At 53.0% G+C, this 57,671-nt stretch carries 53 protein-coding genes and 1 pseudogene (2 of these 54 cut by a window edge); 39 read left to right on the top strand and 15 right to left on the bottom strand.

Annotated features, from left to right (window positions below):
* The 4 genes and pseudogenes from NA624_RS12355 to foxA all read left to right on the top strand — a co-directional run.
* A protein-coding gene (locus NA624_RS12355) for a DUF2474 domain-containing protein (RefSeq protein WP_305954967.1) crosses the window boundary here: on the top strand, nt 1–131 show its 3' portion. The gene continues 55 nt to the left of window position 1, outside the view; only the last 131 of its 186 coding nucleotides appear in the window; the start codon falls outside the window, past its left edge; the stop codon is at nt 129–131.
* Nucleotides 50–242 (top strand): annotated as a pseudogene (locus NA624_RS12360) (hypothetical protein). Before NA624_RS12355 ends, NA624_RS12360 begins: the two are co-directional and overlap by 82 nt.
* A gap of 95 nt (nt 243–337) precedes the next feature.
* Complete coding sequence (foxR, locus tag NA624_RS12365; RefSeq protein WP_000074606.1) at nt 338–1,342, top strand: ferrioxamine uptake transcriptional regulator FoxR; 1,005 nt, start codon at nt 338–340, stop codon at nt 1,340–1,342.
* Between the two features lie 145 nt (nt 1,343–1,487).
* Nucleotides 1,488–3,596 (top strand): ferrioxamine B receptor FoxA, encoded by a 2,109-nt coding sequence (gene foxA, locus NA624_RS12370; RefSeq protein WP_001127745.1) that lies wholly within the window; start codon nt 1,488–1,490, stop codon nt 3,594–3,596.
* Nucleotides 3,597–3,634: 38 nt separating this feature from the next.
* On the opposite strand, the gene NA624_RS12375 is transcribed toward foxA, so the two are convergent.
* Nucleotides 3,635–4,267: a LysE family transporter gene (locus tag NA624_RS12375; RefSeq protein WP_000433131.1), complete on the bottom strand. Its 633-nt coding sequence runs from the start codon at nt 4,265–4,267 to the stop codon at nt 3,635–3,637.
* A gap of 231 nt (nt 4,268–4,498) precedes the next feature.
* Between NA624_RS12375 and yahO the strand changes: the two genes are divergently transcribed.
* Entirely contained in the window at nt 4,499–4,774 is a 276-nt protein-coding gene (gene yahO / locus NA624_RS12380; RefSeq protein ID WP_000848026.1) for a DUF1471 family periplasmic protein YahO, read from the top strand.
* A 135-nt stretch (nt 4,775–4,909) separates the two neighbouring features.
* Here yahO and prpR read toward each other — a convergent pair whose 3' ends face one another.
* Nucleotides 4,910–6,535, bottom strand: coding sequence for a propionate catabolism operon regulatory protein PrpR (gene prpR / locus NA624_RS12385; protein WP_000205284.1), 1,626 nt, complete (start codon nt 6,533–6,535; stop codon nt 4,910–4,912).
* Between the two features lie 265 nt (nt 6,536–6,800).
* Between prpR and prpB the strand changes: the two genes are divergently transcribed.
* The 4 genes from prpB (at nt 6,801) to prpE (ending at nt 12,386) form a co-directional block, all read left to right on the top strand.
* Complete coding sequence (gene prpB, locus NA624_RS12390) at nt 6,801–7,688, top strand: methylisocitrate lyase (RefSeq protein WP_000052223.1); 888 nt, start codon at nt 6,801–6,803, stop codon at nt 7,686–7,688.
* A gap of 110 nt (nt 7,689–7,798) precedes the next feature.
* Nucleotides 7,799–8,968 carry a bifunctional 2-methylcitrate synthase/citrate synthase gene (gene prpC / locus NA624_RS12395; protein ID WP_001285878.1) on the top strand — a complete coding sequence of 390 codons (1,170 nt, stop codon included), beginning with the start codon at nt 7,799–7,801 and terminating at the stop codon, nt 8,966–8,968.
* A gap of 39 nt (nt 8,969–9,007) precedes the next feature.
* Nucleotides 9,008–10,459, top strand: a complete 1,452-nt coding sequence (locus tag NA624_RS12400) for a bifunctional 2-methylcitrate dehydratase/aconitate hydratase (RefSeq protein ID WP_000107081.1) — start codon at nt 9,008–9,010, stop codon at nt 10,457–10,459.
* Nucleotides 10,460–10,499: 40 nt separating this feature from the next.
* Complete coding sequence (prpE, locus tag NA624_RS12405) at nt 10,500–12,386, top strand: propionate--CoA ligase (RefSeq protein WP_000010208.1); 1,887 nt, start codon at nt 10,500–10,502, stop codon at nt 12,384–12,386.
* Nucleotides 12,387–12,489: 103 nt separating this feature from the next.
* On the opposite strand, the gene hemB is transcribed toward prpE, so the two are convergent.
* Nucleotides 12,490–13,464 (bottom strand): porphobilinogen synthase, encoded by a 975-nt coding sequence (gene hemB / locus NA624_RS12410; protein ID WP_000130724.1) that lies wholly within the window; start codon nt 13,462–13,464, stop codon nt 12,490–12,492.
* Between the two features lie 512 nt (nt 13,465–13,976).
* Here hemB and NA624_RS12415 point away from each other — a divergent pair.
* Together NA624_RS12415 and iprA are read left to right on the top strand one after the other, a co-directional pair.
* Nucleotides 13,977–16,913, top strand: a complete 2,937-nt coding sequence (locus NA624_RS12415; protein ID WP_000556516.1) for an autotransporter outer membrane beta-barrel domain-containing protein — start codon at nt 13,977–13,979, stop codon at nt 16,911–16,913.
* Between the two features lie 85 nt (nt 16,914–16,998).
* Nucleotides 16,999–17,622, top strand: a complete 624-nt coding sequence (iprA, locus tag NA624_RS12420) for a hydrogen peroxide resistance inhibitor IprA (protein WP_000950235.1) — start codon at nt 16,999–17,001, stop codon at nt 17,620–17,622.
* Between the two features lie 44 nt (nt 17,623–17,666).
* On the opposite strand, the gene ampH is transcribed toward iprA, so the two are convergent.
* Nucleotides 17,667–18,824: a D-alanyl-D-alanine-carboxypeptidase/endopeptidase AmpH gene (gene ampH, locus NA624_RS12425; protein WP_000830780.1), complete on the bottom strand. Its 1,158-nt coding sequence runs from the start codon at nt 18,822–18,824 to the stop codon at nt 17,667–17,669.
* A 346-nt stretch (nt 18,825–19,170) separates the two neighbouring features.
* On the opposite strand from ampH, the gene sbmA reads away from it, so the two are divergent.
* Both sbmA and yaiW read left to right on the top strand, forming a co-directional pair.
* Nucleotides 19,171–20,391: a peptide antibiotic transporter SbmA gene (sbmA, locus tag NA624_RS12430; protein ID WP_000477023.1), complete on the top strand. Its 1,221-nt coding sequence runs from the start codon at nt 19,171–19,173 to the stop codon at nt 20,389–20,391.
* Between the two features lie 14 nt (nt 20,392–20,405).
* Complete coding sequence (gene yaiW / locus NA624_RS12435; RefSeq protein ID WP_001271422.1) at nt 20,406–21,500, top strand: surface-exposed outer membrane lipoprotein YaiW; 1,095 nt, start codon at nt 20,406–20,408, stop codon at nt 21,498–21,500.
* Between the two features lie 37 nt (nt 21,501–21,537).
* Here the strand turns inward: yaiW and NA624_RS12440 are convergent, their stop codons facing one another.
* On the bottom strand, nt 21,538–21,846 hold the full coding sequence (locus NA624_RS12440) for a YaiY family protein (RefSeq protein WP_000763139.1): 309 nt from the start codon (nt 21,844–21,846) through the stop codon (nt 21,538–21,540).
* A 267-nt stretch (nt 21,847–22,113) separates the two neighbouring features.
* Here NA624_RS12440 and NA624_RS12445 point away from each other — a divergent pair, with 267 nt between their 5' ends.
* A complete protein-coding gene (locus NA624_RS12445; RefSeq protein ID WP_001239240.1) occupies nt 22,114–22,329 on the top strand; it encodes a DUF2754 family protein in 216 nt (71 codons plus the stop codon).
* A gap of 25 nt (nt 22,330–22,354) precedes the next feature.
* On the opposite strand, the gene ddlA is transcribed toward NA624_RS12445, so the two are convergent.
* Complete coding sequence (ddlA, locus tag NA624_RS12450) at nt 22,355–23,449, bottom strand: D-alanine--D-alanine ligase (RefSeq protein ID WP_001096598.1); 1,095 nt, start codon at nt 23,447–23,449, stop codon at nt 22,355–22,357.
* 77 nt (nt 23,450–23,526) lie between these two features.
* Here ddlA and NA624_RS12455 point away from each other — a divergent pair, with 77 nt between their 5' ends.
* The 5 genes from NA624_RS12455 to adrA all read left to right on the top strand — a co-directional run bounded on the left by NA624_RS12455 (nt 23,527) and on the right by adrA (nt 28,054).
* Nucleotides 23,527–24,240, top strand: a complete 714-nt coding sequence (locus NA624_RS12455; protein WP_000480786.1) for an extensin-like domain-containing protein — start codon at nt 23,527–23,529, stop codon at nt 24,238–24,240.
* 168 nt (nt 24,241–24,408) lie between these two features.
* On the top strand, nt 24,409–25,620 hold the full coding sequence (locus NA624_RS12460) for a multidrug efflux MFS transporter (protein WP_000446772.1): 1,212 nt from the start codon (nt 24,409–24,411) through the stop codon (nt 25,618–25,620).
* A gap of 296 nt (nt 25,621–25,916) precedes the next feature.
* The gene (gene iraP / locus NA624_RS12465) at nt 25,917–26,177 is read left to right on the top strand and encodes an anti-adapter protein IraP (protein ID WP_001518423.1); all 261 of its coding nucleotides are present in this window, start codon (nt 25,917–25,919) and stop codon (nt 26,175–26,177) included.
* 352 nt (nt 26,178–26,529) lie between these two features.
* The gene (gene psiF, locus NA624_RS12470) at nt 26,530–26,850 is read left to right on the top strand and encodes a phosphate starvation-inducible protein PsiF (protein WP_000705162.1); all 321 of its coding nucleotides are present in this window, start codon (nt 26,530–26,532) and stop codon (nt 26,848–26,850) included.
* A gap of 91 nt (nt 26,851–26,941) precedes the next feature.
* Nucleotides 26,942–28,054, top strand: a complete 1,113-nt coding sequence (adrA, locus tag NA624_RS12475) for a diguanylate cyclase AdrA (protein WP_000484092.1) — start codon at nt 26,942–26,944, stop codon at nt 28,052–28,054.
* Nucleotides 28,055–28,068: 14 nt separating this feature from the next.
* On the opposite strand, the gene proC is transcribed toward adrA, so the two are convergent.
* A complete protein-coding gene (gene proC, locus NA624_RS12480) occupies nt 28,069–28,878 on the bottom strand; it encodes a pyrroline-5-carboxylate reductase (protein ID WP_000412193.1) in 810 nt (269 codons plus the stop codon).
* Nucleotides 28,879–29,017: 139 nt separating this feature from the next.
* Between proC and NA624_RS12485 the strand changes: the two genes are divergently transcribed.
* From NA624_RS12485 to ppnP, 5 genes are all read left to right on the top strand, one after another.
* Nucleotides 29,018–29,473, top strand: a complete 456-nt coding sequence (locus NA624_RS12485) for a YaiI/YqxD family protein (protein ID WP_000158137.1) — start codon at nt 29,018–29,020, stop codon at nt 29,471–29,473.
* Nucleotides 29,474–29,657: 184 nt separating this feature from the next.
* Nucleotides 29,658–30,203: a shikimate kinase AroL gene (gene aroL / locus NA624_RS12490; protein ID WP_000983571.1), complete on the top strand. Its 546-nt coding sequence runs from the start codon at nt 29,658–29,660 to the stop codon at nt 30,201–30,203.
* Between the two features lie 26 nt (nt 30,204–30,229).
* Nucleotides 30,230–30,421: a protein YaiA gene (yaiA, locus tag NA624_RS12495; protein ID WP_001143161.1), complete on the top strand. Its 192-nt coding sequence runs from the start codon at nt 30,230–30,232 to the stop codon at nt 30,419–30,421.
* Nucleotides 30,422–30,671: 250 nt separating this feature from the next.
* On the top strand, nt 30,672–31,349 hold the full coding sequence (locus NA624_RS12500) for an AroM family protein (protein ID WP_001276437.1): 678 nt from the start codon (nt 30,672–30,674) through the stop codon (nt 31,347–31,349).
* Nucleotides 31,350–31,419: 70 nt separating this feature from the next.
* Nucleotides 31,420–31,704, top strand: a complete 285-nt coding sequence (gene ppnP / locus NA624_RS12505) for a pyrimidine/purine nucleoside phosphorylase (RefSeq protein WP_000941953.1) — start codon at nt 31,420–31,422, stop codon at nt 31,702–31,704.
* A 37-nt stretch (nt 31,705–31,741) separates the two neighbouring features.
* Here the strand turns inward: ppnP and rdgC are convergent, their stop codons facing one another.
* Nucleotides 31,742–32,653 (bottom strand): recombination-associated protein RdgC, encoded by a 912-nt coding sequence (rdgC, locus tag NA624_RS12510; RefSeq protein ID WP_000964305.1) that lies wholly within the window; start codon nt 32,651–32,653, stop codon nt 31,742–31,744.
* Between the two features lie 125 nt (nt 32,654–32,778).
* Between rdgC and mak the strand changes: the two genes are divergently transcribed.
* Nucleotides 32,779–33,687 carry a fructokinase gene (gene mak / locus NA624_RS12515; protein ID WP_001219270.1) on the top strand — a complete coding sequence of 303 codons (909 nt, stop codon included), beginning with the start codon at nt 32,779–32,781 and terminating at the stop codon, nt 33,685–33,687.
* Between the two features lie 19 nt (nt 33,688–33,706).
* On the opposite strand, the gene araJ is transcribed toward mak, so the two are convergent.
* The 3 genes from araJ to sbcD all read right to left on the bottom strand — a co-directional run bounded on the left by araJ (nt 33,707) and on the right by sbcD (nt 39,391).
* Nucleotides 33,707–34,879, bottom strand: coding sequence for an MFS transporter AraJ (araJ, locus tag NA624_RS12520; protein WP_000755629.1), 1,173 nt, complete (start codon nt 34,877–34,879; stop codon nt 33,707–33,709).
* 172 nt (nt 34,880–35,051) lie between these two features.
* Nucleotides 35,052–38,192: an exonuclease subunit SbcC gene (sbcC, locus tag NA624_RS12525; RefSeq protein WP_001543188.1), complete on the bottom strand. Its 3,141-nt coding sequence runs from the start codon at nt 38,190–38,192 to the stop codon at nt 35,052–35,054.
* Nucleotides 38,189–39,391 (bottom strand): exonuclease subunit SbcD, encoded by a 1,203-nt coding sequence (gene sbcD / locus NA624_RS12530; RefSeq protein WP_001221242.1) that lies wholly within the window; start codon nt 39,389–39,391, stop codon nt 38,189–38,191. Before sbcD ends, sbcC begins: the two co-directional genes overlap by 4 nt.
* 214 nt (nt 39,392–39,605) lie before the next feature.
* Between sbcD and phoB the strand changes: the two genes are divergently transcribed.
* The 5 genes from phoB (at nt 39,606) to malZ (ending at nt 46,812) form a co-directional block, all read left to right on the top strand.
* A complete protein-coding gene (phoB, locus tag NA624_RS12535) occupies nt 39,606–40,295 on the top strand; it encodes a phosphate response regulator transcription factor PhoB (protein ID WP_000113921.1) in 690 nt (229 codons plus the stop codon).
* Nucleotides 40,296–40,364: 69 nt separating this feature from the next.
* Nucleotides 40,365–41,660 (top strand): phosphate regulon sensor histidine kinase PhoR, encoded by a 1,296-nt coding sequence (phoR, locus tag NA624_RS12540; RefSeq protein ID WP_000893642.1) that lies wholly within the window; start codon nt 40,365–40,367, stop codon nt 41,658–41,660.
* A 408-nt stretch (nt 41,661–42,068) separates the two neighbouring features.
* Nucleotides 42,069–43,388 (top strand): branched-chain amino acid transporter carrier protein BrnQ, encoded by a 1,320-nt coding sequence (gene brnQ / locus NA624_RS12545; RefSeq protein ID WP_000149625.1) that lies wholly within the window; start codon nt 42,069–42,071, stop codon nt 43,386–43,388.
* Nucleotides 43,389–43,462: 74 nt separating this feature from the next.
* Complete coding sequence (proY, locus tag NA624_RS12550) at nt 43,463–44,833, top strand: proline-specific permease ProY (RefSeq protein WP_000445557.1); 1,371 nt, start codon at nt 43,463–43,465, stop codon at nt 44,831–44,833.
* A 161-nt stretch (nt 44,834–44,994) separates the two neighbouring features.
* Nucleotides 44,995–46,812 carry a maltodextrin glucosidase gene (gene malZ / locus NA624_RS12555; protein WP_000930713.1) on the top strand — a complete coding sequence of 606 codons (1,818 nt, stop codon included), beginning with the start codon at nt 44,995–44,997 and terminating at the stop codon, nt 46,810–46,812.
* Nucleotides 46,813–46,883: 71 nt separating this feature from the next.
* On the opposite strand, the gene NA624_RS12560 is transcribed toward malZ, so the two are convergent.
* Nucleotides 46,884–47,486: a peroxiredoxin gene (locus NA624_RS12560; protein ID WP_000244731.1), complete on the bottom strand. Its 603-nt coding sequence runs from the start codon at nt 47,484–47,486 to the stop codon at nt 46,884–46,886.
* A 209-nt stretch (nt 47,487–47,695) separates the two neighbouring features.
* Nucleotides 47,696–48,277 carry an ACP phosphodiesterase gene (gene acpH / locus NA624_RS12565; protein WP_001009858.1) on the bottom strand — a complete coding sequence of 194 codons (582 nt, stop codon included), beginning with the start codon at nt 48,275–48,277 and terminating at the stop codon, nt 47,696–47,698.
* A gap of 93 nt (nt 48,278–48,370) precedes the next feature.
* Here acpH and queA point away from each other — a divergent pair, with 93 nt between their 5' ends.
* The 7 genes from queA to NA624_RS12600 all read left to right on the top strand — a co-directional run bounded on the left by queA (nt 48,371) and on the right by NA624_RS12600 (nt 54,945).
* Nucleotides 48,371–49,435, top strand: coding sequence for a tRNA preQ1(34) S-adenosylmethionine ribosyltransferase-isomerase QueA (gene queA, locus NA624_RS12570; RefSeq protein ID WP_439040268.1), 1,065 nt, complete (start codon nt 48,371–48,373; stop codon nt 49,433–49,435).
* A gap of 184 nt (nt 49,436–49,619) precedes the next feature.
* The gene (gene tgt, locus NA624_RS12575; RefSeq protein WP_000667305.1) at nt 49,620–50,747 is read left to right on the top strand and encodes a tRNA guanosine(34) transglycosylase Tgt; all 1,128 of its coding nucleotides are present in this window, start codon (nt 49,620–49,622) and stop codon (nt 50,745–50,747) included.
* Nucleotides 50,748–50,769: 22 nt separating this feature from the next.
* Nucleotides 50,770–51,102, top strand: coding sequence for a preprotein translocase subunit YajC (gene yajC, locus NA624_RS12580; RefSeq protein ID WP_000007628.1), 333 nt, complete (start codon nt 50,770–50,772; stop codon nt 51,100–51,102).
* Nucleotides 51,103–51,129: 27 nt separating this feature from the next.
* The gene (gene secD / locus NA624_RS12585) at nt 51,130–52,977 is read left to right on the top strand and encodes a protein translocase subunit SecD (RefSeq protein WP_000934811.1); all 1,848 of its coding nucleotides are present in this window, start codon (nt 51,130–51,132) and stop codon (nt 52,975–52,977) included.
* 10 nt (nt 52,978–52,987) lie between these two features.
* Nucleotides 52,988–53,959: a protein translocase subunit SecF gene (secF, locus tag NA624_RS12590; protein ID WP_000046629.1), complete on the top strand. Its 972-nt coding sequence runs from the start codon at nt 52,988–52,990 to the stop codon at nt 53,957–53,959.
* A 93-nt stretch (nt 53,960–54,052) separates the two neighbouring features.
* On the top strand, nt 54,053–54,400 hold the full coding sequence (gene yajD, locus NA624_RS12595; protein ID WP_000974818.1) for an HNH nuclease YajD: 348 nt from the start codon (nt 54,053–54,055) through the stop codon (nt 54,398–54,400).
* A 437-nt stretch (nt 54,401–54,837) separates the two neighbouring features.
* Nucleotides 54,838–54,945, top strand: coding sequence for a type I toxin-antitoxin system toxin Ldr family protein (locus NA624_RS12600; protein WP_000176312.1), 108 nt, complete (start codon nt 54,838–54,840; stop codon nt 54,943–54,945).
* A gap of 83 nt (nt 54,946–55,028) precedes the next feature.
* Here NA624_RS12600 and NA624_RS12605 read toward each other — a convergent pair whose 3' ends face one another.
* Nucleotides 55,029–55,892, bottom strand: coding sequence for a nucleoside-specific channel-forming protein Tsx (locus NA624_RS12605; protein ID WP_000752021.1), 864 nt, complete (start codon nt 55,890–55,892; stop codon nt 55,029–55,031).
* A 299-nt stretch (nt 55,893–56,191) separates the two neighbouring features.
* Entirely contained in the window at nt 56,192–56,731 is a 540-nt protein-coding gene (locus NA624_RS12610; RefSeq protein ID WP_439040269.1) for a DUF3251 domain-containing protein, read from the bottom strand.
* A 151-nt stretch (nt 56,732–56,882) separates the two neighbouring features.
* Here NA624_RS12610 and nrdR point away from each other — a divergent pair, with 151 nt between their 5' ends.
* Together nrdR and ribD are read left to right on the top strand one after the other, a co-directional pair.
* Complete coding sequence (gene nrdR, locus NA624_RS12615; RefSeq protein WP_000543533.1) at nt 56,883–57,332, top strand: transcriptional regulator NrdR; 450 nt, start codon at nt 56,883–56,885, stop codon at nt 57,330–57,332.
* Nucleotides 57,333–57,335: 3 nt separating this feature from the next.
* Nucleotides 57,336–57,671: the 5' portion of a bifunctional diaminohydroxyphosphoribosylaminopyrimidine deaminase/5-amino-6-(5-phosphoribosylamino)uracil reductase RibD gene (gene ribD, locus NA624_RS12620; protein ID WP_001150230.1), read on the top strand. 768 nt of this gene lie beyond the right edge of the window; 336 of the gene's 1,104 nt are visible here — the first part of the coding sequence; it begins with the start codon at nt 57,336–57,338; its stop codon lies off the right edge, out of view.

Consider the following 57,671-nt stretch of genomic DNA (forward strand, 5'->3'; position numbering starts at 1 on the left):
TGGTTAAAGTGAAAAAATGGTCGCGGCGAGTCGTATGGATGGTCGCGATATGGTGCGCCAGCGTGCTTCTGCTGGCGGGCGTCGGAATGTTGTTCAGACTGCTCATGACCTCCGCAGGATTTCGCTCCTGACTGATACCCCCCGGACGCGCTTTCGTCGCTGGCGAAAGCGCGTTTTTATCGACAGATCGGCGTTTATCGATCACCTTTGCTCGTCTTATCTCTCCCCTCAATAGCGGTTGATAATTATTCTCATCTTTATTGTCGTTCCCGGGCCGCAGTGATATGGTTACACAGTGGCTAACGCTCTGGTATAACGCAGATAAACGGTATTGATAATGTCTCCGATCTCCTGTCACTCTTCCGCCGCCCCGGCGATGAAAAAGATCTTTTCCGTCAGCGACTTCATCGCGTTTGGCGAGCGTTATGGCATTGATTACCGCTTCCCTGCGTTACCGCAGTATACGCAGAGTAGTCCCGTACTTCATGGCGATATCGAAGAGATAGCGCTTCCTGGCGGGATTTGCATTACACGCTCGGATGTTCACGTGTTACAACCTTATGAAACCACCTCTCGCCATAGCAGTCCGCTGTATATGCTGGTGGTGCTGGAAGGTAACGTTGCGCTGGCTGTCAATGAGCAGACCTTTTTGTTGAGCGCGGGGATGGCGTTTTGCTCGCAACTGAGTGAGCAGCAGACGATACGCGCCCATCACGGCGCAGACAGTAAATTGCGCACCTTGTCGCTGGGAATGTACCCGGACGGCGGATGGCGGGAGCGTTTGCCTGTCTCGCTGGCAGACGAGTGGGAAAATAGCGCAACCTCGGCGAGGGTCTGGCAGGTGCCGGAGTTTCTGCTTTCGGGGTTACGTTATGCGCAGCAGCCCGGACCTCATGCGGCGTCACGCCAGTTAATGCTGGAAGGCATCATGCTGCAATTGCTGGGCTATGCGCTAAATCTATGTCAGCCCGCAACGCAAAAACGCGGGCTTCCCGTCACCGGTAAATATCAGCGGCTGGAGCTCATTCGGCGTTTACTGGAGCAGACGCCGGAAAAAGCCTACACGCTGAACGAACTGGCGCGTCGGGCGGCAATGAGTCCAAGTAGTCTGCGGTGCAAGTTTCGCCATGCCTATGGGGGTACCGTGTTTGATTATCTGCGCGATTGCCGCCTGGCGCGCGCGCGTCGTTATCTGATGGAGGGATACAGCGTGCAGCAGGCCGCCTGGATGTCAGGCTATCAACATGCCACAAACTTTGCGACGGCATTTCGTCGGCGTTATGGCTGCTCGCCCGGCGAGCTGCGTGACGCGTCTCTGACGGCGTCACGACACTGTGCGTAACGCGCTCCGCCAGAGCGGTAATATCCGCCGCTAACCCGGTTTTCTGCCGCTTTGGGTGATTTTTTATCATTGCGCATAGGCAATCTGGCGTTACGCATAGTGGTCCGTTATCTCTAAAAGGTAATAATTCTTATTTACAATAAAGATGCCTTTGGAGATGTTCATGTTTGCGACAACGCGTATGGCGCTATTGATAGGCGGATCTATCGGCGGCGCGACTTTTCCTCTTTTTGCCCAGGAAACCACAAAAAATGATACCGTCATTGTCACCTCGCCCGTTCAGAGTGGCGCGACCAAGCTGGCGACGCCAGATATTGAAACGCCGCAGTCGGTATCCATTATTACCCGCCAGCAGTTTGAAGAGCAGGGCGCAACCAGCGTGCGTCAGGCGGTCAGCTACACCCCAGGCGTATACAGTAATCAGATAGGCGCCTCTAACCGCTTTGATTACATCGTATTGCGTGGTTTTTCGGACGGTAGTCTGGATAACGTCTATCTCGACGGGTTAAAAATGATGGGCGACACCAATTCACACAGTTCGTTGGTGGTTGACCCCTGGTTTCTGGAAGATATCGAGGTGGTACGCGGCCCGGCGTCCGTTCTGTATGGACGTTCATCGCCAGGCGGCATTGTCGCGCTGACGTCGCGAAAACCGGCGTTTGATGCCGGGGGAGAGGTGAAGCTGTTTGCCGGCAATCACAACCAGCGCGGGGCGGCTTTTGATGTGACCGGCCCACTGGATGACAATGAACGTGTGGCGGCGCGTCTTAGCGGCATGACACGTTACGCCGATTCGCAGTTTACCCCCTTGAAAGAGGAACGCTATGCGCTGATGCCGAGCCTGACCTGGCGAATTACCGATCGGACGCGTCTTGATCTTATGGCCTATCTGCACCGTGATCCGGAAGGCGGTAGCCACTCCGGACTGCCTTATCAAGGCACGGTTGTACCTTATAACGGCGGAAAAATTTCTAACACTTTCTTTGAAGGTGAAGATGACTACGACAAATACGATCGCCGTGAAAATATGGTGGGTTATAACATTGAGCATCTGTTCGATAACGGCTGGTCGGTACGGCAAAAATTGCGCTATTTGCATACCAAAGTGACGTTGAATCAGGTCTATGCCGCAGGTTGGTTGAATGAAACGGCGCTGAATCGCGGCTATTCCGGCTCCGGGGAGAAAATGTCGGCTATCGCGCTGGATAATCAGCTCGACGGCAGCGTGGATACCGGGGCGATTAATCATCGTCTGCTGGTGGGGATCGATTATCAGGATCGCAGTAATCATACTACTGGCTATTATGGCGCGTTTCCGCCGATTGACGCTTTCAACCCTGTTTATGGCGCTCAGCCGGATTACATTACGTTGTATAGCCGTGAAAAACATAAGCTGCGGCAGACCGGATACTATTTACAGGATCAGATGTCATGGGATCGCTGGCGCTTTACGTTGGGCGGTCGTTACGATCGGGTCAGCGTGTCTAACATCGACAAACTTCATGATTCACGCAGCGATCTCGATAAAAACAACGTCAGCACCCGTGCCGCGTTGCTTTATCTGTTCGACAATGGCGTCGCCCCCTATCTCAGTTATTCTACCGCGTTTACGCCGACCAGCTTCGCCGACGAAAACGGCAATGTTCTGGAACCGATGAAAGGCAAGCAGTGGGAGGCGGGGGTAAAATACGAACCGCTGGGGGGGAACAGCCAGTTTAGCGCCGCCGTGTATCGTATTAACCAGACCAATATCGCGACCAAAGAAGAACCTACCGATCCGTACCGCTCGATTGGTGAAATTGAGTCTAAAGGGGTTGAACTGGAGGCCATTAGCCATTTGTCGGATAACGTCCGTTTGCAGGCGGCGTATACCTATACTGATATCCGTTATAAGAAAAGTAGCCCGCAAGAGCAGGGTAAGCGCGCGGTTTATGCTCCACGGAACCAGGCCAGCGCCTGGCTAAGCTACGATGTGAAAAGCGGTCTGTTAGAGGGGCTGACTTTGGGCTCCGGCATTCGGTACGTCAACGGCGTGACCAGCGATCGCCTGAATACCCACACCTTGCCGTCCTATACACTGGTCGATATGGTGGTTGGGTATGATTTATCCAGCATTGGGTTAAATGGCTTGAGCGCCCAGCTCAACGTAAATAACCTGACGGACAAACGCTATGTCGCTGCCTGTAATTCGCTCTCTTATTGTTATTTTGGTGCCGAGCGTAGCATTGTAGGCAGCGTGTCATGGGCGTTTTGATAACGCTTATCGTCCGGTAGCAAAGGCTACCGGGCAAACTAGCGGTGCGTCACGCCTTCATAGAGAAGTCTGAGCGCAAACATCCCGATAATGGCGCCGATAACACGGCTGGCAATGCGCTGTATTCGCCCATAAGCGCGGCGGACTGCGGGGAGCGAAAAGGCCTGGCTGAGAAAAATACGCCAGATAACGGATGACAGCACAATTCCGGCCCAGGCCATTAACCTTGCCCATGTGGGCGTTTCTGCGCTAAGCGTTACGGAAAAAATACTAATAAAAAACAGTACGGTTTGCGGATTGGATAAATCGGTCATTAATCCCCGGCGAAAGAAAATCGTCCACGGGGCGGCAATCGGCGTCTGGAGCGTGCTCATTTGCGGCGTCGCCTGGTGGCGAATACTGTTCCAGGCGAACCATAATAAATAGGCGCCGCCGACAATTTTGATAAGAGAAAATACCGCTTCGCATTGCGTAATGAGCGTCGCCAGACCGAAAAGCCCCAGCCCGGAATAAAAGGCGTCTCCTGTAGCGACGCCCAGGCCGGTGATGACTCCCGCCCGGCGTCCTGATGCGAGGCTGGTTTGCACCACCACAAACAGATTCGCGCCGGGATTAAAAAAGGTTAACACAAACAGACTGACGGTAAGCACAACGGCATGAAACGGCTCCATAGACAACTCTTCCCATAGCCTCAAGAAATAACGTTCATCTTATTAATAGTCAAACCAGATGATTGCGAGTGAGATCACAAAGCAGGGGCGTTTTAATCCGCGTTGTTACGCCGACAGAGCGGGGGCTGACTGGATTTTTCCAGCAATCTACACTACTTATTTAATCAGTCCGAACGGCCTTTTTGTTCTGATAAAGCGATGATGGCGTAATAATAAAACGAGGGTTTTGCTATGAAAACTGGCTACAAGGTTATGCTTGGCGCATTAGCGTTTGTCGTGACAAACGTTTATGCCGCAGAAATCATGAAAAAAACAGACTTTGATAAAGTCGCCTCCGAATACACGAAAATTGGCACGATTTCCACCACCGGGGAAATGTCGCCGCTGGATGCCAGAGAAGATTTAATCAAAAAGGCGGATGAAAAAGGGGCGGATGTGGTGGTGCTAACGTCCGGGCAGACAGAAAATAAAATTCATGGTACGGCTGATATTTATAAAAAGAAATAAAAGCGTTGCATCATAAAAATACCCGCCTGGGTTTCCGGCGGGTATTTTTATTCCTGGCAACCGGCATCCGTTTTGCCGGATGACGGCCTGCAGTAAACGTAGCGCCATCAGGCATTCAGGACGCTGTCATTTGTCTTAATTACCCGACTGGTCTTTGGCACCTGCTTTTAAACGACGCCACAGAGTGGTGCGGCTAATCCCCAGATAACGCGCCGCCGCGGTCTTATCGCCCTTAAAGCGCGCCAGTACATCTTGTAACGTGTGCGCATCCACGGTTGAAGGCGTCAGCTCTGCTGTGTTCACCATAAGCTCAGGTAATAACTGCCGCATAAATTGCCTGTCCAGCGTTGGCGCGGGATCGACGCTTAAAAAAAGTGCCAGGCGCTCCATCATATTACGCAGTTCGCGAATATTACCGGGCCAGCGCCAGGCCAGCAAAAGCGGCTGACACTGTGTCAATCCATGACGTATCGATTCGGTAAACGGAATTTCCATCGCCGCCAGCGACTGTTTTAAAAAGCTTTCCGCCAGCGGCAAAATATCAGCCTGCCGCTCGCGCAAAGGAGGAAGCGTCAGGCGCAGAATACTCAGGCGGTAAAAGAGATCGGGGCGAAAACGTCCTTGCATTATCTCCCGATCCAGATCGCAATGCGTAGCGCTGATCACCCGGACATCCACCGGGACCGGCTGGTGTCCGCCGACGCGAGTGACGGCTTTTTCCTCCAGTACGCGCAAAAGTCGGGTTTGTAACGGCAAGGGCATTTCGCCGATTTCATCCAGAAACAGCGTGCCGCCGTGTGCGATTTCAAACAGCCCCGCCCGGCCTCCTCGTCGTGAACCGGTAAACGCGCCCTCTTCATAACCAAACAGTTCCGCTTCCAGCAACGACTCGGTAATCGCGCCGCAATTGACGGCGACAAAAGGAGGGGATGGCTTATTCTGACGGTGAGGCTGGCGGTGAAAAAACGTCTGGTGAATCGCCTGCGCCGCCAGCTCTTTTCCGGTCCCTGTTTCCCCCTGAATCAGCACTGCCGCACGGGAGCGGGCATAGAGTGTAATCGTCTGGCGGAGCTGCTCCATTTGCGGCGACTGGCCGCGTATATCGCCCAGTTCATACCGGGTTTGTAATCCCTTGCCGGATGGGTAATCCACGCGCTGTCTCCGTGTCAGACGGGTCATATCCAGCGCATCATGGAAAGCCTGACGAACGGTCGCCGCAGAATAAATAAAGATGGCGGTCATACCCGCTTCTTCCGCCAGATCGGTAATTAATCCCGCGCCGACGACGGCCTCAATACCGTTGGCCTTAAGTTCGTTAATTTGCCCGCGCGCGTCCTCTTCGGTGACATAGCTTCGCTGTTCAAGACGGAGGTGAAAAGTTTTCTGAAAGGCAAGTAAAGCCGGAATGGTCTCCTGATAGGTCACGATACCGATAGACGAGGTGAGCTTTCCCGCTTTCGCCAGTGCCTGTAATACATCGAATCCGCTGGGCTTGATGAGGATCACCGGTATTGACAGGCGACTTTTTAAATAGGCTCCATTCGAACCCGCCGCGATAATCGCGTCGCAGCGCTCGGTCGCCAGTTTTTTGCGAATGTAGGTCACCGCCTTTTCAAAGCCGAGTTGAATAGGCGTGATGGTCGCCAGATGATCGAATTCCAGGCTGATATCCCGAAACAGTTCGAACAGACGCGTTACGGAGACCGTCCAGATCACCGGTTTATCGCTATTATCGCGCGGAGCGCTGTGGGCAGTCGTCATCGCAGTAGGTTCATCTTTAAGGGGCGATTTTTTGTTTTAAACGTGTTTCATAAATGTTGCAATGAAACGGAACGATTCGTTTCATGAAACGTTAGCTGACACGTTTTTCTTTTCCCTTAATCGCGCTTATTCATAACAGAAATGACTGTAATCACCTGTTTTTAAATCTCATTGTATTTAATTTTCTCGCTGCCTCTTTGCCTGGCATAGCCTTTGCTTTGGTGAATACATCTTGAGTAACAATTTACTAACATGAGGACGAGATATGTCTTTACATTCGCCGGGGCAGGCATTTCGCGCCGCGCTCGCTAAAGAGAATCCATTACAAATTGTCGGCGCTATCAATGCTAACCATGCTCTGTTGGCCCAACGGGCCGGGTATCAGGCTATCTATCTTTCTGGCGGCGGCGTAGCGGCAGGCTCGCTTGGACTGCCGGATCTGGGGATTTCTACGCTGGATGATGTGTTAACCGATATCCGTCGCATCACGGATGTTTGCCCGCTGCCGCTGTTGGTGGATGCGGATATTGGCTTTGGCTCCTCCGCCTTTAATGTCGCGCGGACGGTAAAGTCCATAGCCAAAGCGGGCGCCGCCGCGCTGCATATTGAAGACCAGGTTGGCGCTAAGCGCTGTGGACACCGTCCAAACAAAGCGATCGTCTCGAAAGAGGAGATGGTAGACAGAATTCGGGCGGCAGTGGATGCGCGCACCGATCCGAACTTTGTGATCATGGCGCGTACCGATGCGCTGGCGGTGGAAGGGCTGGAGGCGGCTCTCGATCGCGCGCAGGCTTACGTGGACGCGGGGGCTGACATGCTGTTCCCGGAGGCGATCACCGAACTGTCGATGTACCGCCAGTTCGCCGACGTGGCGCAGGTGCCGATCCTCGCCAACATCACTGAGTTTGGCGCGACGCCGCTGTTTACGACCGACGAGTTGCGCAGTGCAAACGTGGCGATGGCGCTCTATCCGCTGTCGGCGTTTCGCGCCATGAACCGCGCCGCAGAAAAAGTCTATACCGTGCTGCGCCAGGAAGGGACGCAAAAGAACGTGATCGACATCATGCAGACCCGCAACGAGCTATACGAAAGCATCAATTACTACCAGTTCGAAGAGAAGCTGGACGCGCTGTACAGGAATAAAAAATCGTAGCCTGTAGGCCTGATAAGGCGAAGCCGCCATCAGGCAATGCCGGATGGCACTACGTTTATCCGGCTTACACGCCTCAATACCCTACACATTAAAAAAATGACGAGGACACTATGAGCGACACCACGATCCTGCAAAATAATAACCATGTCATTAAGCCCAAAAAATCCGTCGCCTTGTCTGGCGTACCAGCCGGAAATACCGCTCTGTGTACCGTGGGAAAAAGCGGTAACGATCTGCACTATCGCGGTTACGACATTCTCGATCTGGCGGAGCATTGCGAATTTGAAGAAGTCGCGCATTTGCTGATCCACGGAAAATTACCGACCCGCGACGAGCTGAACGCTTATAAAAGCAAGTTAAAAGCGCTGCGCGGATTACCCGCCAATGTCCGTACCGTTCTGGAAGCGTTACCGGCGGCCTCGCACCCGATGGACGTGATGCGTACCGGCGTTTCCGCGCTGGGCTGCACCCTGCCGGAAAAAGAGGGACATACCGTCTCCGGCGCGCGCGATATTGCCGATAAGCTGTTGGCCTCGCTCAGCTCTATCCTTCTTTACTGGTATCACTACAGTCACAACGGCGAACGTATTCAGCCGGAAACCGACGATGATTCCATCGGCGGCCATTTCCTGCATTTGCTGCATGGTGAAAAGCCAACCCAAAGCTGGGAAAAGGCGATGCATATTTCGCTGGTGCTGTATGCCGAGCATGAGTTCAACGCCTCGACGTTTACCAGCCGGGTGATTGCCGGGACCGGCTCGGATGTCTACTCCGCGATTATCGGCGCGATTGGCGCGCTGCGGGGCCCGAAACACGGCGGGGCGAATGAGGTGTCGCTGGAAATTCAACAGCGTTATGAAACGCCGGACGAGGCAGAGGCGGATATCCGTAAACGCGTGGAAAACAAAGAGGTGGTGATTGGCTTTGGACATCCGGTTTACACCATCGCCGACCCGCGCCATCAGGTGATCAAACGGGTGGCGAAACAGCTTTCAGAAGAAGGCGGCTCGCTGAAGATGTACCACATCGCCGACCGTCTGGAAACGGTGATGTGGGAAACCAAAAAGATGTTCCCGAATCTCGACTGGTTTTCGGCGGTCTCCTACAACATGATGGGCGTCCCTACCGAAATGTTCACCCCGCTGTTTGTCATCGCCCGCGTTACCGGCTGGGCGGCGCACATTATTGAACAGCGTCAGGACAACAAGATTATTCGCCCCTCTGCCAACTATACCGGGCCGGAAGATCGTCCGTTTGTCTCGATAGACGATCGTTGCTAACTCACTCTTATTAAAAATAAAACGCAGGAAACGTACCCTATGTCTACCCAAGAACTGAACATCCGCCCGGAATTTGACCGCGAAATCGTCGATATCGTGGATTACGTGATGAACTACGAGATCACCTCAAAGGTGGCGTACGACACCGCGCATTATTGCCTGCTCGACACGCTCGGCTGTGGTCTGGAAGCGCTGGAATACCCGGCCTGTAAAAAATTGCTTGGGCCGATCGTACCAGGCACGGTGGTGCCCAACGGCGCACGCGTGCCGGGCACCCAGTTCCAGCTCGATCCGGTACAGTCAGCTTTTAACATTGGCGCGATGATCCGCTGGCTCGATTTTAACGATACCTGGCTTGCCGCCGAGTGGGGCCATCCTTCTGATAACCTCGGCGGTATTCTGGCGATTGCGGATTGGTTGTCACGTAACGCCGTCGCCGCCGGCAAAGCGCCGCTGACCATGAAACAGGTATTGAGCGGGATGATCAAAGCCCATGAAATTCAGGGCTGCATCGCGCTGGAAAACGCCTTCAACCGTGTCGGGCTTGATCATGTGCTGCTGGTCAAAGTGGCCTCGACCGCGGTGGTCGCTGAAATGCTGGGGCTGACGCGCGATGAGATCCTCAACGCGGTATCGTTGGCGTGGGTCGACGGCCAGTCGCTGCGCACTTATCGTCATGCGCCGAATACCGGTACGCGCAAATCCTGGGCGGCGGGCGATGCGACTTCGCGCGCGGTACGTCTGGCGCTGATGGCGAAAACCGGCGAGATGGGCTATCCCTCGGCGCTCACCGCCAAAACCTGGGGCTTCTACGACATTTCATTCAAAGGTGAAACGTTCCGTTTCCAGCGCCCTTACGGCTCCTACGTGATGGAAAACGTGCTATTCAAAATTTCTTTCCCGGCAGAGTTCCACTCGCAAACCGCCGTCGAAGCGGCGATGACGCTGTATGAGCAGATGCAGGCCGCGGGTAAAACGGCAGCGGATATCGAGAAAGTGACCATCCGCACCCACGAAGCCTGTCTCCGCATTATCGATAAAAAAGGCCCGCTCAATAACCCGGCGGACCGCGATCACTGTATCCAGTATATGGTCGCCGTGCCGTTGCTGTTCGGACGGTTAACCGCGGCGGATTATGAAGACGAGGTGGCGCAGGACAAGCGTATTGACGCCCTGCGCGAGAAAATCGTGTGTTATGAGGACCCGGCTTTTACCGCCGACTATCACGACCCGGAAAAACGTGCTATCGGCAATGCGATCACCGTGGAGTTTACTGATGGCTCACGCTTTGGCGAGGTTGTCGTGGAGTATCCGATTGGTCATGCGCGTCGCCGCGCCGACGGTATTCCGAAGCTTATCGAAAAATTTAAAATAAACCTGGCGCGTCAGTTCCCGACTCGCCAGCAGCAACGCATTCTGGATGTCTCCCTGGACAGAGCCCGCCTGGAGCAGATGCCGGTTAACGAATACCTCGATTTATATGTCATCTGAGCCAGCCAGCAGTAAGGCGTAAGTTCAACAGGAGAGCGTGATGTCTTTTAGCGAATTTTATCAGCGTTCCATTAACGAACCGGAGGCGTTCTGGGCCGAGCAGGCCCGGCGTATCGACTGGCGACAGCCGTTTACGCAGACGCTGGATCATAGCCGTCCACCGTTTGCCCGCTGGTTTTGCGGCGGCACCACTAACTTATGTCATAACGCCGTTGACCGCTGGCTGGATAAACAGCCGGAGGCGCTGGCGCTGATTGCCGTCTCATCAGAGACCGATGAAGAGCGTACATTTACCTTCAGCCAGTTGCATGATGAAGTCAACGCTGTGGCCGCCATGTTGCTGTCGCTGGGCGTGCAGCGTGGCGATCGCGTATTGGTCTATATGCCGATGATTGCCGAAGCGCAGATAACCCTGCTGGCCTGCGCGCGCATTGGCGCGATCCATTCGGTGGTCTTTGGCGGTTTTGCCTCGCACAGCGTGGCGGCGCGCATTGACGATGCCAGACCGGCGCTGATTGTGTCGGCGGATGCCGGAGCGCGGGGCGGTAAAATCCTGCCGTATAAAAAGCTGCTTGATGACGCTATTGCGCAGGCGCAGCATCAGCCGAAACACGTTCTGCTGGTGGACAGAGGGCTGGCGAAAATGGCGTGGGTGGATGGGCGCGATCTGGATTTTGCCACGTTGCGCCAGCAGCATCTCGGCGCGAGCGTGCCGGTGGCGTGGCTGGAATCCAATGAAACCTCATGCATTCTTTACACCTCCGGCACTACCGGCAAACCGAAAGGCGTCCAGCGCGACGTCGGCGGTTATGCGGTGGCGCTGGCAACCTCGATGGACACCATTTTTGGCGGCAAGGTGGGCGGCGTATTCTTTTGCGCATCGGATATCGGCTGGGTCGTCGGCCACTCCTATATCGTTTACGCGCCGCTGCTGGCAGGCATGGCGACTATTGTTTACGAAGGACTGCCGACGTACCCGGACTGCGGGGTCTGGTGGAAAATTGTCGAGAAATACCAGGTTAACCGGATGTTTTCCGCCCCGACCGCGATTCGCGTGCTGAAAAAATTCCCGACGGCGCAAATCCGTAATCACGATCTCTCCTCGCTGGAGGCGCTTTATCTGGCCGGTGAGCCGCTGGACGAGCCGACGGCCAGTTGGGTAACGGAGACGCTGGGCGTACCGGTCATCGACAATTATTGGCAGACGGAGTCCGGCTGGCCGATCATGGCGCTGGCCCGCGCGCTGGACGACAGGCCGTCGCGTCTGGGAAGTCCCGGCGTGCCGATGTACGGTTATAACGTCCAGCTACTCAATGAAGTCACCGGCGACCCCTGCGGCATAAATGAAAAAGGCATGCTGGTGATTGAGGGGCCGCTGCCGCCGGGCTGTATTCAGACTATTTGGGGCGACGATGCGCGTTTTGTGAAGACTTACTGGTCGCTGTTTAACCGTCAGGTTTATGCCACCTTCGACTGGGGAATCCGCGACGCCGAGGGGTATTACTTTATTCTGGGCCGTACCGATGATGTGATTAATATTGCGGGCCATCGGCTGGGGACGCGAGAAATAGAAGAAAGTATCTCCAGCTACCCGAACGTAGCGGAAGTGGCGGTAGTGGGGATAAAAGACGCTCTGAAAGGGCAGGTAGCGGTGGCGTTTGTTATTCCGAAGCAGAGCGATACGCTGGCGGATCGCGAGGCGGCGCGCGACGAGGAAAAAGCGATTATGGCGCTGGTGGACAACCAGATCGGTCACTTTGGTCGTCCGGCGCATGTCTGGTTTGTCTCGCAGCTCCCCAAAACGCGTTCCGGAAAGATGCTTCGCCGCACGATCCAGGCGATCTGTGAAGGCCGCGATCCGGGCGATCTGACAACTATTGACGATCCCGCGTCGTTGCAGCAAATTCGCCAGGCGATCGAGGAATAGCCGTAGGCCGGATAAGCCGCGTCCGGCAACGGGTTAGCGTCAGCGACTGAATAGTGGGGTGTAAAGTCGGGAAAGGGCGGCAGCGCGCCGCCCTGTAACAGAATTAACGCAGAATATTTTTCTCAGCCAGATCCAGCGCGAAGTAACTGAAAATCAAATCGGCGCCGGCGCGTTTAATCGAGCCCAGACTTTCCAGCACGACCTTTTCTTCATCAATGGCGCCAGCCATAGCAGCAAATTTAATCATGGCGTATTCACCGCTCACCTGGTAAGCGCCAAGCGGCAACTCTGTGCGTTCGCGGATTTCACGCAGCACGTCCAGATACGCGCCGGCCGGTTTCACCATTAAGCAATCCGCGCCCTGGGCTTCATCGAGCAGTGATTCGCGAATCGCTTCACGGCGGTTCATCGGATTCATTTGATACGTCTTGCGGTCGCCTTTTAACGCGGTACCCGCTGCTTCACGGAAGGGGCCGTAGAAAGAAGAGGCGAACTTGGTGGAGTAGGACATTATTGCCGTATCGGTAAAACCGGCGGCATCCAGCGCCTGGCGGATAGCCTGGACTTGTCCATCCATGGCCGCGGAGGGCGCAATAAAATCTGCTCCAGCCGCCGCCGCGATAACGGCCTGCTTGCCGAGGTTGGCCAGCGTCGCATCGTTATCCACACCGTGTTCGCACAACACGCCGCAGTGGCCGTGCGAGGTGTATTCGCAGAAGCAGGTGTCGGACATGACGATCATCTCCGGCACGGTTTGCTTACAGATGCGGGACATTCTTGCCACCAGACCGTCTTCTTTCCAGGTATCGCTGCCGGTGTCATCAGTATGGTGGGAAATGCCGAAGGTCATAACGGAACGAATACCAGCATTTGCGATACGTTCAATCTCTCGCGCCAGCTGCTTTTCCGGGATACGCATTACGCCGGGCATGGCATCAATAGCTTTGTAATCGTCGAGTTCTTCTTCAACAAAGATCGGCAACACCAGGTCGTTCAGGCTAAGTGTTGTCTCTTCAAACATAGCGCGCAGCGCAGCGGATTTGCGCAGGCGGCGAGGGCGATGGATAAGGTCTGTCATGGTCTGCCTGATGTTTGTGGAATCGAAGGCCCAGTATACCTGAATCTGCAGGCAGATGTTTTACGAAAACGGTCCTTAACGTAGCAGGCGCAGCCCCGGCGGCGGCAGAACATGGCGCTTCTTTTATATACCGGAGATTAATACCTCAGGCACTATATCATTTTAAATAAGAATTAGTTTTACGTTGTTTTTAGTTTTATTTCATCGTCATTTAAGTAAATGTGGGTTTTAATATTATTCATATTTATTTTATTTTTCTTTAATCCATATTTATCTCATATGTATTTTATTTTTTTATTTTCTTGTAACCTCATGAAAAAGAATGATTTTTAATTATCTATTTTCCTTTTATTACGTCTTTTTAATTCATGTCCGAATCCGGACTGAGGATAAAGAATAATTGAACCTTTTAGCAATGACGCCGCATAATCCTCCTTGCTAAACATCTATATGTTTTTATGCATTGATAATTGATGGATCAACTATATTACGTCCCTGAGGAGGGATGACAAATGCACTCCTGGAAAAAGAAACTTGTAGTCTCACAATTAGCATTGGCTTGCACTCTGGCAATCACTTCTCAGGCGAATGCTACTACTTACGATACCTGGACTTATTACGACAATCCTACCACCGCGCTTGATTGGAATAATATGGATGCCGCAGGCACTGTTGATGGTAACTATGTAAACTATAGCGGTTTCGTTTACTACAACAATGCCAATGGTGATTTCGATCAGACGTTCAACGGTGACACTGTTAACGGTACGATTTCTACCTATTATCTGAACCATGATTATAATGACGCAACCAGTAATGAGCTGAATATTAGTAATTCAGTTATTCATGGCTCGATTACTTCCATGCTGCCGATTGGTTATTACGATCGTTTTGATACGTTGGATCACGATGGGTATTCTGAATATTATCAGTTCAACAACGGTACTGATACTGTTGACGGAAACTGGTATGACGGTGATGTGTTCACGCTGAACATCGCTAATTCCACCATTGATGATGATTATGAAGCGTTTTACTTCACTGATTCCTATAAGGATGGTGATGTAACTAAGTACACAAATGAAACATTTGATGTCAGCAAAGGCGTGGCGGTGAATCTTGATGTAGAAAGCAACATCAATATTTCCAACAATTCCCGTGTTGCAGGTATTGCCTTGTCTCAGGGAAATACTTACAACAACACTTACACGACGGAATCCCATAACTGGGATAACAATATTAATGTATTTGACTCTACTGTAACTTCCGGTTCAGATTATATCCTGGATAGTGCTTATACTACTGACACTGGTACTTTTGGCACTGGTCACTTTGGCAATTCCGAGGAGCCGAGCGATTATACTGGTGCTGGCGACGTTGCATTGTCTTTCACTGATGACAATGGTGCTTCAGACTATGCAATGAAGAACAATGTGTACTTCAGTAATTCTACGCTGATGGGTGATGTCAAATTTACCAGCACCTGGAACGCCAATTTCGATGCGGATGGTGATGATACTAACGGTGATGGTGTTCCTGATACCAACCATGGCTGGGCTGATGACGGCCTCAACGTCGACGAACTGAACCTTACACTTGATAATGGCAGTAAGTGGGTTGGTCAGGCGACTTATACTGTTGATACAACGTCCCGTATGTATGATGTTGAAACGAACAGCCTTACTCCAGGCGCAACATTGGAAGATAATGCCTGGAATCGTATCGTTGGTAATGAAGTTTTCCAGAGCGGCGTGTTTAACGTGACGCTGAACAATGGTTCTGAATGGGACACCGTTGGGGACTCGACTGTTGATACTCTGGCTGTAAACAATGGTTCTCAGGTTAATGTTTCTAATTCTGATTTAACATCAGACACCATTAATTTGACTAATGGTTCTTCACTGAACATTGGTGAAGATGGTTATGTTGACACCGATCACCTGACAATTGACTCCTATAGTACTGTTGGTTTGACCGAATCTACTGGATGGAGCACTTATTCCAATCTGTATGCCAATACCATTACTGTAACTAACGGTGGTATGTTGGATGTGAATGTTGGTCAGTTTGATACCGAAGTATTCAGCACTGATAAACTGGAACTGACCAGCGGCAATACTGCTGATCACAACGGTAATGTTGTTTCTGGCGTGTTCAATATCCATAGCAGCGATTATGTTCTGAACGCTGACCTGGTGAACGACCGTACCTGGGATACCACTCAGGCTAACTATGGTTACGGTACTATCGCGATGAACTCTGACGGTCACCTGACCATCAACGGTAATGGCGATATCAACAACGGCGACGAACTGGATAACAGCTCTGTTGACAATGTTGTAGCGGCTACCGGTAACTATAAAGTTCGCATCGACAACGCTACTGGTGCCGGTTCTGTTGCAGATTACAAAGGCAACGAGCTGATTTATGTCAATGACGTAAACACCGACGCAACCTTCTCTGCAGCAAACAAAGCTGACCTGGGTGCTTACACCTATCAGGCTAAGCAGGAAGGCAACACTGTCGTGCTGGAACAGATGGAACTGACCGACTACGCTAACATGGCGCTGAGCATTCCTTCTGCGAACACCAATATCTGGAACCTGGAACAAGACACCGTTGGTACTCGTCTGACCAACGCTCGTCATGGCCTGGCGGATAACGGCGGCGCATGGGTAAGCTACTTCGGCGGTAACTTCAACGGCGACAACGGCACCATTAACTACGATCAGGATGTTAATGGCATCATGGTCGGTGTTGATACCAAAGTTGACGGTAACAACGCTAAGTGGATCGTTGGTGCGGCAGCAGGCTTCGCGAAAGGCGATCTGAGCGATCGTACCGGTCAGGTGGATCAGGACAGCCAGTCTGCCTACATCTACTCTTCCGCTCGTTTCGCAAACAACATCTTTGTTGATGGTAACTTGAGCTACTCTCACTTCAACAACGATTTGTCTGCTAACATGAGCGACGGTACTTACGTTGACGGCAACACCTCTTCTGACGCCTGGGGCTTTGGCTTGAAACTGGGTTATGATCTGAAGCTGGGTGATGCAGGCTACGTAACGCCTTACGGCAGCGTATCCGGTCTGTTCCAGTCTGGCGACGACTACCAGCTGAGCAACGACATGAAAGTTGACGGTCAGTCCTACGACAGCATGCGTTATGAAATCGGTGTAGATGCAGGTTATACCTTCACTTACAGCGAAGATCAGGCGCTGACGCCGTACTTCAAACTGGCTTACGTTTACGACGACTCCAACAACGATGCTGACGTAAACGGCGACTCTATCGACAACGGCGTAGAAGGTTCTGCGGTACGTGTTGGTCTGGGTACTCAGTTCAGCTTCACGAAGAACTTCAGCGCCTACACCGATGCTAACTACCTCGGCGGCGGTGATGTTGATCAAGACTGGTCTGCAAACGTTGGTGTTAAATATACCTGGTAATCATTTTCTCTCAGGAGAAATAAAGGTAATTTAAACTGAAAAATGCCCGTCAAGGACTTGACGGGCATTATTGCAAGGAATGCATATGTTATCTTTAAGCAAGCCACTACAGGAATTCAACAGACTCGATAAATGCCTTTCTAAGCATGGTACGCGTTTCGAGTTTGTTAACGATAAAGAGATTATCTGTTCACCTGATGAAAGTAATACCCATACCTTTGTTATTTTAGAGGGGGTTGTTTCGTTAGTTCGGGGTGATAAAGTTCTTATTGGTATTGTGCAGGCCCCCTTTATTTTCGGCTTAGCCGATGGTGTGGCGAAAAAAGAGGCACAATATAAATTAATTGCGGAGAGCGGTTGCATCGGTTATCGCCTCTCATCATCACAAACTCTCGCCATCATTGAGCAGAACCAACTGTGGCGTGAAGCCTTCTGTTGGATAGTATGGAAAAGCCAGGTACTGGAACTTCGTGACAAGCAGCTCATTGGTAATAATTCTTACGACCAGATTCGTGCGACGTTAATGACAATGATTGAGTGGGATGAAGAACTTCGCTCACGTATTGGTGTTATGAATTATATTCATCAACGAACGCGCGTATCGCGATCGGTGGTGGCGGAAGTTCTCGCGGCCCTGCGTAAGGGTAATTACATTGAAATGAATAAAGGCAAACTGATCAGTATTAACCGTTTGCCCTCCGAATATTAACAAAAATGTTGCGCCTCGTCTGATATAGCGCGAGGCGCGACGACTCAGGATGCAGGAATAGCAATCGGTTTATTGCCGCTTAGCTCAGTAACCAAATCGTTAATCCCGTCGCTCATATTGGTAAAACGAGTGAGGGGGGAACGGGTTACGACCACAAAAGCGCCAATATTATATTGTGGGATCATCGCCATATAGGTAATAAAACCGCCGCCGCCTCCTGTTTTCTGGATAATGCCAGGACGTCCGTCTTTTGGCGCCATATAGACCCAGCCCAGACCGAGCGCGTCGGCTTTACCTGGTACGTCCATCCCGATGATTTTCTTTAACTGTGTGCGCTGATAAATCAACGTTTGCATACGATCGGCCTGATGACTACGGTGATAGAAATCTGACGACAGATACTGTTGCATCCAGCGCATCATATCTCCTGGCGTAGAATAGACCCCGCCGCTGCCAATGGCTGCCAGCGTATTATTACAGGGGCTTGCGCCTTTCTCTGCCACCATCAGACGCTTACACTGATCGGGAGAGGGGGTAAACGTGGTGTCTTTCATTCCCAGCGGGCGGGTAATCTTTTCTTCAAACAGTTGCGTATAAGGTTTGCCGGAGGCGGTCGCCAGCGCGTCGGCTAACAGGTCGAACGCCAGATTGGAATAGGCCGCCTGCGAGCCTGGCGCGACTTTTAACGTTGCTGTGGAGAGCCAGCTCCAGCGTTGTTCGCGGGTTGGCCAGACAAATACCGGACGATGCGCCGCGCCGCCGGGCTGTTCTCGCGGAAGCGCGCTGGTATGGGTCGCTAAGTTGACCAACGTAATCGGCGTGCCTTGATACGTCGGGACATGCGCGCCGGGAGGCGCATATTTGCTGAGCGGATCGTTTAATTTTACCGTTCCCTGATCGAGCAATTTTACCAACATTTCACTGGTCATTAGCTTGGTGAGCGAAGCGATACGAATGACCGAATCAAGCTGTGGACGAACATTATTGCCCGGTCTGGTGTCACCGAAACTACGAAATACGCGTTGATTGCCGTCGATCACCACCAGCGCCATGCCCGTGGCGCCGCTACCATAAAAGATATGCTCGGCATAACGATCAACGATATCAGAGGCAAAAACCGGATCGGCAATCGGCTGAGCCGCCTGGACAGAAGTAAGTGATGCCGCAAACAGCATGGCAGTAAAAAGCAGACTACGTTTCAACGGTGATGTCCATAAGTGAAATAACGGTGGTTATGCGTATTTATACTACCCGGCGGCACATTGCAAAACGTTAAAGAGAAAAAAGTGGGTGAAAAAACGTAACGGCGGGTTTTCGTGATGAAGAATGTTTACTTTTGTGATAGAGCGCTTGTGATAACCTGATAGCGCCAGCCTGCCTGCTTAGAATGAAACTCGTCGAAACAATTCTGTTGAGCAGAAGTGCGAACTAAGCGTCACAACGTAGGTCACAATGCCTGGTTTAGCCCTTTCATTTGCGTGGGCATGGCGTGATATTGCCGCCGTCACAGCAGCCGTAATAAAGAGAAGAAGTTAGCAGGAGAGCATGATGTTTAAATCTTTTTTCCCAAAGCCAGGGCCGTTTTTCATGTCGGCGTTTGTTTGGGCGCTGATCGCCGTCATTTTCTGGCAGGCGGGAGGAGGAGATTGGGTGGCGCGACTTGTAGGGGCATCCGATGAAGTGCCTATCAGCGCAGCGCGCTTCTGGTCGCTGGACTATCTGATTTTTTATGCTTATTACCTGATTTGCGTGGGTTTATTTGCAACGTTCTGGTTCATCTATAGCCCGCACCGCTGGCAGTATTGGTCGATACTTGGCACCTCGCTCATTATTTTTGTCACCTGGTTTTTGGTGGAGGTTGGCGTTGCGGTTAACGCCTGGTACGCGCCGTTCTATGATTTGATTCAAACGGCGCTCAGCTCGCCGCACAAGGTCACTCTTGGTCAATTTTATCATGAAGTGGGGGTGTTTCTCGGTATTGCGCTTATCGCCGTGGTGATCGGTGTGCTGAACAACTTCTTTGTCAGCCACTATGTATTTCGCTGGCGTACCGCAATGAATGAGCACTATATGGCGCACTGGCAGTACCTGCGCCATATCGAAGGGGCCGCCCAGCGTGTGCAGGAGGACACCATGCGTTTTGCCTCTACACTGGAGAATATGGGCGTGAGTTTTATCAATGCCATCATGACGCTCATCGCCTTTCTGCCGGTGTTGGTCACCCTGTCAGCGCATGTGCCGGATTTACCCATCGTAGGGCATATCCCTTACGGCCTGGTCATTGCCGCCATAGTCTGGTCATTAATGGGGACGGGCCTGCTGGCAGTCGTCGGGATCAAATTGCCGGGGCTGGAATTTAAAAATCAGCGAGTGGAAGCCGCTTATCGTAAGGAGCTGGTCTACGGTGAAGATGACGCCAGCCGCGCCACGCCGCCAACCGTCCGTGAACTGTTTAGCGCGGTGCGTCATAACTACTTCCGTCTCTACTTTCACTATATGTATTTCAACATCGCGCGCATTCTCTATTTGCAGGTCGATAACGTTTTCGGTTTGTTCCTGCTGTTTCCTTCCATTGTTGCCGGTACGATTACGCTGGGGCTGATGACGCAAATCACCAACGTGTTTGGTCAGGTGCGCGGTTCGTTCCAGTATTTGATTAACTCCTGGACGACGCTGGTGGAGCTGATGTCTATTTATAAACGTTTACGTAGCTTTGAACGTCAGTTGGATGGTCAGCCAGTTCAGGAAGTGACCCACTCTTTTAGCTAACAGAAGGAAACGTTATGTCGGCGGCGTCCCGTCTTTATCCTCTGCCTTTTCTGGCGGTCGCCATATTGGCTGGCTGTAGTAGTCAATCCGGGCAGCCGGTGAGCAAGGGCGAGAAGCCTGTCGACGTGGCAAGCGTAGTACGTCAGAAAATGCCGGCCAGTGTCAAAGACAGAGAGGCCTGGGCGAAAGACATCGCGACAACGTTTAAGAGCCAGGGGCTGGCGCCGACGGTAGAAAATATCTGTTCGGTGCTGGCTGTCGCCCAGCAGGAGTCCGGTTATCAGGCGGATCCTGTCGTGCCGGGACTAAGTAAAATCGCCTGGCAGGAGATTGATCGCCGCGCTGAACGACTACACATTCCGCTGTTTCTGGTGCACACCGCGCTGAAAATTAACTCCCCCAACGGCAAGAGCTATAGCGAACGCCTGGACACGGTAAAAACCGAAAAACAGCTTAGCGCTATTTTTGACGACTTTATCAATATGGTCCCTATGGGGCAGACGCTATTTGGCTCATATAACCCGGTGCATACGGGCGGCCCGATGCAGGTCAGCATTGCCTTTGCCGAACAGCACGCGAAAGGCTATCCGTGGAAGATGACGGGTACGGTACGTCAGGAGGTCTTTACGCGCCGTGGCGGATTGTGGTTTGGAACCTACCATTTGCTGAATTACCCGGCGAACTACAGCGCGCCTGTTTTCCGCTTCGCCGACTTCAACGCGGGATGGTACGCCAGCCGTAACGCTGCGTTCCAGAATGCCGTCAGTAAAGCCAGTGGGGTAAAACTGGCGCTGGATGGCGATCTGATTCGTTATAACAGCAAGAAACCGGGCAAAACAGAGTTAGCGGTGCGCAAACTGGCAGGGCAGTTGGGAATGAGTGAGCGCGAAATTCGCAGCCAACTGGAGAAAGGCGATAGCCTGGCGTTTGAAAAAACGGCGCTCTACAAGAAAGTCTATAAACTGGCCGAGGCCAAAACGGGCAAGACGCTTGCGCGGGAAATGTTGCCCGGTATTCAACTGGAAAGTCCGAAGATCACGCGCAAGCTGACGACCGCCTGGTTTGCTAAACGAGTTGATGAGCGGCGGGCGCGGTGTATGGGGCGATAAATTTCGCGCTGGGATATTTTCTCCAGCGCGCTAAGGTTTATTGGTGACGGTGACGCCAGCGTAAAAACGCGGCGATAACGGCGAAAATGAGGCAGCCTGTGAGGAAGGGCACCAGGCCAAAAATCGTCCCGACACCCAGACCAATCTCTACCCGCGGTCGACCTGTATCCTGTACCTGCATCAGATGCTCATAGATGCCCGGCGCATGAACCAGCAGGTTTAAGAGTTGCGCTCCGGCCCAGAAGCAAAACAGTACAAATATGGCGTAAGCAATATTTCCGGGCGTAGAGGAGGTTTCTCGATGCTTCCCGCTGAACAGCGATTTTGAGAGAGTGAAATCAGCCATAAAGACCTCCAGGATGATCGGCTACGATCTGGCGTTATGCCATCGGCTTACTGTGAAGTCTGACAGGTCATTGTGTTTGTCAATATCAGAATCATGGTAATTTCACATACGGAATGTATCCATCGCGTAAATTTTTGTTAGTTGTCACAAAATGATCACTTTTATCAAAATCAATTAACATTTAAGAAATTCCGTATCCCCCACAGACTCGCTCGCCAGAAGTATGCAAAAATACGTTTTTGTTGCTGTTAATACGTCGGAGTCGTTATGCGTTTGCCTGTAAAAATTCGTCGTGACTGGCACTACTATGCCTTCTCTATTGGCCTTATCTTTATTTTGAATGGCGTCGTAGGATTGCTGGGTTTTGAGGCGAAAGGATGGCAAACCTATGGCGTTGGGCTGGTAACGTGGATTATCAGCTTCTGGCTGGCGGGGTTCATCATTCGCCGGCGCGAAGATGATGAGGTAAAAGACGCCCGATAAACGTTGCGCTATCGGGCGTGCGCTATTACATCGTGGTTTTTAAGGCGTTATTCGCCGTATGGCGTTCCAGCGCCAGCTCAATCAGGCGGCTGATCAAATCGGTATAGCCCAATCCGCTCGCCTGCCAGAGTTTTGGATACATACTGATATTGGTAAAACCTGGCAGCGTATTGATCTCGTTAATCACGACCTCATTGTCTGCCGTTAAGAAGACATCGACACGCGCCATACCCGCGCACCCCAGCGTCTGATAAGCCTGGATCGCGATCGCGCGGATCTTGTCATTCACCTCGGAAGGGATCTGCGCAGGCACGACAACTTGTGCGCCGTTATCATCAATATACTTAGTATCGTAGGCGTAAAATTCGCTATTCAGTACGATTTCGCCGCAGGTACTGGCCTGTGGGTTATCGTTACCTAATACGGCGCATTCGATCTCGCGCCCTTTGATCCCTTGCTCCACCACCACTTTATGATCGAATTCGAAAGCCAGCGCGACCGCCTGCTGATATTGCGCTTCGTTAGCGACTTTACTAACGCCGACCGAAGAGCCCTGATTGGCGGGCTTAACGAACAGCGGCAGTCCCAGACGGGATTCAACCTCGGCAAAACTAAACGCGTGACGATTCGTTCGGGTGAGTGTAATAAACGAGGCGATATTCAGTCCTGCATCGCGTAGCAGTCGTTTGGCGACGTCTTTATCCATGCAGGCTGCGGAGCTCAGCACGTCTGAACCGACAAACGGTAAGTTTGCGACGCGCAGCATCCCCTGCAATGAGCCGTCTTCGCCCAGCGTACCGTGGACGATAGGAAAAATAACATCTACCGTCGGTAGCGGCTGCCCGTTCTGGGCGTTAATCAACTGGTGTTGGTGTTTGCCAGGCACCTGGGCCAGACTGATTGCCGAAGGACGTAGCGCGATATGTGCCGGATCGTCTGCATTCTGCAAATAATTTTCCGCATCGTTAACATGCCATTGTCCTGCCTTATCTATCCCTAACAGCACCACGTCGAAGCGGGTTTTATCGATCGCATCAACGATATTTTTCGCTGATTGCAAAGACACTTCATGTTCCGCCGACTTACCGCCAAATACTATTCCTACCCGCAATTTCGCCATCTTAAAAACCCATTCCATCGAATGCAAAGCGTATACATTACCACGACAAAACGCGGGTTTCGCGGGCTTCTGCCATAATGTTTATGGGATGTGAGAACGGAGGCCGCGTGAGAGGTAAGGGTTTTCTGATTATTGTGCTGTTGGGCGGCATTGGCGGACTGGGATATCGTTATCTTCCCTCTTATTATAATCCTTTTGCTCCGCTACAACTTGCCGATCCGCCAGGCTGGATCACTACCTTCAAACTACAGCGCCTTACGCTGTCGCAGTGCCGGGAGCTTTTGACGGCGGCCAATCAACAGGGATTAATTTCATCACAACCTGTTGCGGATAGCACTGGTGAATGTCCCTTGTCCCATGTTGTGCGCGTCAGAGATTTTGGCCAGGTCAAACTGAGCAGCAGTTTTTTAGCCTCCTGCCCGTTGGCGCTGCGCTCCGCGCTGTTTGTCGAACAGCAGGCAAAACCTTTAACAGAAACGTGGATGAAGCGCCGCCTGACCCGCATCGAACATCTGGGCAGCTATGCCTGCCGTAATATTTATCACCGCCCGGATGCGCGTCGCAGTGAACATGCCAGCGCAGAAGCGCTGGATGTCAGCGGGTTTCAGCTATCGGATGGCCGAAAAATCACTGTTCTGCGCGGCTGGGGGCGTGAGGAGACGGGGCCCTGGTTACGCGCTATGTTAAACGCCAGTTGCCATTATTATGGCAATGGACTCGGGCCTGACTATAACGCTGCTCATGCTAACCATTTTCATCTTGGAATGCGGGGCTACGGCGTGTGTCGTTAAAGCATAAACGTCTGCCTTGCGCGGCTATATAATGTGATATGTTTCACAAAAATGATGAACGGGGAGACAAAATAGCAAAGTGTGACGTATCGCACCTCTGGAACCACCAGGAAAATGAGAGCTTGCTAAGCTAACGCGTATTTTCAGCTACTTACCGTTACGAGTCTTATGGAATCCTGGAAAGTTAATCTAATTTCCGTTTGGTTTGGATGTTTTTTTACCGGGCTGGCAATCAGCCAAATCCTGCCATTTTTACCCCTTTATATTTCCCAGCTTGGCGTCTCTTCCCATGAAGCGTTATCAATGTGGTCCGGGTTAACGTTTAGCATCACGTTTCTTATTTCCGCCATTGTGTCGCCGATGTGGGGCAGTCTCGCCGATCGTAAAGGGCGTAAACTGATGCTATTGCGCGCGTCGCTCGGGATGGCGATAGCTATTCTACTGCAGGCATTCGCGACCCATGTCTGGCAACTTTTCCTGCTGCGCGGAATCATGGGGTTAACGTCAGGCTATATCCCCAATGCCATGGCGCTGGTAGCCTCTCAGGTACCGCGCGAACGTAGCGGCTGGGCGCTCAGTACGCTTTCTACCGCGCAAATCAGCGGCGTTATCGGCGGGCCGTTAATGGGCGGCTTTGTCGCGGATCATATCGGGCTGCGGGCGGTATTTCTGATTACCGCCATGCTGTTGGTGGTGAGCTTTCTGGTCACGCTATTTTTAATTAAAGAAGGCGTACGTCCGGTCATCAGGAAAAGCGAACGCCTGAGCGGTAAAGCCGTTTTTGCGTCGTTACCTTATCCTGCGCTGGTGATCAGCTTGTTTTTTACCACGATGGTCATTCAACTCTGTAATGGTTCCATCAGTCCAATTCTGGCGCTGTTTATCAAATCAATGATGCCGGACAGTAATAACATCGCCTTTCTTAGCGGGTTAATTGCCTCGGTGCCCGGTATCTCCGCGCTTATCTCCGCGCCTCGCCTGGGAAAACTTGGCGACAGAATCGGCACGGAAAGAATTCTGATGGCCACGCTTATCTGCGCAGTGCTGCTTTTCTTCGCGATGTCCTGGGTCACCACGCCGTTCCAGTTGGGGCTGTTGCGTTTCTTGTTAGGCTTTGCCGATGGCGCGATGTTACCCGCCGTACAAACGTTATTGGTGAAATACTCCAGCGATCAAATTACCGGACGTATTTTTGGTTACAACCAGTCATTTATGTATCTGGGCAACGTGGTTGGGCCGTTGATGGGCGCGACGGTATCGGCGATGGCCGGTTTCCGCTGGGTTTTTATCGCTACGGCGGCGATCGTGTTGATCAATATTGGGCAACTGACCCTGGCGTTACGTCGTCGGCGTAACGCGCAAAAAGCGAAAGGCCAATAGCGGTGCATCGTAACGGCGCTTCTGCCGTTACGATATGGTTTAAATTAAAAGATATATTCTTTATCCGTGAAGTTTTTCTATAGATGGCATAACCTTAAATTATGATATAGCGTGATTATTGTTTTTTGATGGTTTATTATCGTCTCGTTTTCGGTCTGAGAAACGTTTCGCTGCGGCGACAGTGATAATTATTTGTGTAAAGTTCTTCCTGTATCATAAAAATAGTACTTTCAGCCTCTAGGCAGTGGTTCTTCATAGTGATAACGTCACCCTGGAACTAATAAGGAAATATGGTCATGAAAAATCTCATAGCAGAGTTGTTGCTTAAGCTAGCCCAAAAAGAAGAAGAGTCGAAAGAACTGGTTGCTCAGGTAGAAGCGTTAGAGATTATCGTCACAGCAATGTTACGTAACATGGCGCAAAACGAGCAGGAGATGTTGATACGTCAGGTAGAGGGGGCACTTGAAGGCGTAAAGCCGGATGCCAGCGTTCCTGATCACGATACGGAATTGCTGCGCCAATATGTAAAAAAGTTGCTGAGACACCCCCGGCACTAATCGTATTTAAAACAACACAGTTGTTATAACGTTACTTTTATAAAGTAGCTCTGGCCGCTTCGTTTTTATTTTGCTCTGTATTAACCAGAAGAAAATAAAAACGAAGCGGCTATGGTAATAACAGTGTAACGCTATGCGCTGTTCTTCTGCATCCTGCCAGTGTGACTGTGGATAATCGAATTGCACATTAGCCTACGGTTTGTCAATCAATAAAACATCTATTGCTCACGGTAAGTAATACTTTTACAGCCGGGTGGTATTTTTGCCAGTAACAGCCAGACTTATATAAAGTCCCTGGGATATTTCCCAAAGGGACAACGTGTAATGTGTACACTGACAAAAGGATGGTGCTATGAAAATAACATTACTGGTGACTTTACTTTTTGGCCTGGTCTTTTTAACCGCCGTCGGCGCAACCGAGAAACCGTTAACGCCGCAACAGCAGCGCATGACGACCTGTAATCAGCAGGCGACAGCGCAAGCGTTGAAAGGCGATGCGCGTAAAACCTACCTTAGCGACTGCCTGAAAAACAGTAAGTCAGCCCCTGGCGAGAAAAGCCTGACGCCGCAACAGCAGAAAATGCGTGAATGCAATGTTCAGGCGACGGAACAATCCCTGAAAGGCGATGACCGTAGCAAGTTTATGAGCGCCTGCCTGAAAAAAGCGGCGTAGTGCTATCGGGTGAGCCCTGAAAAACACTCACCCGAAATTTCATACTCCCTCCATGCGCTCTGTTTCTATAATTTGGGAAAATTGTTTCTAAATGTTCCCAAAAATAATGAATGATGAAAATTTTTACCGAAAAGCAGTTGAACAGGCGGTAGCGCCGCCTGACCCTCCTGATGATCGTCAGCGCTCCGGGTTGCGCTTCGCCCGGCGCATCAGGCTACCGCGCGCGGTGGGGTTAGGGGGGATGTTTTTACCGGTGGCCGCCGTGTTAGTGACGCAACCTGTCTTTGGCGGCTGGTGGCTGTTGCTGGTCGGCTGGTCTTTTGTCTGGCCGCATCTGGCGTGGCAGTGGTCGGCGAAAGCCCTTGATCCGCTACGTCAGGAAATTTACAACCTGAAAGTGGATGCGATCCTCTCCGGCATGTGGATCGCGCTGATGGGCGTCAATATGTTGCCTGCCGCCGCGCTGTTTATGATGATGAGCATGAATCTGATGGGGGCTGGCGGGCGGCAGCTATTCACTGTCGGAATGGGCCTTTTGCTGGCGTCATGTCTGGTGACGTTGCAGCTTACCGGGCTACCCGTCGCGATGCGAAGCTCGTCGCTGGAAGTCACGCTCTCTTTGCTCGTCATTATGTTGTATCCGCTTCTGTTCGCCTGGGTAAGTTACCAAACGGCCATTAAATTAGCGGAACATAAGCGACGCTTGCAGGCGATGAGCTCGCGGGATGGCATGACCGGCGTCTATAACCGACGCCACTGGGAAATTTTATTACGTAATGAATTCGATCACAGCCGACGCCACCATCGGGAGGCGACATTGTTGATTATCGACATCGATCATTTTAAGAGCATTAACGACACCTGGGGACATGATGTTGGGGATGAGGCTATTATCGCCCTGACGCGTCAATTACAGATAACGCTACGCGGGAGTGATATTATCGGGCGCTTTGGCGGCGACGAATTTGCGGTGATTATGTGCGGAACGCCGGCAGACAGCGCGATTACCGCCATGTCGCGAGTGCATGAACGGCTAAATACCTTACGCTTGCCGGGCGCGCCGCAGGTCATGTTACGTATCAGCGTGGGCGTGGCGCCGTTAACGCCACAAATCGGTCATTATCGGGAATGGCTAAAGTCTGCGGATATGGCGCTTTACAAAGCAAAGAATGCCGGACGTAACCGCACCGAAGTGGCGGCATGACGTCCAGCCGGGCTTCAGGATTTACTGAGCGCCTCTGATTTTTCCATACACTTCGTCATCGCTTCTATTACCGCAGCGCGGAAGCCACGTTCTTCCAGAACGCGTACGGCTTCAATCGTCGTTCCGCCAGGCGAGCACACCATATCTTTCAGTTCGCCGGGATGTTTTCCGGTTTCGAGTACCATTTTCGCCGATCCCATGACGGCCTGCGCGGCGAATTTATAAGCCTGAGCGCGAGGCATACCGCCCAGAACGGCAGCGTCCGCCATCGCCTCGATAAACATAAAGACATAGGCCGGCGAAGATCCGCTCACGCCAACCACCGGATGGATCATCGGCTCAGCAATCACTTCCGCCTCGCCAAAGCAGCGGAAAATATTCAGGACATCAGCCGTATCTTCCGGTGTGACCAGCGCGTTGGGCGTGACGGAGGTCATTCCTGCGTTAACCAGCGACGGCGTATTCGGCATAGCGCGAATGATTTTACGGTCGTGTCCCAGCGCGCGCGCAAGCTGATCAAGCGTTACGCCTGCGGCGATAGAGACCACCAGAGAGTCTTTGTTCAGGCTGGAGGAGATTTCACTGAGCACTTTCACCATAATGCCCGGTTTTACCGCGCCGAAAACGATATCCGCGACCTGAGCGACCTCCTGCGCGCTTTGCGCCGCATTAATGCCGTACTGGTCATGCAGGGCGGCAACTTTATCGGGGGAGGGGGTGTAGACCCAGATCTGACCGGGAAGTACCTGACCGCTGGCAATCAGTCCGCCAAGAATAGCCTTGCCCATATTACCGCAGCCAATAAAACCGATTTTCTTCTCCATCTCGTCACTCCCTATGTTTGTGTGTTATGGGGAATGGTTAGCTTAACGCGGATTGAAAACGGGCAGAAGGAGAAACAGCACTTTGATGAAAGACAAAAGCGCGAGACAATAAAAGATTGTATACCGTACGGGAGACATTATGACCATCTGGGTGGATGCGGATGCGTGTCCGAATGTCATTAAAGAAATTTTGTACCGCGCCGCCGAGCGGATGCAGTTGCCGCTTATTCTGGTTGCCAATCAGGCCTTGCGTGTGCCGCCTTCGCGTTTTATCCGCACGCTCCGCGTGGCCGCCGGGTTTGACGTGGCGGACAATGAAATTGTGCGTCAATGCGAAGCGGGCGATCTGGTGATTACCGCGGATATTCCGCTGGCGGCTGAAGTGCTGGAAAAAGGCGCTGCGGCTCTTAATCCCCGGGGAGAACGCTATAGCGACGCCACGATTCGCGAACGTCTGACGATGCGTGACTTTATGGACACGCTACGCGCCAGCGGCGTACAAACGGGGGGACCAAACACTCTCTCGCCGCGCGATCGTCAGCATTTTGCCGCCGAGCTGGATAAGTGGTGGCTGGAAAGCCAGCGTAAAAAATAAATCGTGTAATGAAAAATTTACAGTTTATTCATTTCTGATTCTTGCTATAGTACTAATATTGTGACTTTAGTACTTTAATGTAAATTATTGTTTACATTTATGCGTTGTACTAGTTAGATGATATGATTATAACATTGCTGATATCAAATCCTGCGTATGCGCAGTTCCTGGGGGAACGCCTGCTATGATGCAACCTCTTTATCTTGTTGGCCCGCGGGGCTGTGGGAAAACCACCATCGGTATGGCGCTGGCGCAGGCAACCGGTTTTCGGTTTGCAGATACCGACCGCTGGCTGCAATCGCACGTGCAGATGAGCGTCGCTGATATCGTTGAAAAAGAAGGCTGGGGAGGGTTCCGCGCCCGGGAAACCGCGGCCCTGGAAGCGGTAAGCGCGCCTTCGACTGTTGTGGCGACGGGGGGCGGTATTATTCTCACGGAGTATAACCGACGTTATATGCACCGTGTTGGCGTAGTGATTTATCTGTGCGCGCCGGTATCCACGCTGGTTAACCGGCTTGAGGCTGAACCTGAAGCGGAGCTGCGCCCGACCCTCACCGGCAAGCCGTTGAGCGAAGAGGTTCGGGAAGTGCTTGAGCAGCGTGACGCGTTGTATCGCGAAACGGCGCATTACATTATTGACGCGACGAAAACGCCGGCCCAGGTCGTTTCTGAAATTATTGCGGCGTTGCCGCCGTCGACGCAACGGTTACAGGGAGATGTCTATACTTAACGCTCACCCAGAATAAAGGAAACGCTATGCCAACCAGACCACCTTATCCGCGGGAAGCTTATATCGTCACCATTGAAAAAGGCACGCCGGGCCAGACGGTGACGTGGTATCAGCTACGGGCTGATCATCCGAAACCTGATTCGCTCATCAGCGAGCATCCGACCGCAGAAGAAGCGATGGATGCGAAAAAACGTTACGAAGATCCGGATAAATCATAGACGCATGAACCACTCGGAAGGGATTCCGGGTACCCCTAAATTGTATCTCCATCACATTCTTGAAACATTTATACTGGCAACTAAAACCGTAAATTAAGCGATAACAATACAATATTGGAGTTATTTGGAATCTTTACACAATACGTTGCTCATCTGCTGCTACGCTTTCTGAGATTTGTAGGGCAGGTAGCGCGGTGAGCGTGTGAATATTTGCCCGGGAATTACGACGAAGTAATAAGGTGGAATAAAAATGAGTGCGTCGTTGGCAATCCTCACAATCGGCGTTGTGCCAATGAGCGAAGTGTTACCGCTTCTGACGGAATACATCGACGAACAACACATCACCCATCATAGCCTGCTGGGAAAAATGAGCCGGGAAGACGTTATGGCGGATTACGCTGTAGAGCCTGGCGACGATCCGCTTTTGACGTTGCTGAATGATAACCAGATAGCCCATGTTTCCCGCCAGAAAGTGGAGCGAGATTTACAGAGCGTTGTCGAGGTGCTGGATAACCAGGGTTATGACGTCATTATACTGATGAGCACCGCGGCGATTAAAAGTATGGCAGCCCGTAATTCTATTTTGCTTGAACCGCTGCGTATTATTCCACCGCTTGTCGCCTCTATTGTGGATGGGCATCAGGTGGGCGTGATTGTGCCTGTTGCAGAACTTCTGGCGGCCCAGGAGAAAAAATGGCAGGTATTGCAAATGCCGCCGGTGTATTCGCTGGCGAATCCGGTTCACGGTTCTGAGCAACAGTTAATTGATGCCGGGCAGGCGCTATTGGATCAAGGCGCGGACGTCATTATGCTGGATTGTCTGGGTTTTCATCAGCGTCATCGGGATATTTTACAGCAGGCGCTGGATGTGCCGGTTTTACTCTCTAATGTTTTGATTGCGCGGTTAGCTTCAGAACTGCTTGTCTAATTTTACGTGACAGGCCGAACGTCAGGACTCTATATTGGGTGTTAATTTAATAACGAGACGGGGCCTGATTATGCTACAAAGTAATGAATACTTTTCCGGGAAAGTGAAGTCTATTGGATTTACCAGCAGTAGCACCGGCCGGGCCAGCGTTGGTGTGATGGCGGAAGGGGAGTATACCTTTGGCACCGCCGAACCCGAAGAGATGACGGTTGTGAGCGGCGCGTTGAAGGTACTGTTGCCGGGAACTGTCGAATGGAAAGTGTATACAGCCGGTGAGGTGTTTAACGTGCCTGGCCACAGCGAGTTTCATCTACAGGTTGCTGAGCCCACCTCGTATCTGTGCCGCTATTTGTAACGGTGAGTCCCCTCTCCGGCGGAGAGGGACCCTCTGGTTAGCGCTGCGCTTCGCCGCCTAATCCTTCCACCAAGCTTTGAATCAGCGCCGCCAGCTCGCCGGTCATCAGGATAAAGTCCGCGTCAAAACGTTGGGCAAAATCTTCCCGGTCGATATCTTCGTTCTGATCGCGCAGCTCGTCGCAGAATTTCAGACGCTTAATGGAGCCGTCGTCGCACATGACGAATTGAATACGCTGCTGCCAGTCGAGCGCCAGCTTCGTGACCACTTTACCCGCTTCAATATGAACGGCGATCTCGTCGCTGACCAGATCCTGCTTTTTCGCGCGGATCACGCCGCCATCTTCCAGCATCGCTTTCAATTCGGCTTCGTCCAGCAACTGGAAACCCTGAGCGACCGTACCGGAGCGCACCCACTCGGTGAGCGTCAGCTCAATCGGGTTTTCCAGCGCCAGCGGGACGACCGGCAGCGAGCCAAGACTTTTACGCAGTAGCGCCAAAGTATCTTCCGCTTTTTTCGCGCTGGCGCAGTCAACCATAATCAGGCCGTTAACGGTATCAATCCACATCATTGTCTGACTGAAGCGGCTAAACGCGCGCGGCAGCAACGAATGCAACACTTCATCCTTCAGGGAATCTTTTTCCGTCTTCTTCAGCTTGCGTCCCTGATCGGCTTCCAGTTTCTGGATTTTCGCCTCCAGAGCCTGTTTGATCACTGGCGATGGCAGGATTTTCTCTTCTTTGCGCGCGCAAATAATAATTTGGCCATTGGCGGTGTGCGTTAACGCATCGCTGTGAGAGCCCATCGGCGGAACCCAGCCCATTTTGGCCATATCCTGGCTACCGCATGGGGTAAACGTCATTGAGGCGAGCTGTTTCTCCATCTCTTCGGCGCGTAATGTAATATCGCGGCTAAGACGGTAAACCATTAAATTTTTGAACCACAGCATGATAATTTCCACGGCCTTGTCGTTAAATCCAGGCGGTATAGTAACGAATTGTCGGCAGGCTTGCATTGCCAATCAGAACGGTGAATTCTACCCTGTTGATATTCCCAAAAAATGAGGAGCGGTATGTGCGTATTGGTATCGATTTAGGCGGCACAAAAACGGAAGTCATTGCGCTTGATGATGCAGGAGAGCAGCGGTTTCGCCATCGTCTGCCTACGCCGCGGGAGGATTATCAGCAAACGATAGAAACCATCGCTACGCTGGTCGACATGGCGGAACAGGCGACCGGCCAGACCGGCAGCGTTGGCATTGGCATTCCCGGTTCTCTCTCGCCTTACACCGGCGTGGTAAAAAACGCTAACTCTACGTGGCTTAACGGCCAGCCGTTCGATAGCGATGTGAGCCGTCGTCTGAAGCGTGAAGTGCGGTTAGCCAACGATGCCAATTGCCTGGCGGTATCAGAGGCGGTAGATGGCGCGGCAGCGGGGGCGCAAACGGTATTTGCGGTGATTATCGGTACCGGGTGCGGCGCGGGCGTAGCGCTAAATGGCCGGGCGCACATCGGCGGCAACGGTACGGCAGGTGAATGGGGCCACAATCCGTTGCCGTGGATGGATGACGATGAGTTGCGTTACCGCGAAGAAATTCCCTGTTATTGCGGTAAACAAGGCTGTATCGAAACCTTTATTTCCGGTACGGGATTTGCCACGGATTACCAGCGTTTGAGCGGTAAAGCGCTAAAAGGCGATGAGATTATTCGTCTGGTCGACGCGCAGGACGCCGTGGCGGAACTGGCGTTAAGCCGTTATGAGCTGCGGCTGGCGAAAGCATTATCTCATGTCGTGAATATTCTGGATCCGGATGTCATTGTGCTGGGCGGTGGTATGAGCAATGTTGAGCGCCTGTACAAGACGGTTCCGTCGCTGATGAAATCGTTTGTTTTTGGCGGCGAGTGCGAGACGCCGGTACGTAAGGCGCGGCATGGCGATTCGAGCGGCGTGCGCGGCGCGGCCTGGCTGTGGCCGCTGGCGTAACGTTTTTAGCCGGATGGCGTCATCCGGCAACCGGCGTGACCGATGGCTGCTTGTGTTTTAGACGTCCGTATACCAGCAACGACGACATGGCGGAAAACGAGAGCAGGGCGGCGGGAAGCGCCACGTAGTGGTACGCAAAACCTAGCGTCAGCATCAGTCCGCCGCACCAGGCGCCAATCGCGCTACCGAGATTAAAGGCGATTTGCCCTCCCGCCGCGCCCAGCAGTTCGCCGCCTTTGGCGTTTTGCAGCAGCAGGATTTGCAGCGGCGCAGAGAGCGCAAACAGACCAGCGCAGCAGATAAACGCGAAAGTCAGCGATGCCGTTTTGTATCCGCTGAAGAAAAAGAGCGCCATGAGAGAGAGCACGATAATGAGGTCAGTCACTACCGCGATGCGCAGCGGAGTATATCTGCCGGAGAGTTTGCCGCTTAACAGATTGCCTAACACCATCCCCAGCCCGACCAGCATCATAATAAACGTCATGCTCGTCTCCGAAAAACCGGAGATGTACATCATAAATGGCTTGATATAGCTGAACCAGGCAAAAACGCCCGCATTGCCGAACATCGTGGCGGCGAAAATGAGCCACGGTGCAGGACTACGCAAGAAGTGGAACTGCTCGCGCAGGCTGCCTTGGGCTTTGTCACGGATATCCGGCACCCAGAAGAAAATTGCGGTGAGCACAGCGATGTTGAAAACCGCGATCAATAAAAAGGTGTAGCGCCAGCTAAATTCCTGGCTCAGGTAAGTGCCGACCGGAATGCCCACCAGATTCGCCACCGTCATTCCTGAAACCATACCCGCGACGGCGGCGGTGACTTTCCCGGGGCGGATAATCTTTGACAGGACAATGGCGCCGACGCCAAAAAAGGCGCCGTGCGGAAAGCCGGAAACCAGTCTGCCGACGGCGAGCATCAGATATGACGAGGAAAAGGTAAATATGGCATTGCCCATCACGCACAGCGTGACCAGAAACAGCAGTATATGTTTAAGCGAAAAGCGGCTGGAAAAGAGCGCCATAACAGGCGCGCCCAGCACGACGCCGAAGGCGTAAAACGAGATCATATGCCCGGCGGCGGGAATCGTTATCCCGACATCGCGTGCCAGCTCCGTCAGCACGCCCATAATGCCAAACTCGGCCATCCCCAGTCCGAACGTACCCAGCGCCAAAGAAAAAATAACTTTTTTCATACCACCTGCCGAAAATAAAGGCGCATGTTGCGCGCTGTGGCTGTGAATTGTCACAGCCAATCAACGTATAGCTTGCGGATAAGCGCGAGGTAATACCATTCCTTATCCGTCTTTGTGTATTCATTATTATGCTATGTCATGACGGTATGCTGTGCGCAGGATGACACTCGTGTTACTCCACGGCAAACGCTTTGTCCAGTTTGCTATAACCAAGCCCATTGATTTTTTTCACTTTTATCTGCACGGGGATACGTTCTTTCATGGCTTCCACGTGGCTAATCACACCGATGGTCTTCCCGCTGGCATTCAGCGCGTCGAGCGCATCCAGCGCGGCGTCCAGCGTTTCGCTATCAAGCGTGCCGAAGCCTTCGTCGAGGAACAAAGAATCAATGCGCGTTTTATGGCTGACCAAATCTGATAACGCCAGCGCCAGCGCCAGGCTGACCAGGAAGCTTTCGCCGCCTGATAACGTTCGCGTATCGCGCACGGCGTCGGCCTGCCAGGTATCGACAACCTCCAGTTCCAGCGCGTCGCTGGCTTTGCGCTGCAATAAATAACGGCCATGCAGGCGGGTGAGCTGATGATTCGCCAGCCAGACCAGATTATCCAGCGTCAGTCCCTGGGCGAATTTGCGGAACTTATCACCTTCTTTAGAGCCGATCAGCGCATTGAGATAGCCCCAGTCTTCCACTTGCTGAGAGGCTTGCTTCATTTCCGCCATCAGCGCGCGTTGGCGCTGCCGATTATCTGCATCCTGTTTAATTTGCTGGCGGATTTCCCCCTGGCGTGTCGTGTTCTCGCGCAGTTGTTGCGCCAACTGCGCCAGCCGCTGCGCGAGCTGCTCTGCCGTACACGTTGGGTCCAGACCGGCGGGCGGCTGTTGCTGATGGTCAGCCAGCGCCTGCGCGGACTGCGCGCTTAACGCCTTCGCTTGTTGTAGCTGACTTTCCAGCGTTTGTTGTTGTTTTTCCAGACGGGTCACGGTCTCTTCATCCAACAACGCCGCCAGGAACGTTGCCTGGCTGTCAAACGGGCTATTTTTTAACGCCGCATCAAAGTGCGCTATCGCCTCGGCGGCGCGCTGCTGTTCCTGCGTCGTCTGTTCCTGCAGGGTTTGCAACTGGCTTTGTAATGACACGCACTCATCATGCGCCTGCCGCCAGTTATCCAGCGGCACGTCGTCGTCGGAATCCGCGGTATCCGTTTGCGGTAGCGTCTCCAGCAACGGGGCAAGCCTGTCGATCTGCGTTTGCAAATCCGCGAACTCTGTCTGACGCTGTTGCCATATTTTCGCTTCGTCGGCGCGCTCATTCAGCCACGAAGCCTCGTTTTCTGGCGCAGGAAGGGAAAGCGTATACTGCGCCAAATCAGCCGTCAGCGAGGCCTGACGCTGCGCAATCTGCGCGGTAAAGCGCGCTACTTGTTCAGTATGCGCCGCGATTTGCGTTTGTAGAGCATGACGCTGGCTGAGTTGATCCAACTGTTGCTCATGCTCTTCCGCGGCGGTCAACCAGCCCGCGAGGTCTTCTTGCGGCTGGAGCTGAACGCCCAGCGTAGCGCACAGCGTTTGCCATTCCTCAGTAAGCGCTTGCTCCTCCTGCAACAACGACTGCGCCTCGCTTTCATCCCGCTGTAATTGTTGCGTTAAGGCATCTAACTGTCCTCGCAGCGCCGCGCCTTCTTCCGCCAGTGCTTTGACCTCTTTTTCCAGCGCGTCGCGGCGGGTTTGATTCGCGCTCAGCTCCAGCGCCTGATAGGCGGCGATGGCGGGGTGTGTCGTCGAGCCGCAAAGCGGACACGGCAGGCCGGACTGTAAGTGCGCCCGCTGGCTTTCCAGATCTTTGATGCGCGCCTCCTGCTCGCAAATAGTGCGAACGTCCGCAAGCTCCTGCGCTTTAGTCTTATAACTCAGGCGCTTATCCGCCAGACGTTGGGTGTATTGCGCCTGCTCCTGATGATGACGCGCGATAGCTGCCTGTAGCTGCGCCTGACGCTTTTGTTTCGGGACAATTTGCCCCTGAAGCGCGGCGAGACGATGGCGTAGCGGACGCTGTCGGGTATGCAATGCTCTGGCTTCCGCCAGCGCCTGTGGCGTGAGGTCGAGCGTGAGCGGCGGTAGCGCATCACGCTGACGCGTATCGCTCAGCAACTGCTGTTGCCATTGGCTCAGTTGCGCCCGGTCGTGGGATTGTTGTGTTAACAATGCTCGCCAACCCGCCAGTTCGCTGCGCCAGACGCGGATGCCGTCGTGTTCCGCCAGCCATGTCTTCAACCGCTGCCCTGTGGCGTTCAGTTGGGTGAATTGTCGATGCGCGCAGGCGCGGATACGCTGGCGCAGGCGATACGCACTTTGTAAGCGAGCATTCACTTCATCACTGTGTTGGCGAACACGCTCAACGGCGCGGGTTTGTTCCTGAATGCGCTCCCAATGCGGGCGCAACTGGCGAGCAGGTTGCGCCAGCGTCAGCGCCGCGAGCTGCGGCTGCGCTTTTTCTCGCGCCTCTTGCGCCGCGTACAGCGCCTGCTGCCGGGCGTGTAATTCAGTGTGGAGTTCGTTTTTTCGGGTCAGCCAGTGAAGGTGCTGCTGCTGTCCCTGCTGGCTGGCCAGCAGGCGTTTCTCTTCGTCAGTAAGCGCCTGCAAACTGGCTTCCAGTTGCTGTAACTGTTCGTCCGCCAATAGGGCGACGCCGCTGGCCTGCGCTTGTAGCTTTTCCAGTTCGAGACGGGCTGATTTATGTTTTTCAAATACCTGTGCGGAGATCTGCCCGTAAATCTCAGTGCCGGTGAGCTCCTCCAGAAGCTCTGCGCGCTCTTTCGCTTTGGCGTTAAGAAAGGCGGCGAACTGCCCCTGTGATAACAACATCGAACGGGTGAAGCGCCCGTAGTCCAGCCCGGTCAACGTGGCGATCATCTCCAGTTTATCCTTTACCTTATCGGCAAAGATCTTTCCGTCTGAACACCGCGCCAGCTCCACGCGTGGGGCCTGGAGATTGCCGTCAGGCTGATTTCGGGCTCGGTTCTGGCTCCAGAACGCGCGCCAGGCCTCGCCTTTTACCTCAAACTCCACTTCGGCCAGACATTCCGCCGTATCGCGCGTCATCAAATCGTTTTGCGACTGCGATACCGTATTCAGGCGCGGCGTTTCGTGGTACAGCGCCAGACAGATGGCGTCAAGCAAGGTGGTTTTTCCCGCGCCGGTCGGGCCGGTAATGGCGAATAACCCGTTACTGGCAAACGGTTCGGCGGTAAAGTCGACCTTCCATTCACCTTTCAGCGAGTTCAGGTTTTTCAGACGCAAACTGAGAATTTTCATGCCTCATGCTCCTCATTCAACGCGTAGAGCGTGCTGGAAAAGAGCTGATTCAGGCGCTCGCGCTGCGGGGGATCTAACGCTTCCAGCGCCAGACGCCGCGCAAAAACCTCCTCCACGCTAAGCTCGCTTAATGTTTCCCGCCGCTCGTTCGCCAGCGAGCGCTCGCGCTGTTCGCGGCTACGGCGCACCAGTAATACCTCTACGGGTAGCGACTCCGTTAGCGTCTGTATTCTGCGTTGGATATCGTGCAGATAATCATCGGTGGTGATTTCAATATCCAGCCAGACGGGGGGGGATTGCTCCACGCCGCGCCACTGCTCAAGCTGTTCGGTAATTGACGCCAGGTCGCCTTTTAAAACCGCCAGCGGTTGAGTCACGGGGACAGCCAGACTTTCGGTACTTTGCCATTTCCCCTGCTCGAAGGTCACCAGATGCACGCATTTGCTTTTGCCGCACTCATCAAAGCTGAGGGCGATGGGTGAGCCGCAATAGCGGATATGCTCTGTGCCGCCGACACATTGCGCGCGGTGAATGTGTCCCAATGCGATATAATCCGCTGGGGGGAAATGCTGCGCCGGAAAGGCATCCAGCGTACCGATATAAATGTCGCGAACCGCATCGCTTTTGCTGGCGCCGACGGTGGTTAAATGCCCCGTCGCGATAACCGGCAGCTTTCGTTCGCCGCGTAGCTGGCACGCTTCCCGATATTGCTGTTGATAATAATCGGCAATCGCATGAAGAAGTTGCTGCTGTTTCTCGCTGCCGGATAATCCCGCCTGACTGGTAAGAATGTCGCGCGGGCGCAAAAAGGGAATGGGGCACAGTACGGCGCCTGGAGAACCGTCGCGACGATGAAGTAGCTGCGGCGCATAGCCCGCGCTGGCGATCACGGTTGTATTGAGAAACGCCAGAATGTCGCGTGACTCGTTTAGTGTGGCGACGGAATCATGATTACCGGCCAGCACCACCAGATGACAGCCCGTTTGCTGTAAATTAACGACGAAACGGTTATAAAGTTCTCGGGCATAGCTTGGCGGCGAACCGGTATCAAAAATATCGCCAGCGACAATAATGGCATCCACCTGATGGGCCTGCGCGATCTCCAGCAGCCAGTCCAGAAAAGCCTGATGCTCCGCGGCGCGGCTTTTACTATAGAAATTTTGTCCCAGATGCCAGTCAGAGGTGTGGAGGATGCGCATAATTGTTCCATGCAAAAAAAGCGTGAACGGGATTATACACGTCATCCCCTCCATTTTTGGGCGCAATTTACCGCCGGTACACGGTAATGCACGGTTTCACCGGTGTCATAAATCATCAACATGCTGTCAATGCCGCCTTTTTTTTTCATAAATCTGTCATAAATCTGACGCATAATGGCGCGGCATTGATAACTAACGACTAACAGGGCAAATTATGGCGAGACGTATTCTGGTCGTAGAAGATGAGGCGCCGATCCGTGAAATGGTGTGCTTCGTGCTCGAACAAAATGGCTTTCAGCCCGTAGAAGCCGAAGATTATGACAGTGCGGTGAATAAACTTAATGAACCCTGGCCGGATCTCATCCTTCTTGACTGGATGTTGCCCGGCGGGTCAGGGTTACAGTTTATTAAACATCTCAAACGTGAAGCCATGACCCGGGATATTCCCGTGGTTATGCTGACCGCAAGAGGTGAGGAAGAAGATCGCGTGCGCGGACTGGAAACCGGCGCTGACGATTACATTACCAAGCCGTTTTCCCCCAAGGAGTTGGTGGCGCGCATTAAAGCCGTTATGCGGCGCATCTCGCCGATGGCGGTCGAAGAGGTGATCGAGATGCAGGGACTGAGCCTTGATCCCGGCTCTCACCGCGTGATGACCGGCGACAGCCCGCTGGATATGGGGCCGACCGAATTTAAATTACTCCATTTCTTTATGACGCACCCGGAACGGGTTTACAGTCGCGAGCAGCTACTCAATCATGTCTGGGGCACCAATGTGTACGTTGAAGACCGGACGGTCGACGTGCATATTCGCCGTTTGCGTAAGGCGCTGGAGCACAGCGGCCACGACCGGATGGTGCAAACGGTACGCGGGACAGGGTATCGTTTTTCGACCCGCTTTTAATGCCTTTTCCGCCAGTAGAACACAGGTTTCTGGCGGAGAAGGCTTTCCATTCTTGAGGGAGTATGACGCGTGCTGGAACGGCTGTCATGGAAAAGGCTGGTGCTGGAGCTGGTGCTCTGTTGCATCCCCGCGCTTATCCTTAGCGCTTTTTTTGGTTATCTGCCGTGGTTTTTACTGGCGGCGGTGACGGGACTGCTTGTCTGGCATTTCTGGAATTTATTACGCCTCTCCTGGTGGCTTTGGGTCGACAGAAGTATGACGCCGCCGCCGGGACGGGGAAGTTGGGAACCGCTATTATACGGTTTACACCAGATGCAGTTGCGAAATAAGAAGCGTCGTCGCGAGCTGGGGAACCTGATTAAACGTTTTCGCAGCGGCGCGGAGTCGCTGCCTGATGCCGTGGTACTGACCACAGAAGAGGGCGGCATTTTTTGGTGTAACGGTTTGGCGCAACAGATACTGGGGCTACGCTGGCCGGATGACAACGGGCAGAATATTCTCAATCTACTGCGTTATCCGGAGTTTACCCAGTATTTAAAAACGCGTGATTTCACCCGTCCGCTTCATTTGGTGCTCAATACCGGGCGGCATCTGGAGATCCGCGTCATGCCTTATACCGATAAACAACTCCTGATGGTGGCGCGCGATGTGACGCAAATGCATCAGCTTGAAGGCGCCAGACGTAACTTTTTCGCCAACGTTAGCCATGAGTTGCGTACGCCCTTGACGGTATTGCAAGGCTATCTGGAAATGATGCAGGAACAGGCGCTGGAGGGGGCGACGCGAGAGAAAGCGCTGCATACGATGCGCGAGCAAACGTATCGTATGGAAGGGCTGGTAAAACAACTGCTTACGCTGTCTAAAATTGAGGCGGCCCCGGCGCTGTTATTAAATGAAAAAGTGGATGTACCGATGATGCTGCGGGTCGTGGAGCGTGAAGCGCAGACGCTCAGCCAGCAGAAACATACCTTTACGTTTGAGGTCGACGATAGTCTTAGCGTTCTGGGCAATGAAGAGCAGCTACGTAGCGCGATCTCAAACCTGGTGTATAACGCAGTAAACCATACGCCGGCGGGAACGCATATTACGGTGAGCTGGCGACGTGCCGCGCATGGCGCTGAATTTTGCATTCAAGATAACGGTCCGGGGATTGCTGCCGAGCATATTCCTCGTCTGACCGAACGCTTCTACCGCGTCGATAAAGCGCGTTCGCGGCAAACGGGCGGCAGCGGCCTGGGATTGGCGATTGTGAAACATGCGTTGAATCACCATGAAAGCCGCCTTGAAATCGACAGTTCGCCTGGCAAAGGAACGCGATTTAGCTTTGTGCTGCCGGAACGTTTAATTGCCAAAAATAGCGATTAATTGCCTTTCGTAAGTATAACTTTCCATAAGCCAGCGGATGCTGGCTTATTTTCTTTGCAGTTAAGACGGGCTCGTTGAAACATTCAACGTTTGGTGATTTTTTGTTCGCATGATTAGCCATAACTTTTTCATGAGAATGGTGTTTTATTCTGGTTGTAAATTTCATATCGCTATATTCATCTGGTTTTTAGATCCCACCTTGCTTTAAAACGTTATAAGCGTTTAAATTGCGCTTCAGGTGCTGTCATTACGACTGCATTTGCGCGGTAAATCGAAAAACAATTCTTCGCCGCATCGGTCCGGGAGCTTTTCCCGCTGAAATTGATAAAAAACGCCGCTTTATAATCCTCCGGGAAAGGCAAAAATTTTAATGTTTACAACATCACCATCCACAGGCAGTAAGACTTTATGACCCATCAGTTAAAATCGCGCGATATCATCGCCCTGGGCTTTATGACATTTGCGCTGTTCGTTGGCGCAGGCAATATTATCTTTCCTCCTATGGTCGGTTTGCAGGCGGGTGAACACGTCTGGACAGCCGCTATTGGCTTTCTGATTACCGCCGTGGGGCTACCGGTTCTTACTGTTGTGGCGCTGGCGAAAGTCGGCGGCGGGGTAGACAGCCTCAGTACGCCGATTGGTAAAGTGGCGGGACTCCTGCTGGCGACCGTTTGCTATCTGGCCGTCGGGCCGTTATTTGCGACGCCGCGTACTGCGACGGTGTCGTTTGAGGTCGGTATCGCTCCGTTGACCGGCGATTCTGCAATGCCGTTGCTGATTTACAGCGTGGTCTATTTCGCTATCGTTATTCTGGTTTCCCTCTATCCGGGTAAACTGCTGGATACGGTAGGGAATTTCCTGGCGCCGTTGAAAATTATTGCGCTGGTCATCCTGTCCGTCGCGGCTATCGTTTGGCCTGCCGGCCCAATCAGCAACGCCCTGGACGCTTATCAGAATGCGGCCTTTTCTAACGGATTTGTGAACGGCTATCTGACGATGGATACGCTGGGCGCGATGGTGTTTGGTATCGTTATTGTGAACGCGGCGCGTTCTCGCGGCGTGACCGAAGCGCGCCTGTTGACGCGTTACACGGTCTGGGCCGGCCTGATGGCGGGCGTGGGGCTGACGCTGCTTTACCTTGCCTTGTTCCGCTTAGGTTCTGACAGCGCGACGCTGGTCGATCAGTCAGCGAACGGCGCGGCGATTCTTCATGCCTACGTTCAGCATACCTTTGGCGGCGCGGGAAGCTTCCTGCTGGCGGCGCTGATCTTTATCGCGTGTCTGGTGACGGCGGTGGGGCTGACCTGCGCCTGCGCTGAGTTTTTCGCGCAGTATATTCCGCTGTCTTACCGTACGCTGGTCTTTATTCTCGGCGGCTTCTCTATGGTGGTGTCAAACCTTGGACTGAGCCATCTGATTCAAATCTCCATTCCGGTGCTGACGGCTATCTATCCGCCGTGTATCGCACTGGTTGTATTAAGTTTTACCCGCTCATGGTGGCATAATTCCACCCGCATCATCGCGCCGGCCATGTTTATCAGTCTGCTTTTTGGTATCCTTGACGGCATCAAAGCATCTGCCTTTGGCGATATGCTGCCAGCCTGGAGTCAGCGTTTGCCGCTGGCGGAACAGGGACTGGCGTGGTTGATGCCAACGGTGGTGATGGTGATCCTGGCGATTATCTGGGATCGCGCGGCGGGTCGGCAGGTGACCTCCAGCGCTCACTAAAATCGCTGACATATGTGTACACCACGGGGCTTAACGCCCCGTGGTTTTTTATTGTGTTGATAGGTCAGAAATTGATGGAAAGCAATAATAAGCTAAAGCGTGGGCTGAGCACCCGGCACATTCGCTTTATGGCATTAGGTTCGGCAATCGGCACCGGCCTGTTTTACGGCTCGGCGGACGCCATCAAAATGGCGGGGCCGAGCGTGCTGTTGGCCTATATTATTGGCGGGGTCGCGGCATATATCATTATGCGCGCATTGGGGGAAATGTCCGTTCACAACCCTGCCGCCAGCTCATTTTCGCGCTATGCGCAGGAAAACCTCGGCCCGCTTGCGGGCTATATTACCGGCTGGACCTACTGTTTTGAGATCCTGATCGTCGCCATTGCCGACGTGACCGCGTTCGGCATTTACATGGGAGTCTGGTTCCCCGCCGTGCCGCACTGGATTTGGGTGCTTAGCGTGGTGCTGATCATTTGCGCCATCAACCTGATGAGCGTCAAGGTGTTCGGCGAGCTGGAGTTTTGGTTCTCCTTCTTCAAAGTCGCCACCATTATTATCATGATTGTCGCGGGTATCGGCATTATTGTGTGGGGAATTGGCAACGGCGGGCAGCCCACCGGCATTCATAACCTGTGGAGCAACGGCGGCTTCTTCAGCAATGGCTGGCTGGGAATGATCATGTCGCTGCAAATGGTGATGTTCGCTTACGGCGGGATTGAGATTATCGGTATCACCGCCGGGGAAGCGAAAGACCCGGAGAAATCCATTCCGCGCGCCATTAACTCAGTACCGATGCGTATCCTGGTATTTTATGTCGGCACGCTGTTCGTCATTATGTCTATCTATCCGTGGAATCAGGTCGGCACAAACGGCAGCCCATTTGTGCTGACGTTCCAGCATATGGGGATTACCTTTGCTGCCAGCATTCTGAACTTTGTGGTATTGACCGCCTCGCTTTCCGCTATCAACTCCGATGTGTTTGGCGTAGGGCGTATGCTGCATGGTATGGCGGAGCAGGGGAGCGCGCCGAAAGTCTTTGCTAAAACGTCACGCCGTGGTATTCCGTGGGTCACTGTGCTGGTGATGACGATTGCGCTGCTGTTTGCGGTTTATCTGAACTACATCATGCCGGAAAACGTCTTCCTGGTGATTGCTTCGCTGGCGACGTTTGCGACGGTATGGGTATGGATTATGATCCTGCTGTCGCAAATCGCCTTCCGTCGTCGTTTACCGCCGGAAGAGGTAAAAGCGCTGAAATTTAAGGTGCCGGGCGGTGTCGTAACGACGATAGCTGGGCTGATTTTCCTGGTCTTCATTATTGCGCTTATCGGCTACCATCCGGATACCCGCATCTCACTGTATGTGGGCTTCGCCTGGATAGTTCTGCTGTTGATTGGCTGGATGTTTAAACGCCGTCGCGACCGTCAATTGGAGCAGGCGTAGTCGTTTTTCTCTGCCTTATCCGGTCTGCAGGCAACAGTAGGCCGGATAAGCGGAGCCGCTTCTCCTCCTGGAGTCTCCTCCCCTAATAAACCCCTGGATGATGAGTTATCCTTTAAATCTCTATGGCAAGGTGGCCCCATTTTCAGTAGAGGGGATACGAGATGTTGAATGCCTGGCACTTACCGGTTGCCCCATTTGTGAAGCAACATAACGACAAATTAACCATTACGCTGTGGCTGAGCGGAGAAAATCCGCCGTCTCGCGTGACGTTGCGCTCAGAATTCGATAATGAAGAAATCTCACTGGCGATGCGCAAACAGCGCCGCCAGCCGCAGCCGGGCGTGACGGCGTGGCGAGCGACGCTCAATATCGCGTTAGGGCAACCCCGTCGCCGTTACAGCTTTAAATTGCTTTGGCATGATCGCCAGCTTTGGTTTACGCCACAGGGATTTAGCTGTTTTCCGCCTGCGCGTTTGGAGCAATTTGCCGTTGATGTGCCGGATAGCGGGCCGCAGTGGATCGCCGATCAAATTTTTTATCAGATCTTCCCGGATCGTTTTGCCCGCAGCGCGACGCGTGAAGCCGATCAGGACCGGGTGTATTACCACCATGCTGCCGGTCACGACATCGTGCGTAAAGGGTGGGATGAACCGCTCACCCCCCAGGCGGGCGGTTCCACCTTTTACGGCGGCTGTCTGAATGGCATTTGTGAGAAGCTGCCGTATCTGAAAAAACTGGGCGTCACAGCGCTATATCTGAATCCGGTATTTACCGCGCCGAGCGTCCATAAGTACGACACGGAAGATTATCGCCATGTCGATCCGCAATTTGGCGGCGATCGGGCGCTGCTACGCCTGCGGCGTGAAACCCAGGCGCAGGGCATGAGGCTGGTGCTGGATGGCGTGTTTAATCATAGCGGCGACTCGCATGCGTGGTTTGACAGGCATAACCGCAGCACTGGCGGCGCGTGCCATCACCCGGACTCGCCGTGGCGCGACTGGTACTCCTTTTCACCACAAGGCGTGGCGCTGGACTGGCTGGGTTATCCGAGCCTGCCGAAACTCGATTATCAATCAGAAACGCTGGTGGATGAGATCTATCGCGGTGAGGACAGTATCGTTCGTCACTGGCTAAAGGCTCCGTGGAATATGGACGGCTGGCGGCTGGATGTCGTACATATGCTGGGCGAGGCGGGCGGGGCGCGCCATAATTTGCAGCACGTTGCCGGCATTACCCGGGCGGCAAAAGAGGCGCAGCCTGAAGCCTATATTGTGGGGGAACATTTCGGCGATGCGCGGCAGTGGCTACAGGCCGATGCGGAAGATGCCGCCATGAATTATCGCGGCTTCACCTTCCCGCTGTGGGGATTTCTCGCCAATACTGATATCGCTTACGAACCACAGCATATCGATGCCCGGACCTGTATCGCGTGGATGGATAACTACCGCGCCGGGCTGTCACATCAGCAACAACTGCGTATGTTTAATCAACTCGACAGCCATGATACTGCGCGCTTTAAAACCCTGCTGGGTAAAGACGCGGCGCGCCTGCCGCTGGCGGTGGTCTGGCTGTTTACCTGGCCCGGCGTGCCATGTATTTATTACGGCGATGAAGTCGGCGTGGACGGCGCAAATGACCCCATGTGCCGCAAACCGTTCCCGTGGGATGAACGCAAGCAGGACAGCAACCTGCTGGCGCTGTACCAGCGTATGGCGAAACTGCGTCAGCGCAGTCTGGCGTTGCGTCGTGGCGGATGCCAGGCGCTGTATGCCGAAGGTGACGTAGTGGTATTCGTGCGGGTTTATCAGCAGCAGCGGGCGCTGGTGGCGATTAACCGGGGCGAGGCCTGTGAAGTAGTGCTGGAAGCGTTGCCGTTGCTGAACGTGGCCGGATGGCAATGTAAAACGGGGAGCGGTGACATCCGCAAGGGAAGACTTAGTTTACCCGCGATTTCCGCGACGGTATGGATGAATCGTTGAGGCGAGGTGATTCGTAACACCTCACGCATAAAAAAGGCTCGCATTCGCGAGCCTTTTATCAATGCACTGACTTACAGGCTGGAAATGTTCTCAGCCAGGTATTTAGCCACGCCGTCCGGAGAGGCGTTCATGCCTTCTTTGCCTTTTTCCCACTGCGCCGGGCAGACATCGCCGTGCTCTTCGTGGAACTGCAGCGCGTCGACCATACGCAGCATTTCGTCGATGTTACGACCCAGCGGCAGATCGTTTACGACCTGGTGGCGAACAATACCGTTAGCGTCAATCAGGAAAGAGCCGCGCAGCGCAACGCCTTCGTCCGGATGTTCGATACCGTAAGCTTTCTGAATTTCACGCTTCACGTCAGCAACCATTGCGTATTTCACCGGGCCAATGCCGCCTTTATCGACAGGGGTGTTACGCCATGCGTTGTGGACAAACTCAGAGTCGAAAGAAACGCCGACTACTTCAACGCCGCGCTTCTGGAATTCTTCATAACGTTTATCAAAGGCGATCAGCTCAGACGGGCAAACAAAAGTGAAGTCCATCGGCCAGAAGAACAGAACGGTCGTTTTACCATTGGTGTGCTGTTTGAAGTTGAATTTATCAACAATCTCACCGCTACCCAGTACCGCCGCAGCGGTGAAATCCGGGGCCTGACGAGTAACCAGTACCATAATAATTCTCCTGCAATATTAAGGGTTTTAGAACGCAACGCGGGCAGTATAGGGAGGGCGAAGCGACAAAACAATGCGGTCTTGACAATCAATGAGACAGCTTTTGCCTATCGATCGGGTCATTATAAATCGTAATGATGACCCCTTTATGACAGCGAACGATCTTTCTGCCAACGGCGGATCTGACGCACGCCCTCGCTATCAGGCCGTCACAGCGCTTTGCGGGCGGCCTGTGCCATCATACGCGGATAAAAATGCCAGAAGCGCTCTTCTAACGCGTCGTAGTGCGCGTCCAGATCGTACCAGGAATCACGCAAGGCATCCAGCCGGGGACGGCGATTCGCCATGCCATTCAGCACGTTTTGAATGAAATCCATATCGCGATACCGCTCTAACCATTTTTCTGACCAAAGATAATCATTCAGGTTGACAAAGCGCGGAGGGGAGTCGGGCAAAATCGTCGCGACCTGCGCATGGGCGTAGCCGACAAACGCCTGAAGTGGAAAATCGGGAGAGATTTGCGTCCAGTGGCGCGATAAAAAATGATCCCACATGACGTCCAGCGTAATGGGCGCCACGCGCCGCGTTTCATGGCGGAACCACTCTCGCGCCTCACGAACTTCCGGCAGGTTGTCGGTCATGACGTCAATACGCCGATGCATATAAATACCCTCTACGACGTCAGGAGGATAATGCGTTGCCGGGTTACCGCGGACAAAATCGGCCAGCAGATTACCGGAAAGCGAGCTGTCGGCAAGGTGCGCCAGATGCAGGTGAGCAAGAAAATTCATTATTGATTCTCTGTCCAAAAAGCGGGTAACGGTTGCAGCGGGAACGCCCCGGCACTAGACTACCCGCCTCTTATTTTAGTCTGAGTCAGAGTCATGCGCGTTACCGATTTTTCCTTTGAACTACCCGAATCCCTGATTGCCCACTACCCACAGCCGGAACGCAGTCGCTGCCGTTTGCTGTCATTAGAGGGGCCGACGGGCGCGCTGACGCACGGTACTTTCACCGATCTGCTCGATAAGCTCAACCCTGGCGATTTGCTGGTCTTCAATAATACCCGCGTGATCCCGGCGCGGCTGTTTGGCCGTAAAGCCAGCTGCGGCAAGATAGAAGTGCTGGTCGAACGTATGCTCGATGATAAACGCATCCTGGCGCATATTCGCGCTTCTAAAGCGCCAAAACCGGGCACGGAACTGCTACTGGGCGACGACGAAAGTATTCACGCGACCATGACTGCGCGTCATGGCGCTCTGTTTGAAGTTGAGTTTAATGACCCGCGTCCGGTGCTGGATATTCTCAACGCCATCGGCCATATGCCGTTGCCGCCGTACATCGACCGTCCGGACGAAGACGCCGACCGCGAACTGTACCAGACGGTCTACAGTGAAAAACCGGGCGCCGTCGCCGCGCCGACCGCAGGGCTGCACTTTGATGAGCCGCTGCTGGCGGCGCTTCGTGAGAAAGGTATCGAAATGGCGTTTGTTACGCTACACGTAGGCGCGGGCACTTTCCAGCCGGTGCGTGTCGATACCATTGAAGATCACATCATGCACTCCGAATATGCGGAGGTGCCGCAAGAGGTGGTTGACGCGGTGCTGGCGGCGAAAGCGCGCGGCAACCGGGTTATCGCCGTCGGCACCACCTCGGTACGCTCACTGGAGAGCGCGGCGCAGGCGGCAAAAAGCGATTTGATAGAGCCATTCTTCGGCGATACGCAAATCTTTATTTATCCAGGTTATCAATACAAAGTGATTGATGCGCTGATCACCAACTTCCATCTGCCGGAATCGACGTTGATTATGCTGGTTTCCGCATTTGCCGGTTATCAACACACCATGAATGCCTATAAGACTGCGGTAGAACAAAAATATCGCTTTTTTAGCTACGGGGACGCGATGTTTATCACGTACAATCCGCAGGCTATTTCTGAGCGTCCGTAAGAATGCCATTTTGACGCCGGGCAGTGCTCGCCATCCTCACGTACTGCGTGTACGCTCCGGTGGCTGTGCGCTGGCCGACCCCAAACTGGCTGCGCCGATGACGCCTTCGGGAATTTATTAGCTATGGAATCATTCCGTAGCGAGTCGTTAAACGTCGGACTGTTTTTCTGACGCAGGAGTGATAATGAAATTTGAGTTAGATACCACCGATGGTCGCGCGCGTCGCGGTCGTCTGGTGTTTGATCGTGGCGTAGTGGAAACGCCTGCTTTTATGCCTGTGGGTACTTACGGTACCGTGAAAGGCATGACGCCGGAAGAAGTGGAAGCGACCGGCGCGCAGATTATTCTCGGCAACACTTTCCACCTGTGGCTGCGCCCGGGTCAGGAAATCATGAAGCTGCATGGCGATCTGCACGATTTTATGCAGTGGAAAGGGCCGATTCTCACCGATTCCGGCGGCTTCCAAGTTTTCAGCCTCGGCGATATTCGTAAGATTACCGAGCAAGGTGTGCACTTCCGTAACCCGATCAACGGCGATCCGATTTTCCTCGATCCGGAAAAGTCGATGGAGATCCAGTACGATCTCGGTTCCGATATCGTGATGATCTTTGATGAATGTACGCCGTATCCGGCAGACTGGGACTATGCTAAACGCTCGATGGAGATGTCGTTGCGTTGGGCGAAGCGTAGCCGCGACCGTTTTGATAGCCTTGGCAATAAGAATGCGCTTTTTGGCATCATTCAGGGCAGCGTTTACGAAGATTTACGCGATATCTCGGTGAAAGGTCTGGTAGAGATTGGCTTTGATGGCTACGCTGTCGGCGGTTTGGCTGTCGGTGAGCCGAAAGCAGATATGCACCGCATTCTGGAGCACGTTTGCCCGCAGATTCCGGCTGACAAACCGCGTTACCTGATGGGCGTGGGTAAACCGGAAGATCTGGTGGAAGGGGTGCGTCGCGGTATTGATATGTTTGACTGTGTCATGCCAACGCGAAATGCCCGTAATGGTCATCTGTTTGTGACCGACGGCGTGGTGAAGATTCGTAATGCAAAGCATAAGAGCGACACCAGCCCGCTTGACGCCGAGTGCGATTGCTACACCTGTCGCAATTATTCACGCGCTTACTTGCATCATCTCGACCGTTGCAACGAAATATTAGGTGCGCGTCTCAATACCATTCATAACTTGCGTTACTACCAGCGTTTGATGGCGGGTTTACGCAAGGCTATTGAAGAGGGTAAATTAGAGAGCTTCGTAACCGAGTTTTACCAACGTCAGGGGCGACCCGTTCCACCTTTGAACGTTGATTAATTTTAATAATGAGGGAATTTGAATGAGCTTTTTTATTTCTGATGCGGTAGCGGCAACAGGTGCTCCGGCGCAGGGCAGCCCGATGTCTCTGATTTTAATGCTGGTGGTGTTTGGTCTGATTTTCTATTTCATGATCCTGCGCCCGCAGCAGAAGCGCACCAAAGAGCACAAAAAGCTGATGGACTCCATTGCGAAAGGTGATGAAGTTCTGACGAATGGCGGTCTGGTCGGTCGAGTGACCAAAGTAGCGGAAGCCGGCTACATTGCCATCGCGCTGAATGACACCACGGAAGTGGTTATCAAACGTGACTTCGTAGCTGCCGTTCTGCCGAAAGGCACCATGAAGGCGCTGTAATATTTCGTTTTCCCAAAGGGAACTGCCGTGTTAAACCGTTATCCTTTGTGGAAGTACATCATGCTGGTCGTCGTGATTATCGTCGGCCTGCTTTACGCACTTCCCAACCTGTATGGTGAGGATCCGGCTGTTCAAATCACTGGCGTGCGCGGCGTCGCCGCCAGTGAGCAAACGCTGATCCAGGTCCAGAAAACGTTACAAGAAGAAAAAATTCCCGCTAAGTCTGTGGCACTGGAAGAGGGCGCTATTCTTGCGCGCTTCGACACCACCGATACCCAGCTACGCGCCCGTGAAGCGCTGATGAGCGTGCTGGGGGATAAATATGTCGTGGCGCTTAACCTTGCGCCGGCTACGCCGCGCTGGTTGGCGGCTATTCACGCCGATCCGATGAAGCTCGGTCTTGATCTGCGCGGCGGCGTTCACTTCCTGATGGAAGTGGATATGGATACCGCGTTAGGTAAACTCCAGGAACAAAATATCGATAGCCTGCGCAGCGATCTGCGTGAAAAAGGCATTCCTTATACCACCGTTCGTAAAGAAAATAATTATGGGCTGAGCATCACGTTCCGTGACAGCAAAGCGCGTGATGAGGCGATCGCCTATCTGACGCCGCGTCATCGTGACCTGGTGATTTCCAGCCAGAGCGGCAATCAACTTCGCGCGGTAATGACCGATGCGCGCCTGAGCGAAGCGCGTGAATACGCCGTTCAGCAGAACATTAATATTCTGCGTAACCGTGTTAACCAACTGGGCGTCGCGGAGCCTGTCGTACAACGCCAGGGCGCAGACCGTATTGTGGTTGAGCTGCCGGGTATCCAGGATACCGCTCGCGCGAAAGAAATTCTCGGCGCGACCGCGACGCTGGAATTCCGTCTGGTGAATACCAACGTTGACCAGGCCGCCGCTGCTGCCGGGCGCGTACCGGGCGATTCCGAAGTGAAACAGACCCGCGAAGGTCAGCCGGTGGTATTGTACAAACGCGTGATCCTCACCGGCGACCATATCACCGACTCGACGTCCAGCCAGGATGAATATAACCAACCGCAGGTTAACATCTCGCTGGATAGCGCAGGCGGCAATATCATGTCTAACTTCACTAAGGACAATATCGGCAAACCGATGGCGACCCTGTTTGTGGAGTATAAAGACAGCGGTAAGAAAGACGCTAACGGTCGCGCCGTACTGGTGAAACAGGAAGAGGTGATTAACATTGCCAACATCCAGTCTCGGCTGGGTAACAGCTTCCGTATTACCGGTATCAGCAACCCGAACGAAGCGCGTCAGCTCTCGTTGTTGCTGCGTGCGGGCGCCCTGATTGCGCCGATTCAGATCGTTGAAGAGCGCACCATTGGCCCGACTCTGGGTATGCAGAACATCAAGCAGGGCCTGGAAGCCTGTCTGGCCGGTCTGGTGGTCTCCATCCTGTTCATGATCTTCTTCTATAAGAAGTTTGGTCTGATTGCGACCAGCGCGTTAGTGGCTAACCTGGTGTTGATTGTCGGTATCATGTCGCTGTTGCCGGGGGCAACGCTCAGTATGCCGGGGATTGCGGGTATCGTGTTAACCCTTGCGGTGGCGGTCGACGCCAACGTTCTGATTAACGAACGTATCAAAGAAGAGTTGAGTAATGGCCGCACGGTACAGCAGGCGATAAACGAAGGCTATGCCGGCGCGTTCAGTTCCATCTTTGATGCGAACATCACGACGCTGATTAAAGTCATCATTCTGTATGCCGTTGGTACCGGGGCAATTAAAGGGTTCGCGATTACGACCGGTATCGGTGTGGCGACGTCGATGTTTACCGCGATTATCGGTACGCGTGCTATCGTAAACCTGCTATATGGCGGCAAGCGCGTCACTAAGCTGTCAATCTGAGGAGTGCGATGTGGCACAGGAATACACTGTTGAACAACTAAACCACGGCCGTAAAGTCTATGACTTTATGCGCTGGGACTTCTGGGCATTCGGCATCTCCGGGCTGTTGCTGATCGCGGCCATTGTCATTATGGGCGTACGCGGGTTTAACTGGGGGCTGGATTTCACTGGCGGCACGGTAATTGAAATCACGCTGGAAAAACCGGCTGAAATGGATGTGATGCGCGAAGCGCTGCAAAAAGCGGGCTATGAAGAGCCGCAGTTGCAGAACTTTGGCAGCAGTCATGACATTATGGTGCGTATGCCGCCAACCGAAGGTGAAACCGGCGGTCAGGTACTGGGTAGCAAAGTGGTGACGATCATTAATGAAGCCACCAACCAGAACGCGGCCGTGAAGCGTATTGAATTCGTGGGGCCAAGCGTGGGCGCCGATCTGGCGCAAACCGGCGCTATGGCGCTGCTGGTGGCGTTGATCTCTATCCTCGTTTATGTCGGTTTCCGCTTTGAGTGGCGACTGGCGGCAGGGGTGGTCATCGCGCTGGCGCACGACGTGATCATTACGCTGGGGATACTGTCGCTTTTCCATATCGAGATTGACCTGACCATTGTGGCATCATTGATGTCGGTGATCGGTTACTCGCTGAACGACAGTATCGTGGTCTCCGACCGTATTCGTGAAAACTTCCGCAAAATCCGTCGCGGGACGCCTTACGAAATCTTTAACGTGTCGCTGACCCAGACGCTACACCGTACGTTGATTACCTCCGGTACGACGTTAGTGGTAATTCTGATGCTGTACCTCTTCGGCGGTCCGGTACTGGAAGGCTTCTCGCTGACGATGCTGATCGGTGTCTCTATTGGTACGGCATCTTCTATCTATGTCGCATCGGCGCTGGCGCTGAAACTCGGTATGAAGCGCGAGCATATGCTGCAGCAGAAAGTCGAAAAAGAAGGGGCGGATCAGCCGTCCATTCTGCCGTAAGCTGGCGTTAACATGACTGAAAAAAGCCGCAACATCGCAGGGTGCTGCGGCTTTTTATTATCCAGAATAAACTCGATTGCATGAGGAACTATCATGGCTATCATCCCAAAAAACTACGCGCGCCTGGAAAGCGGCTATCGTGAAAAAGCGCTGAAGCTGTTTCCGTGGGTGTGCGGACGTTGTTCCCGTGAGTTTGTGTATTCAAATCTGCGTGAGCTGACGGTGCATCATATCGATCATGACCACACCAATAACCCGGAAGACGGCAGCAACTGGGAGCTATTGTGCCTCTACTGCCACGATCATGAGCATTCTAAATATACCGAAGCCGATCAGTACGGTTCGACGGTCATTGCCGGGGAAGATGCGCAAAAAGATGTCGGCGAGGCGACTTATAACCCGTTTGCCGATCTGAAAGCGATGATGAACAAAAAGAAATAAGCAGGCTGCTGACAAAGTTGTTGGTGCTGTTGAATGTTAGGTTACGCTTCGCTCCACCCAACGGAATCCGCAATATAAATGAATTATTGGTTTTCGTAGGTCGGATGCAATCCGACATTTTTTCAGCCCCGGAGTTTGTCGCCAGCCCCAAACGTCCTGTAACGCATACATTGTCACTGGAATCCCGATCGCAAGGTTGGGATTTTTTTGTTTTTAATTCATGCCGATACTGGCGAGCAGAGTAGAATCAGCGGTAAGCCGGGGCAACCCGGTGAGGCGCAATGTTGCGGGGGCTTGATCCCCGGTGGCCTTGTCGCTGGAAAGAGAAAACCCCCGCACATTGTTCGGTATTCACCGGCAACATTACGGGGGCTAACTTGACCCTAGACAAGTTGAGGATAGCCGCGAACCGTTGCCATTGCAACAAAGGCGGCAATATGACGCTCACAGAGTTGAGCATTACTATCTGGCACGATCTGGCGGCACCAACGCTGGTCGGGATTGCGACAGGTCTGTTTTTAGGCTGGTGGCATCGCCGGAAGTAATGTGAAGTGGGCGCGACTCGCCGCCGCATGGCAGCATGCGCCCGAAACGGGCCAGAGGGCGACCTCTGGCCTTTTTTGCAGGTTTAGAAGTTGTAACCCACGACCAGGTAGCCGCCCCAGCCGGTAGATTTCGCGCTGAAATCGCCATCGCCCCAGTTCAGTTTTGCGCCATTCTGCCACTGTCCGCCGTTATGGAAGTAACGCGCAACGACCGAGTAGTGCCAGTGATCGTAGTTCAACGCCAGGATATGGCTGGAAGCGATGGAGTTGCTGGTACGGTTCGGATCGTCGCCTAAATCAGATCCCCAGTCAAAGTTGGTAAAGCCGATATAGCTCAGTTTGCCGCCCCACAGATCGGTGATGGGGACGAAGTATTTCACTTTGAAACGGTAGCCGTCCCATTCGTTTTCATTGGACGCGCCGTAGTTTTGCCACTGATATTTCGCATACACGTTCAGCGACAGGCCCATCGGCAGGCCGGTGTCGATATCGGTCCCCAGACCCATATACCACGTGCTCTGGCGGCTGGCTTTGTTATCGCCCATATCGTAGATGTAGTTGTTGGCGAAATACCACTCTTTAAACGGGCCGAAGCTCAGGTCTGCGCCGGTCAGCTTATCAATCGAGAAACGCGGTTCGATTTCCATGAACAGCGGAGAACCGTCGGACCAGATACCTTTATCGTTGCCGTTACCCCAATCAAAGGTTTTGGGAATATCGATATAGCCGTAGAAATCAAACCAGTCTTTTTTGGCAAATGCTTCATATTCCAGATAGACGTCGTTGTTCAATTTCGGCGAGAAACGGGTATGGTAGCTACCTACCACGTTTACGCTCTGGTGCCACCAGTCGGACAAATACTGCGGCTGATCATTTTCTGCTGCGTTAGCAGTAAAAGATGAGGTGAGCGCCAGCGCTGCGCTGACTGCGAGTAAAGTTTTTTTCATATGTATGCCACTGTTTGAAATCCCTTGCGGGAGTGAAAAGAACGCAATTTGCGTTTCTAAATATTTCGTGTTTCTGCGGAGCCTATTATAAAAATCATTGCTCACAAAAATATGTCTTGTTTCACATATCTATCATTTACGTAATCGATTGCGTTCACGTTTGCGCACTTTAGGCGCGGCGACAGTACTATCTTTCATGAATATTACCAATCCATGTCATAAATGACGGAAATGTCAGTAGGGCAACAAAAGTCGCGCGGGGGATGTTGCGGAACGCACAAAACGCTCCGCCAGAACGTTTATTGATTAACAGGCTGAATATCATGGATGCGAAGGAAGCCTAACTGCGCCGGTGTGATCCCCTTCAACGGTAACGAAATATTGACATCACTGGGCGCCAGCAAGCTGGCAGGGGCATTTACCAGAAGGCTCTGTGCATTTACCTCCTGATAGTTCTCCGTAGTGCCCTGAATTTGCCCGTACTCTACGGTAGCGCTGAATGCCGGCAGCGGATCGCGGGACTCGCCCTGAATGCGTAACGTTGCGTGAGCGCCGTCTGCGACAGGCGTAATTTCCAGCAATGTCATACGTAGCGTACCGATCTGACTCTCCAGCCGGGCAGGCGTATTGGCGCCAGGCAACAAATAGACGCCGCGGGTTGACTCCGCATTCAGCTTATTTTGTTGGGTAATTTTTACCGTTTCCTGATTCAGTTGGGTCATCTCTTTATTCAGGGTGCTAATGCTTTGATGCATCTGGCGAACTTCGCTCTGCGGCGCGCAGGCGGTCAGGCTCAAGAGACTTCCCACCAGGAGAATTCTTAGGTAACGTCTTGTCATGTCGATCATTTCCTTCGTGGTCCGATAGCGTAATGGTAGTGCGCTATACGCACAAAGGCACCGATCCTTTATCTCAAAAGCGCTCCGCCTTTGTTGTCGCGCCAGTTCAGGGTAAAATAGCATTTCCTAAATCATCTGGTCAGGACGCCGTATGCATTGCCCATTTTGTTTCGCCGTAGATACCAAAGTCATTGACTCTCGTCTTGTAGGCGAGGGCTCGTCCGTGCGCCGCCGTCGGCAGTGTCTGGTGTGTAATGAACGCTTTACGACCTTTGAAGTGGCTGAACTGGTCATGCCGCGCGTGATAAAAAGCAACGATGTGCGCGAACCCTTTAATGAGGATAAGCTGCGTAGCGGCATGTTGAGAGCGCTGGAAAAAAGACCCGTCAGCGCAGATGATGTTGAAATGGCATTGAACCATATTAAGTCACAATTACGTGCCACTGGGGAGCGTGAAGTTCCCAGCAAGATGATTGGCAACCTGGTCATGGAGCAGCTGAAAAAACTCGATAAAGTCGCGTATATTCGCTTTGCCTCCGTCTATCGCAGTTTCGAAGATATCAAAGACTTTGGCGAAGAAATCGCTCGCCTACAGGACTAAGCCATGCAGGATGAATTTTACATGGCGCGAGCGCTAAAACTGGCGCAGCGTGGGCGTTTCACCACTCACCCGAACCCTAATGTCGGCTGTGTCATTGTTAACAATGGCGACATCGTCGGCGAAGGTTATCACCAGCGCGCCGGAGAGCCGCACGCCGAGGTCCATGCGCTGCGGATGGCGGGCGCAAAAGCCAAAGGCGCAACCGCCTATGTCACGCTTGAACCCTGTAGCCATCATGGGCGAACGCCGCCATGTTGCGATGCGCTGATTGCGGCCGGCGTCGCGCGCGTGGTCGCCGCGATGCAGGACCCAAATCCACAGGTCGCCGGGCGCGGGCTG

Source organism: Salmonella sp. NW38 (assembly GCF_051807745.1).
GTDB classification, from domain to species: Bacteria; Pseudomonadota; Gammaproteobacteria; order Enterobacterales; family Enterobacteriaceae; genus Salmonella; species Salmonella enterica.

Coding starts and splice junctions, on each gene's coding strand:
- foxR (WP_000074606.1), top strand. CDS start 338: ATGTCTCCGATCTCCTGTCACTCTTCCGCCGCCCCGGCGATGAAAAAG.
- foxA (WP_001127745.1), top strand. CDS start 1,488: ATGCCTTTGGAGATGTTCATGTTTGCGACAACGCGTATGGCGCTATTG.
- NA624_RS12375 (WP_000433131.1), bottom strand. CDS start 4,267: ATGGAGCCGTTTCATGCCGTTGTGCTTACCGTCAGTCTGTTTGTGTTA.
- yahO (WP_000848026.1), top strand. CDS start 4,499: ATGAAAACTGGCTACAAGGTTATGCTTGGCGCATTAGCGTTTGTCGTG.
- prpR (WP_000205284.1), bottom strand. CDS start 6,535: ATGACGACTGCCCACAGCGCTCCGCGCGATAATAGCGATAAACCGGTG.
- prpB (WP_000052223.1), top strand. CDS start 6,801: ATGTCTTTACATTCGCCGGGGCAGGCATTTCGCGCCGCGCTCGCTAAA.
- prpC (WP_001285878.1), top strand. CDS start 7,799: ATGAGCGACACCACGATCCTGCAAAATAATAACCATGTCATTAAGCCC.
- NA624_RS12400 (WP_000107081.1), top strand. CDS start 9,008: ATGTCTACCCAAGAACTGAACATCCGCCCGGAATTTGACCGCGAAATC.
- prpE (WP_000010208.1), top strand. CDS start 10,500: ATGTCTTTTAGCGAATTTTATCAGCGTTCCATTAACGAACCGGAGGCG.
- hemB (WP_000130724.1), bottom strand. CDS start 13,464: ATGACAGACCTTATCCATCGCCCTCGCCGCCTGCGCAAATCCGCTGCG.
- NA624_RS12415 (WP_000556516.1), top strand. CDS start 13,977: ATGCACTCCTGGAAAAAGAAACTTGTAGTCTCACAATTAGCATTGGCT.
- iprA (WP_000950235.1), top strand. CDS start 16,999: ATGTTATCTTTAAGCAAGCCACTACAGGAATTCAACAGACTCGATAAA.
- sbmA (WP_000477023.1), top strand. CDS start 19,171: ATGTTTAAATCTTTTTTCCCAAAGCCAGGGCCGTTTTTCATGTCGGCG.
- yaiW (WP_001271422.1), top strand. CDS start 20,406: ATGTCGGCGGCGTCCCGTCTTTATCCTCTGCCTTTTCTGGCGGTCGCC.
- NA624_RS12440 (WP_000763139.1), bottom strand. CDS start 21,846: ATGGCTGATTTCACTCTCTCAAAATCGCTGTTCAGCGGGAAGCATCGA.
- NA624_RS12445 (WP_001239240.1), top strand. CDS start 22,114: ATGCGTTTGCCTGTAAAAATTCGTCGTGACTGGCACTACTATGCCTTC.
- ddlA (WP_001096598.1), bottom strand. CDS start 23,449: ATGGCGAAATTGCGGGTAGGAATAGTATTTGGCGGTAAGTCGGCGGAA.
- NA624_RS12455 (WP_000480786.1), top strand. CDS start 23,527: ATGTTTATGGGATGTGAGAACGGAGGCCGCGTGAGAGGTAAGGGTTTT.
- NA624_RS12460 (WP_000446772.1), top strand. CDS start 24,409: ATGGAATCCTGGAAAGTTAATCTAATTTCCGTTTGGTTTGGATGTTTT.
- iraP (WP_001518423.1), top strand. CDS start 25,917: ATGAAAAATCTCATAGCAGAGTTGTTGCTTAAGCTAGCCCAAAAAGAA.
- psiF (WP_000705162.1), top strand. CDS start 26,530: ATGAAAATAACATTACTGGTGACTTTACTTTTTGGCCTGGTCTTTTTA.
- adrA (WP_000484092.1), top strand. CDS start 26,942: ATGTTCCCAAAAATAATGAATGATGAAAATTTTTACCGAAAAGCAGTT.
- proC (WP_000412193.1), bottom strand. CDS start 28,878: ATGGAGAAGAAAATCGGTTTTATTGGCTGCGGTAATATGGGCAAGGCT.
- NA624_RS12485 (WP_000158137.1), top strand. CDS start 29,018: ATGACCATCTGGGTGGATGCGGATGCGTGTCCGAATGTCATTAAAGAA.
- aroL (WP_000983571.1), top strand. CDS start 29,658: ATGATGCAACCTCTTTATCTTGTTGGCCCGCGGGGCTGTGGGAAAACC.
- yaiA (WP_001143161.1), top strand. CDS start 30,230: ATGCCAACCAGACCACCTTATCCGCGGGAAGCTTATATCGTCACCATT.
- NA624_RS12500 (WP_001276437.1), top strand. CDS start 30,672: ATGAGTGCGTCGTTGGCAATCCTCACAATCGGCGTTGTGCCAATGAGC.
- ppnP (WP_000941953.1), top strand. CDS start 31,420: ATGCTACAAAGTAATGAATACTTTTCCGGGAAAGTGAAGTCTATTGGA.
- rdgC (WP_000964305.1), bottom strand. CDS start 32,653: ATGCTGTGGTTCAAAAATTTAATGGTTTACCGTCTTAGCCGCGATATT.
- araJ (WP_000755629.1), bottom strand. CDS start 34,879: ATGAAAAAAGTTATTTTTTCTTTGGCGCTGGGTACGTTCGGACTGGGG.
- sbcC (WP_001543188.1), bottom strand. CDS start 38,192: ATGAAAATTCTCAGTTTGCGTCTGAAAAACCTGAACTCGCTGAAAGGT.
- sbcD (WP_001221242.1), bottom strand. CDS start 39,391: ATGCGCATCCTCCACACCTCTGACTGGCATCTGGGACAAAATTTCTAT.
- phoB (WP_000113921.1), top strand. CDS start 39,606: ATGGCGAGACGTATTCTGGTCGTAGAAGATGAGGCGCCGATCCGTGAA.
- brnQ (WP_000149625.1), top strand. CDS start 42,069: ATGACCCATCAGTTAAAATCGCGCGATATCATCGCCCTGGGCTTTATG.
- proY (WP_000445557.1), top strand. CDS start 43,463: ATGGAAAGCAATAATAAGCTAAAGCGTGGGCTGAGCACCCGGCACATT.
- malZ (WP_000930713.1), top strand. CDS start 44,995: ATGTTGAATGCCTGGCACTTACCGGTTGCCCCATTTGTGAAGCAACAT.
- NA624_RS12560 (WP_000244731.1), bottom strand. CDS start 47,486: ATGGTACTGGTTACTCGTCAGGCCCCGGATTTCACCGCTGCGGCGGTA.
- acpH (WP_001009858.1), bottom strand. CDS start 48,277: ATGAATTTTCTTGCTCACCTGCATCTGGCGCACCTTGCCGACAGCTCG.
- queA (WP_439040268.1), top strand. CDS start 48,371: ATGCGCGTTACCGATTTTTCCTTTGAACTACCCGAATCCCTGATTGCC.
- tgt (WP_000667305.1), top strand. CDS start 49,620: ATGAAATTTGAGTTAGATACCACCGATGGTCGCGCGCGTCGCGGTCGT.
- yajC (WP_000007628.1), top strand. CDS start 50,770: ATGAGCTTTTTTATTTCTGATGCGGTAGCGGCAACAGGTGCTCCGGCG.
- yajD (WP_000974818.1), top strand. CDS start 54,053: ATGGCTATCATCCCAAAAAACTACGCGCGCCTGGAAAGCGGCTATCGT.
- NA624_RS12600 (WP_000176312.1), top strand. CDS start 54,838: ATGACGCTCACAGAGTTGAGCATTACTATCTGGCACGATCTGGCGGCA.
- NA624_RS12605 (WP_000752021.1), bottom strand. CDS start 55,892: ATGAAAAAAACTTTACTCGCAGTCAGCGCAGCGCTGGCGCTCACCTCA.
- NA624_RS12610 (WP_439040269.1), bottom strand. CDS start 56,731: ATGACAAGACGTTACCTAAGAATTCTCCTGGTGGGAAGTCTCTTGAGC.
- nrdR (WP_000543533.1), top strand. CDS start 56,883: ATGCATTGCCCATTTTGTTTCGCCGTAGATACCAAAGTCATTGACTCT.